The sequence below is a fragment of the Chryseobacterium artocarpi genome, assembly GCF_001684975.1.
Classification (GTDB): Bacteria; Bacteroidota; Bacteroidia; order Flavobacteriales; family Weeksellaceae; genus Chryseobacterium; species Chryseobacterium artocarpi.
The window spans coordinates 403,700-461,370 of sequence record NZ_MAYH01000001.1 but is presented as its reverse complement, the minus strand read 5'-3'; the positions used below and the strand labels follow the sequence as shown (position 1 = coordinate 461,370).

The window sequence follows — 57,671 nt, the reverse complement described above, 5'->3', positions numbered from 1 at the left end:
TCCAGAGGTTTAAAGAGCATTTCATGCAGATCACATCCGTAGTTTGGAAACATTACCCGTTCACCCGGACGTGTTGACAGTAAAATCATAAGGCTATTATTGATGTCTTCTACATCTGTGGTCATTGCCAGTTTTCCTTCAGTCTCGTTAAACTCAGGTGGAAAACTCCAGCCTGTTCCTAAAAAATCTGTATTTATTTTCATACGTTATTTGTTATATTTAATGTTAACATCTTGCATCTGCTGCATAGATTTTTTGGTTATTTTAACCGTATTGTTATTGATGTTTTACATTGTAATTGTAGCCGGATAATTTTTCGGTATTATCCGCCTATTAAAACAGTAGCTTCTCCAGCGGTTATTACTCCTCCATGAGCGGTAGAATCTCCCATTCTTGCGGCTGGTTTACCACCTATCAACACACTTGAAGAGCCTGATGCAATAGTATCCATAGGACCTGTGCACATTGCTTTATCTCCTACTCTTGCTGCCGGCATTCCGCCAATAAGTACAGTAGGCTCTCCCGCCGGAATGATAGGACCGCCTACATGGGGAACATTTCCCGTCACCATGGGACAAGTGTGCATATCTGTAATTCTTGCTGCTGGTTTCATAATGATTAATTGATTTTAACTTGTGATCCTTTTACTACTGTTACAGCTCCGGATTTAAGCTCTGTACCGGAACTTCCTTCGGCTTTTAGCTGAGCGCTAGCCTTTACATTAATATTCTTTCCTTCCATATTAATGTTACCTTTTGCTTTGATCTTGATGTCTTTTCCACTTTCCATACTAATACCGTCTTTGTTGAGAGTAAGAATATTAGAGTGTTCATCTTCAATTTTAATAACATCAGCATCTTCGTCCAAGATCACTTTTTTGCCTTTTGGTGTTTCAAGGGTGTATGAAATTTTGTCGTCATTAAAGATCATTTTCATTTCACTTCTGGTGACAAATCCTTTTTCATGATTATCATCAGAGGCTACAATGGGAGCTGGTTTTGTACTGCTGTTTAACATTCCGAGTACAACGGCATCATTGGGATCATCATTAATGAATCCGATAATGACCTCGTCTCCGATTTCCGGTCTGAAGAATGATCCTCTGTTTTCTCCTGCATCAAGTGTAGCTACACGTGCCCAGATTCCTTCTTCTTCATTATTAATGATCGGGATCTGTACCAGAATTCTATCTTCGCCGTCCGGATCTGATTCTAACTGAGAGACTTTTCCTACGTGTAATCCGCTTATTGCCGGAATAATTCCTGAACCTGGCATTTCACTTACGTCATAAGTTTCTGAAAACCATGTTGGAGAAAGCCCAAACTGAGCATCTACAAGCCAATTTCCATCCGCTATTTCGTGACGGGCGCCTGTTACGTATATTTTCCCGTTGAATCGGTTTCCTACTCCTTGCAATGTCAATGAAACTCCTGGTTTTACAGATGGAATTCCCTGGAATTTTACTCTTCCTCGTGTTTTTGCCAGCTGTTGGAAGGTTGCTTTAGCATCTCCCCATTCCTGTAATTCGCTTTGAGTAAGATTTCCGCCATGTCTAAGTTGTAAATCTTCTATTCCAAAGACATCTGCTAAATCGCCTGATGAAAGATCTCCATTGAGCTTGATTGCAGGATCCTTAGCTTCTACTTCTGTCAGCTCCTGATCTGTATAGCTCCATGTTTTGGCTGTAATCTTATTAAACTGGTCTCTGGCGTCAATTTCCCCATCAAATTCATGTACTGATGATCCATAAACCACTGTTTCTACGGCTTCTCCACTAAAATCGGGTTTAGCAATTTTGATGGTTCCGTCTTCAACGAAGCAAAGTTTACCATTTGCCTGTGCTCTGGTTAGCATGAAGTCCCAATCGGATGCTCTGTACTGAACCAGTTCTTTATGTGAGTTGGAAGTAGCTTCTACATCAGCAGTAAGTCCGTTATTACTGATCAATTCTTCAATTACGTCGCTATCTGTGCTTTCATAGAAGTATTTGCTTTTTCTCCCTAAGGTCATTTTCACAGCCTTATCCCTACATTCTATGATGAGGTAGGAAGAACCGTTTCTCACTTTTATATTATGCTTTACAACAACTCCTTTAAAAATGGTTTCTTCTTCAGAGTGATAACCTGCTGTGATTTCGATTTCTTTTCCTGGAATTAAAAGATCTTCATTACTTAATTTGAAGTCTTGATCGGGTGCACTTCCATCTAAAATTACAATGCGGGCGTAAGGAATTCTGTTGACCTCTTTTTCTACAACAATGCTTTTCACACCATATTTGCCTGGTAATTCTGTACCTCCGGACATCACTTTAAAAGTTATTAAGTCTGGATTTTTTGATGTTTGTATGTATCCGCTATTGTTCATATTATGATATTTTTTCTATAGGTGGAAAGAAAAGTTCCTGCCCTGGTTTTAACTGTCTAAAATTGATAAGACCATTTATTTTAGCTACTTCCAGATAGTACTTAGAGTCTCCATAAATTCTTTCAGTCATTAAAGGCAATGTATCACCGTCTTGTACTGTTCTTTTATGCGTGAGATCCGGAGAGCTCTTTTTTAACCTTGCTGCTTCAAGCTCCTGACTAACAGCCCCTACAAAAGTTGCTTTTCCAATGGCTCTTAAAGGAGTTCCATCATTATTAAATAACTTATAATCTATTGTAAACTCTGAAAGAACACCTTGATATTCAAATTCTCCCCAATTAACAGTAACATTATAAGGTTTATGAATTTTACCATCATAAGTTCCCGTAGCTATATAAAAGTTAGCTATTTGATCTAGTACCGCTGTTTTTGCAAAAGGTTTTTTATTTTTTATTTTGTTTATTAAGGTATTTCCAGAATTTAATTCTGTAACACCTGTTCCGTCAAATAAAAATTCTAATTGTAAACTTGGGGGTAGTGATTTGCTGTGTTGTGATTCGCCTGTGGTTCCACCTACTGGTATCTGATTATTATATTCTATCTTATGATTTATAGAAAAACTAGTCGGATTTATCAAAACATAGAAAGGATTATCAGCGCCGTTTGGGAATTTTCCTATTTTTTTATCTGATGCATATGTAGAGTCTTTATAAGCTGTTATTCTTAACTTCTTGATTTTATCTATCATTATCTTTCTTTTTTACGTTGTTGAATATTTACTGCCTGCTCTACACTTTCACTCACTGCTCGAATAATTTTAGCTTCATCCACCGATTGAGTAGTTGTCGTTGTTGTTGCTTTTTCGTCCACATTTATTTTAATGTGAAGCTCTTTTATTTCTATTGGCATTTCGTTTATTTTTAATCAATTATAAATACACAAAATACTTACAATCAATGATTTAACATTTTATATTAAAAAAATCTAGGCACATGAAGGGTGTGTTCAGTCTCTTGTATAGACCAATCGGTTGTTTTTTTATGAAAAAAGATGTTGGTAAAAGTTATCTTTAAACTAACACACGTTCAGGTGCTTAGATTTGATTTAGAAATTACAAGCCTAAGCTTGCTAAAGATGAGGGTATTGTGAAATATCTATATTTCAGTTCTATTGTTTCAATAGCCAGTTTGCTTTCTTCTGCATTGAATTCTGACACTTCCCACTTTACAGGGTAAGCTCCTACTACGTTCCAAACCATTAAAGGTGCTGTAGACTGAATGCCGCCTGATAAAGTAATGATCAGATCTCTGGGTTCAAACTCAAAGTTTTCCATAGCATTTCTGCACCAGCTAATCAATCCGGAACTTACGATTAACCCACGTTTAAGAACTAGATTAGGATATTTAGGTCTCAAAGGAAGCTGATGTGTAAACCTGTTTTCGCCTCCTTCGGCATATTCTTCAGTTCCAATTTCTGTTGATAAACCAGATATAGACTGAAATCTGGAGTCAATACCCTCTGTTGTTGAAATCCCGTTAACAATAAAAGAGAAACTGGTTGGAGGATATAAAACTGCCATGATTAGTTATTTTCAATAGTTAATCCTTCGTGAGCAATCTCTAGCGTTTCCACTGCTACCTCATTACCTTCAGCTTTCAGATCTGTTGACAATAATTTAACCGGGAATGCATTTTTCACTTTCCATGTTACTGCAGGCTCTCCGTTTTCATCAAGAAGAGAGATTGTAATAGATCTACGCTCTACTGTACTTGACTGCATTGTCTGGAACCAAGCAAAGAACTCGTTATCTTTTTGGAAAGTTCCTCTCTTTAAAGTAATGTTAGAACTCGTTCTCAATCCAGGTAATTTAATCTTATTAAAATCCGGGCTGGCACCGTGTCTGTACTCAATTACAGCTGCTTCAAGGTTTAAGCCGGTTACTTCCTGGAATCCTACTTTTGTTCCACCCCAATCTACTTCAAAGGCAAACTTTACTAATGGATATGTACTCATAATTTTATTTATATTTAATTGTTATTTAGTTTATTTTATGCTTCCTGTAATTTGTGAGAAAAACGTAATACGATGAATTCAGCTGGACGTACTGCAGCCATACCAATTTCGATATTCATTCTTCCTTCTAAAATATCCTGAGCAGACATTGTTCTATTTAAACCAACGCTTACGTAAAAAGCTTCTTCCGGCTTGCTTCCTGCTAATGCTCCGTCTCTCCATTGCTGATCAAGGAAGTTTTCGATCATTGCCTGTACACGAACCCATGTATTGGCTGTATTTGGTTCAAAAACGAAACGCTCTGTAGCTTTTTTCACGGATTCTTCCACCATGTTGAATAAACGTCTTACAGATACATATTTCCATTCATTGCTGTTTCCGTCTAATGTTCTTGCTCCCCAAACTAATGTTCCTTTTCCTGCAAAAGTTCTGATCGCATTAATAGATTTCCCAAATTCAGCATCAATATTAAGAGCTTTCTGATCTTCATTAGAGATTTTTTCTGTAGGTGCCACTACATAGCTAAGTCCAACGTTAGCCGGTGCTTTCCATACTCCTGAAGTACTGTCTACTTTAGCATACACCCCTGCGATTGCTGATGAAGGAATCAATACAACTCTCTCAGATTCAATTGCTTTTTTAGCTTGGTTATATAAATCTGAGTTGCTTGATTTTAAATCATAAAGGAATGTTTCGTCTCCGCTTCCTGCAGCAAATGATGGAAGAATAATAGTAACTTTTACCTTCTTATCATTATAGTTATAACTTAAAACAGTTTCTAATTTTGGATGATATGCAGCTCCATATTTTAAATGTTCTCCACCTGGTCCAGCTCCTACACCTGTTCTAAAGTTTTTAACAGCGTCAGGACCTTCACCCACAACATCCATGATAACAAATCTGTCCTTTAATAATTCTGCCTGGCTTAAAGCATCACCGTAAATACTGTAAATACCGTTACCTAATGCTTCTCCTTCTGGGAAAACAATAAGAGTAGGCTCATCTTCTTTTTCCAAAGTAGCAAGACCTACTTTCAAATCAGACGGGTTTACCGTTGATGGAAAACCTGATTCCAGATTTCCAACAGAAACGATATAACATGGTCCACCGCCATTTGCAAAATACATTTGCATAGCGTAATACATTTTGAAAGGACTTAATACTACATTTGCTTTTACAGAAGTATCTTCAATGGTAATTTCGAAAGCTTCTTCATTTGCTTTTCCAAAAATTGTTTCATACTCCAACATAGAAGAAATTCTTGTCGGTTCATTTTTTGGACCTTTATCTGAGTAACCAATAAAAGCTGGGATAGCTGTTTCTACTTGTGCTACTGATGGTGGAAATTTTGCGTGTTCCTCTACGTAAACTCCTGGTGTTTTGTAATTCATTTTTTTTAATTTTTAAGTTAATGTTAGTTATTTTCAATAGTTAACCCTTCGTGGGCAATTTCTAAGGTTTCCACTGCTACTTCATTACCTTCAGCTTTCAGATCTGTTGATAGTAATTTAACCGGGAATGCATTTTTCACTTTCCATGTTACTGCAGGCTCTCCATTTTCATCAAGAAGAGAGATTGTAATGGATCTACGCTCTACTGTACTTGACTGCATTGTCTGGAACCAAGCAAAGAATTCGTTATCTTTTTTGAAAGTTCCTCTCTTTAAAGTAATGTTAGAACTAGTTCTCAATCCAGGTAATTTAATTTTATTAAAGTCCGGGCTGGCACCGTGTCTGTACTCAATTACAGCTGCTTCAAGGTTTAAGCCTGTTACTTCCTGGAATCCTACTTTTGTTCCACCCCAATCTACTTCAAAGGCAAACTTTACTAATGGATATGTACTCATAATTTTATTTATATTTAATTGTTATTTAGTTTATTTTATGCTTCCTGTAATTTGTGAGAAAAACGTAATACGATGAATTCAGCCGGGCGTACTGCAGCGATACCAATCTCAATATTCATTCTTCCTTCTAAAATATCCTGAGCGGACATTGTTTTGTGTAAACCAACGCTTACATAAAAAGCTTCTTCCGGCTTGCTTCCTGCTAATGCTCCGTCTCTCCATTGCTGATCAAGGAAATTTTCGATCATTGATTGTACACGAACCCATGTATTAGCTGTATTGGGTTCAAAAACAAAACGTTCTGTAGCTTTTTTCACGGATTCTTCTACCATGTTGAATAAACGTCTTACAGAGATGTATCTCCATTCATTGCTGTTTCCGTCTAATGTTCTTGCTCCCCAAACTAATGTTCCTTTTCCTGCAAAAGCTCTGATCGCGTTAATAGATTTTCCTGTTGACGGATCTACATTAAGCAAATCCTGATCTTTTGTTGAAAGCTTTACAGTAGGTGATTCTACTAGGTTAAGACCTAAATTGGCTGGTGATTTCCATACTCCGGAAGTACTGTCAACTTTAGCATACATTCCTGCAATGGCTGACGATGGTGCTAAAATTACTTGCTTAGATTCAATTGCTTTCTTAGCTTGGTTATACAGCTCTGAGTTTTTTGATTTCAATTCAGATAATGTTCTAACATCACCTGCACCTGTTACTAAAACATCCAGTTCTTTGAAATCATAGCTTAAAACTGTATTCAATTTCGGATAATAAGCTGCTCCGTATTGTAAGCCTGTAGATACTACTCCATCTCTGAAAGCAGCAGCGTCTCCAAGAACATCCATAATAACGAACCTGTCTTTTAATAATTCTGCCTGATCTAAAGCTTTATTGTATACAGAATATGCTTTATCAATAGTAACAGCATCACCAGCTCTGTCTAAAACTTCAGTTTTAACATCACCAGCATTTTTAGCTACGGTTTCAGCTGTCTTCAGGTTTTTATTATAGATAAAAGCAGCTGCTGAAGCAGCAATCTTAACATCGCCAACAGTAGCATTCGAAGGTGTTGCAGCAACTTTTACAGCATTAACAACAGCTTGAGCTGCCTGAGCTTGAGCTACTTGTTTAGCAATATTCGCGTCAGTAACCACATAAGTATTTGCCTTAGCAACTACAGCATCCACAACATCCTTTACAGTAGTAGGTGCTTCAATATTTGCTGCATCAGCCACCGTTTTTGCAGCAGCTTCTGCATGTGTAGCAAGATCCTTATTAGCTTCTGCAAGTTTAGCAGCAGCTGTAACAGCAGCAACATCAGCCTCAGCTGGAACTAAACCTTGAAGGTCAGGAAAGACAATAAGTGTTGGCTCATCTTCTTTTTTCAACAATTCAAGACCATATGATAAAGTTTCAGTGCTTGTTGTAGATTCTACAGCTACTTTAGCATCATAACCTCCTACAGAAATAATATAACAAGGACCACCACCATTGGCAAAATACATTTGCATAGCATAGTACATCTTAAAATCGTTTACCTTAGTCTGCATTGCAGTAGCAACACCGTCTTTGAAATCAACAGCGAAGGTTTCCGGGTTTGCTTTTCCAAAAGATTCTTCATATTCCAACATAGAAGTGATTCTCATTGGCTTATTTTTCTGACCAGCTGCTGTATATCCGATAAAAGCAGGGATAGCCGTTTCAACTTGCGCTACAGAAGGTGGAAATTTAGTTTCTTCCTCCACGTAAACTCCAGGGGTTTTGTAATTCATTTTTAAAAAATTTTATGTTAATAATTAATTATTCATCGAAGCAGAACTTCGAATATTTATTCGTGATTGATTTTTATGTTTTTAGGATTGTTGTAATTTGTGCGAGAAAGTAAGGGTAATAAATTCTGCCGGACGTACTAAGGCTAATTCCAGATTTACTTTCATTGTACCTGTATCTTTTACTCCAGCCACTGTTACCTTGTAAGCTTCTTTTGGGGTATTACCAGCTAAGGCTCCTTCCATCCATTGTTGGTGAAGGAAATTTTCCAGCATTGTTTTTGCACATACCCAGGTATAAGGAATATTGGGTTCGTTAATAAAATTTTTGTCCAGTGCTGCTCTTATTGCCTGCCTGATCATATTATAATAACGGCGTACATGAACATACTTCCATTCATTATCGTTGTCGTTCTCATGTTTATCTTTTCCGTCAAGAGTTCTAGCACCCCAGATTAATGACCCTTTTCCGGTAAAAGTTCGGATCGCATTGACAGATCTTCCAAAATCAGCAGCGTTTAAAGCGGCGTGTTCTTTATCAGAAACTTTTTCGGTTGGATTAATGACATAGTTCAGACTTACATTTGCCGGAGCTTTCCATACTCCTCTTGTACTGTCTACTCTGCCATAGGCACCTGCTACTGATGATGATGGAGGTAACACAACATGTAAAGACATCATTTCTCTTTTCACATGATTGTATAATGCGGAGTTAGATTGTTCTAAACTTTTAAGAGTTAAACCGTTTGCATCACCTTTTTCGTCTCTTACTCCTATAATAGCATTTTTCAACGATTCAAATTCTCCGCTGAAGACAGGGGTATTTTCATTTACCTCTTCAGGCATAACGAAATCATCAATTATCCCGTCATATATGGCATCAAATACTGCTTGTGCCTCAGTAATCATTGTTACTAAAGTAGCTTTTTTCTCACCCGGATCAGCTGCTTCATTTACTTCTTCAGCAATGGCAATAGCCTGTCCCAATAAATCAGCAAGGACTAAAGCATTGGCAGATTCACTTGCAATTTCTGCGCTAGCCAGCCTTTTCAATTCATCTATGGCAGCTACCTCACCTGCGTAAAAGGCATTACTGTCTTGTCCAGCTTTTTGTAAACCGGTATGAGTGATTACTTTTTCAGTTTCGTCAAATCTATAATTCAGAATAGTCTCTAAGTGAGGGAAATAAGCAGCGGCATGATTTGTTAATTTTACTTTACTTCCAAATGATTCAATAGTGTTGAGGTTGTCTGATTCGGTGATAGAATTTCCGAAATAAGTATCGAGTATGACAAACCTGTTTTTCTTATCGGTTTCTGCTTTTTCAATGGCTTTATTATAAATAAGATAAAAGTCTGTTTCTTTGTTTAATGAAATGGCATCAGGGAAAATAATAAGAATAGGTTCTTCCACATCTTTATGATCAACCATATTCAACCCTGCTTCCAGTGAAGACAACTGTACTTCCTCTGAAGTATAATCTCCTACAGAAATGATATAACATGGACCACCGCCATTGGCAAAATACATCTGAAGTGAATAGTACATTAAGAATTGTGCATCAGGAGCCACGAGAGTTGTTCCTTTACCTTCTACATCTTTTAATTGGATACTTTCTTTGTTTGCTTTTCCAAAATTCTGCTCATAGTCCAGAAGAGAACTGATTCTGAGAACTCCTTTATAGTTAGCCGGAATTCGTTCGGTATACCCAATAAATGCAGGCATAGCCGTTTCAATAAATGCAACTGAGTAGGGAAGTTTTGTAGTTTCTTCAACAGAAACACCTGGTGTTGCTGAATTTAACATGTTTAAAAATTTAAAGGGTTATTAGTTTTTGTTTTTAGTTTTTTCTTTGGGAATTAATCAACATTAATGCTTTCTATATTAACGTTATCAATTAATTGAATTGGAAGAGGAAGATCCGGAGCAACAATTTTCACCACACTGATTTTATATAGTACGGAAGGCATTATTTTTCCGCCCAACAATCCCCAGATGTAGCTTAATTGATCAAATGGAACGGAATGCAACTCGATTCTGAAAGAAAAGTTGTTTTTAGGCTCTCCATTATCCACATATTCTAAAACATTATTTTTTTGGAATACCTCAATTACTTTTGAAATATCTGCTAAAGATTTACTATACATATTTCTGTTTGCAGAGACCATTACATATAGATTGATGTAAGCCGGAGCACTTTCCTTATCATATCGGACTGGCTTCTTGTTTATCACAACCTGCTGATATCTTGATCTGTTTTTCAAGGTTGATTCTTCTTCAACACTCAAAAGACTAATGACCACCTTGTTATCAGTACTTTGGCTATCACCTTCATGCTTTGCAATGTCATCTACAACTGCAACTTCATTTACAGCCGGATCATATAAACCACCCGGAGCATTTAGATGATTTTTTAAAACTGTTAATACTTTATAGATCATAATTTCTTTGCTTAATTATTATGGTGCAAACATACAATCACACCCCCTCAAAAGACAAATATTTTGCCTCCTCAATACAGTCTTTGCAGTAAATAGGATTTTAGCTTTCATAAAAAAAAGAAAAAAACAACATAAACAAATAATTGATAATCAAATAATTAAAAACCAATTTAAAAAATAAAATTTTCACCTTTAGATTTTACCTGTCGTATGATGGTCAAATTTGATCTTCTTATCTGAACTGTATTTTCTTTTTTAAAATCATTTCGTTTCGACATAAAATTTCTTGTTCACAATGATTGTCATCTTTCTTAATCCTGAATTTTTCTCCATTATAAATCATTAAATGAAATGCTCAATTATCTGAAGTATTAGTTTTTAAAAAGAGGATGCTTTTCTGATTGGACCTTTTATGTTTTCACATCAAAAAATTCATAAAAATTTGGAAACCCGCATGATCAGGAAATGATTTTTGTCTTTTACTGCAAAGACAGAATAGACCCGCCTTATTATTCGAGAAATGGCTTCTCTTCTTTCTAATTTTGACCCAATAATTTTAAAAACTAATCATATGAATATTAAAAATCTTTTTAGTAAACGCAATGAAATCATTGACGGTCATTTCAATGAATTACGTTCAAAACTGGGAATGGCAGATCAAAACGAAGAAGTTATTTTCTCTTTAAGAGAGCAGATCTGTAATGCTTGTCCTTTAAAAAACGGCAACAATTGCAACGCGATGAAATGGCTTGATCCTAAAACACTGGAAGTTGTAGATGCTCCAAGGGAAGGGTTTGTAAGAGGTTGTGGATGTAGATTGAGTGCCAAGCAAAGATCAAAATTAAGCCTTTGTCCGGCAGGTTTCTGGGGTGGAGAGTTTGACAGGAAATAGTTCGTTTCAAGACTATTAATATTTTATAATTTAAAACTATTTAATGTGAATCAAGATCATATAATTCAGAAAGTTTTTGTTGAAATTACCGTCAACAATAAAGAAAAAGCATTGAGTTTAAAAGATGATGTCAATAGCTTTTTATCTATTGATGTTTTCCCTCAAATAGAAAAGTATATCAATGCTTTAGAATACAAATTAGATGGACAGATCTTACAAATTCCCAAATTAGAATTAAATCTGGATGCAAAAAGCAGTGCATTAAATACCGAATTAAAAGATAAAATAACTCAAGTCTTTAAGGAAGAACTGTCTGAGATTACAAAACCTATTGAAGATCAAAATCAATTTCAAAATCAAAATCAGGAAGCAAAAGACACTCCTCTATCCTATCTTATGAATAGTCAGGAAAAACTGCTTCAGACATTTATTCATTTTCTGGAAAAGGGATCTATGCCCTGGTGGAATTCTGGCAGTAATAATATTTCCATTCTGGAGTCGGTAGTTTTTGATCAACTTATTACGGCTGATAATTTTCAACAAAAAATTGTTTCTGTTTTGTCAAAAGAACATGTTCGGAATCGGATTATCAATCAGTTTTCAGATGAACAGATTATGCAATTGTGCCTTGCTATCCTTAAAAATAAAGAACTGGAAATCAAAATAGAAGAAGAAACAATTTATCAAATAGCAAAGTTTAATCATAAGGATAAAGTCATCCTATGGCAACTGATCTTAAATGTAATATCAAAGTCTTTGAATACATCTGATAAAAATAATCTCCGGGAATATCTTTTACAACAAATTTCAAAAATGGAACAATCTGGTTCGCGAAAAATAAAAGCCAACCATAACATCGGAAAAACAATAGTTAAGATATTCCCTTTTATTAAAATCATTGATCTTAAAGAGAATGAAACGCAGGAAAACAGGCAAAAAAGTACAATAGACAAGTCTGAAAACATAAATCTCCAGGCTGAAGCTGTTTATCAAAATGATCTGGATGCTCAAGAAGATACAAGCCAAGATGAAGGTCTATACATTCAAAATGCGGGGCTTATTTTGATCCATCCATTCATAAAACCACTATTTGAGGATTGTAATCTTATTCATCCGGAAACCCGAGAACTTACAGACCCTGAGCTTGGAGCCCATCTGTTGCATTATATTGCAACGGGAAAAACAAACGTTCCTGAATGCGACATGATTTTTGAGAAATTCTTGTGTAATATCCCGATGCATCAGACGATTAACAGACATATTAAGCTTTCACGCAAGCACAAAAAACAAGCTAAGAATGTCATAGAAAGTGTTCAGCACAATTGGAGTTCCATGAAAAAATCATCGGCAGAATTATTACAAAACGAGTTTTTCCAACGATCAGGAAAGCTAGTCATCACAGATTATGATTATACGGTTACAATAGAAAGGAAAACACAAGACATTCTTCTTGAAAAACTTTCATGGGGAATTGGTCTTATTAAGCTACCATGGCAGGAAAAGTTCATGTATGTAAACTGGTAATGGTTTGTTACAAATAATACTATCCTACACAAAACAATATCAATTTAATAAATTTGCCAATCTCTTCTCGTGTTCTATCACTCTATAAATGCAGAGAAAATCCTGCATCAAATATCCTAAAGTCAAATAATTCTTCAGAGAAACAGTTAATTTTTTAAATAGATATTAAAGAATAGCGCCACTTACAAGTGGCGCTATTTTCAAATAAAAGGTTCAGTTTAAAAAGATTTTAAACCTTATTTATTATAATGTTTATCGTTTGATGATTTGTACTGTTTTTACAAAATCATTAGCTCCAATTACTTTCACCTGATAAACTCCTGATAAAAGTCCGGAAACATCAATATTTCCTTTAGTATCATTGATTGTTTTCGTAAGTATCGGGTTTCCAGCCGTATTGTAAACCGTTACCGAAATAATCTTTTGATCTAAAGAAATTGTCAGAATATCCTGTACCGGATTTGGATAGACTTTCAGCTGATCTGCTTTCATTGAGGCTTCATTCATCGTTCTTGCTAAGGCTCCCACAACAACAATATTACTTGTAGGACAGGCAACAGGTGTCAAAATTGGCTTGCTAGCGGTTGTACCATCTCCTAACTGTCCCAAACCATTATGACCAGCACTTGATAAGAAACCATTATTATTAATAACAAGTCCGTGGTAGCTTCCTAATGCAACACTCTGCCTATCAGTAACTGTCCCGATAGAGATCGGTGTATATCTATGTGTAATCGTTCCATCTCCTAACTGTCCAGAGCTATTATATCCCCATGCCCAAAGAGTACCGTCAGTTTTTATGGCTAAAGTAGATCCCCAATATCCAGTAGCAAAGTTTCTCCAATTTGTTTCTACTCCTAATTGCGTTGGAATATTCTTTGAGATTTCAGTTCCATCACCTAATTGCCCCCATCTGTTATCTCCCCAAGCCCAAATTGTTCCATTTGTTTTGAGCCCTGTTGAATGTTCATTTCCTCCATCAACATTTTTCCAATTTGTAGCGGTTCCTATTTGTGTCGGATTTTTTTTTGCAACTATAGTTCCATCACCCAGCTGTCCTTTAGAATTGTCTCCCCAAGCCCATAATGTTCCATCTGTCTTTATAGCGAGACTATGAGACATTCCGGCTGCAATACTTAACCAATCGTTTGCTGTTCCGATTTGTATAGGTGTAGTTTTATTGACGGTTGTATCATCACCTAGCTGACCATAATCATTCAGCCCCCAAGCCCAAAGTGTTCCGTCTGATTTTAGAGCCAATGTATGAGTATCCCCAGTAGCAACATTTACCCAGTCTGTTGCGGTTCCTACTTGTGTTGGAATATTTCTCTCCGTAGTAGTTCCATTTCCTAGTTGCCCTTTAATATTACTTCCCCATGTCCATAATGTTCCATCTGATTTAAGCCCTACAGAATAACGTATTCCAGCAGATATTTTCGTCCAATTATTGGCGGTTCCAATTTGTGTTGGTTTATTTCTATCAGAATTAGTTCCATCTCCTAGCTGCCCATAATGGTTGTCTCCCCATGCCCATAGTGTTCCATCTACTTTAAGTCCTATCGAATGATAAAGACCTGCATCAACACTTTGCCAGCAACCTGTTTCAGTAGTAGGAAGCGTAGTAAAAGAACCTCCTGATTCCCATTCTATCCAGCTGAATCCACAATTAGGTGCTACCCACCAATAGTAAGTGGTTCCAGGTAATAAATTGGTCAGATTTACAGTTGTAGAAATAGTAGATCCATTATTTCCGCCAATAAAAGGGCTCGTGCTATAAAGATACTGATAGCCTTGGCTAGGAGCTATCGTTGATGCTGCCCAGCTAAGAGTAGCTGTTGCAGAAGTAAGATTAGTTACTAAAAATTGAGTTGGAGGAATACAGACTCCAGGACATGCAATAGGAACAAATGTATTTTTGTTGTTATTGACATTAACAGTCGTAGAAGTCCCATCCCCTAACTGCCCATAGTTATTTTGTCCAGAAGCTTTTAAAGAACCATCAATACTTTTTACAAGAGCATAGTTCTCTCCGGAAAAAATTTGCAGATTATCTGAAGAAGTCCCTATTTGTACTGGTATTGCCCCGATATTCTCTGCTCCATTTGTTCCATTCCCCAATTGACCATAATAATTATACCCCCATGCCCAAAGTGTTCCATCTGTTTTCGTTGCAAAGGTAGCTCCATTTTTACCGGCAATATTTAGCCAATTTGTTGCAGTTCCCACTTGTTCTGGTATATTTCTGTTGACTGTAGTACCATCACCTAATTGTCCGTAATAATTCCACCCCCATGTCCATAACGTACCATCTGTTTTAACTGCTACCGAATGATCATCTGCAGCATCAATGCTGCTCCAATTTGTATCTGTTCCAACTTGGGTTGGTTTATTTTTATCAGTATCTGTTCCATCACCTAATTGTCCATCCATATTTACCCCCCACATCCATAATGTTCCGTCGGTTTTGATTCCTGCTGAATATTTATTTCCGGCATTCACACTTTTCCAATCCGTAGCAGTTCCTATTTGTGTTGGGATATTTTTAGAAGCTGTAGTTCCATCTCCCAATTGTCCATAACCGTTTTTTCCCCACGTCCACAAGGTTCCATCTGTTTTCAATCCTATGACATGATCTTTTCCAACACTAAGGCTCTGCCAATTTGTTGCAGCTCCTATTCGAGTCGGAACTTTTTTAGAAATCGTAGTGCCGTCTCCTAATTGTCCAGAATTATTATTTCCCCATCCCCACAATGTTCCATCTGTTTTAATGGCAAAAGTACTTCCACCTCCTGCACTAACAATTTTCCAATCCTTTAATGTTCCTATTCGGAGAGGTGACTTTCTCATCGTCACGGTTCCATCACCTATTTGCCCAAAGAAATTAGCTCCCCAAGCCCATAATGATCCGTCTGTTTTTATTCCTACAGAATGTTCTTCTCCCACACTAAGGCTCTGCCAGCATTGAGCAAAGGAATTTAGACTGATAAATACAAATAATAAAAGTATTCTTCTCATATTTTAATTTTCATGATATTCTCCTACTCGTATAGCTTTTCGGTTCCGCTTCGTTTAAATGGTTTCTGAACTCCATATTATATCTGATTATCAAACTTTTTCAATATTTTATAAAAATATTTTCATACCGAATCGAGAGTGAAATACCTGTAATACCCCTACTATCAAACGTTTTTCACATCTGATTTACAGAAATATTCAAATAAATCATATCAGTTCGACATGACTTAGGACTAAAAAATTAGAGTTTAATGTTTGTTTTTAATTGTTGGAGCAATCAAATTTGATGAATGAGTAAAGGTAAATACGGCGTAGTTTCATTAATTTTCATGGTTTAATTTGTTTTTAGATTTAGTTTATTAGTTTTTTGTAGTCAGTTATAAATTCTATAATTGAATGTAAAAATATATTTTTATTAGCATTTATAAAACCATTAATGAAAAATAATAATTATTTCACCTTTATAATAGTTTTAAATACACAAAAAGATTTATTAAAGATCTTTTAATCCTCATTACCCATCACACAATTCTTCATTTCAATACTAAACTCTAAATGCGGCATCTTATTGAGAAAGTCTACATTCTTTTTATCTGTCAGTTTACCGCCACTTTCTATAGTCAGCTCTTGTAAGTGATTTAAGTTTTTTAATGGGAATAATGAGTTGAAATCACCTAAGTAACCTAAGAAAATTGTCTTTAAAGATTTTACTTCAGAAAGACTTTCTATTACATTTTCCATGTTCTTACAAGACGTAAAATCAACATCTTCAAGCTGTGAGAATTCTGCAATCCAGGAAATATCAAATATCGAAGGAATACCAACCAAATACAAAGCTTTCAGGTTTTTAAAATTAGGCAAAGAAGACCAGATACATTCTTTACTTTTTTCTATCGAAAGTGTTTCCAATTGATAATTAACAGGAAACTCAAAGCCTTCTTCTTCAAATTTTTCAATAAACAATGTTTTCAGCGTCGGATGACTGAATAGATTTTGAAACCGTTTGGAAAAGATTGTAAACAGTTCTTCCAGATTCTCAAGTTGTAACCAGTCAACATCTTCTTTTCCTTTGAACTTACTATTTTTTATTTCTAATCGCTTAACGTTTTTAAACTGAAGTAGTTCCTCGCTTTTATTGATTTCTACATTTTTCAAATGCAATATCTCAATTTTACTAAATAATTCTGAAAATGAATCACTTGTAAGAAACTCTGATCCAATATCTTTCCCTGAAACGATCAGGTTATAAATATTTTTTTCTTCCATTAACGACGATAGATCTTCCACAGAATCATTTTTTTCAAGGATGATAAACTGATCAGCTCTACCTTGTATTGTTGTCCCTATATACATTTTACAACGTTTCTTTTCCTTTAGTTTCGATTGCTTTAATAAACCATTCTTCAAAAGTTCTCCATGATTTCAGTTCATCAGAAATTTCTACGTATTCATCAATTGGATATTCATGACAAAAGACATCGTAATTCTTATCATTTTTTGTAGTACAGAAACCTACCCAATCCCCCATAGAGCAATGCATCCCAATCATAATGAAATTATCATTTATCTCTCCGTCTTTAATTTCCTTCTGAACCAAAGCATTATTTTCTTTTAAATCAGCCAGACCATACATTTCAAAGCATGGAAAATATTCCCCGATTAAAAACTGCCCGCTTCCGATTTCCGATAAAAAATAATAATACGACTCAGGAAGCAAATGTTCTGTATATATTTTTATTTCTTCTAATTCCTTAGCTGAAATAGGTTGAACATTAAATTTCAAACTTTCCGATTCTGTCATTTCCTCTCCATTTGTCCATTGTTTTGTTTCATGAATTACTTCATTTTTTGAAACCCATTCTTTCAATATGTTTAACGCGTTGATAAATTCTGCCGTCATTATTTATAGTTATCTAATTTCTTTTTGAGACTTTAAATGATTATGTCTGAAAGTTCACATTCATAAAATCTCACTGATTTTCAAGTTGATTATTTAATCTCTGTAAAAATAAAAAAGTAAATGGATCAATACTATTTACTTTTTAAATAAAATTTTCTAAATAAGTGCTTTTAAAATAAAGTTGGCTCTCACAGCTTTTCCATTTCCTTTATAACGACTCTCGCCATTTCCTTTGAACTGAATGGATTTTGTCCGGTAATAAGATGATCTGCTACTACAACATTGGAAGTCATTGGTATAAAAGCTTTCTTCAAATTGCCACCACGTTGTTTAATTGCAGCTTCCAGGTTGAAAGGGACTTCTTTTTTTCGTCTTGCAATAGTTTCTTCAAACCAATCAAAACCTGTCATTTCTTTTCCTTTAATCAGATATTCACCATTGGAAAGTTTTACATTCAGTAATCCGCCCACTCCATGACAAATAGCGGCTACGATTCTTCCGTTTTCATATTGTTTTTTAATAATAGATTGTAAAGTTGAATCATCAGGGAAATCATACATTGTGCCATGACCGCCTGCTAAATATACCAGATCATAGTCTTTACTGGCTATATCTTCTAATCTTTTACTATTATTCAATATTTCGCAAAATGATATGTCATTCCAATATGTTGTAGAAATTTTATCAAGGGTAAAATATTTAAGACTTTCAGGATCAATAGGAACATTACCCCCTTCTGGACTGGCAATTGTAATCTCATAGCCTTTTTCTTTAGCAGCATGATAGATATGAGTAAGTTCGCTTAGCCACAAACCTGTTTTCAGATGTCCGCTTGCATACATTCCTACATTGGTGACAATGATTAAGATCTTCAATGTGCTCATATTTAAAATTTTCAAGCTTTACTTCTAAGGTATTTCTTAATAATTTTTTTGAGGCTTTGATGGCTCAAATAATTTAGTTAAAGGTAGCTCTGAACTCTAATGGTGAAACAGAAGTACGGTTTTTAAATAAACGATGGAAAGACTGTGGGTGCTCGAATCCTAAATGATAAGCAATTTCAGATACAGACATTTTAGTGGTGGATAGCAGCTCTTTTGCTTTTTCTATCAATCTGTTCTGAACGTGCTGCTGAGTGGTTTGCCCTGTTTGTACCCGAAGCATATCACTCAGATAATTAGCACTCAGATTCAGTTGTTCTGCAATAAAGTGAACGGTAGGAATCCCATTAACAATCAATTGATCACTTTTAAAATAATCATCCAGTAAACTTTCCAATCTTGACAGGAGATCATTATTGACCTTTTTTCTGGTTAAGAACTGTCGGTTATAAAAACGATCACAGTATTTCAGTAGCAAATCAAGATTAGACACCAATAAATCCTGAGTAAAAGAATCCATATTCGCTTCTATTTCCTGTTCTATATTATCGATGATATCCATAACGGATTTCTCTTCTTTTTCAGAAAGATGTAATGCTTCATTGGTAGCATAAGAGAAAAAACCATAATCTTTAACGATGGATGCTAAAGGATAGCCCTGAAGAAAATCAGAATGCACAACCAATACAAATCCTTTGACACTATTCAGCAATATATCCTCAAACTGTAATACCTGATGAGGTGCGATAAAGTACATGATTCCTTCATCAAAATCATAATATTGCTGTCCATATTTGCACTTCCCTCCGGCACAGTCTTTTTTAAGAGCAACAACATAAAAATCCGTTATAACGGAACTTAAAATAGTTTCCGGTTCCAGTTTCACATCATCAAAACTGAACACGCTGATCAGAGGATTAAACGGTTTTTTCAATCCTAGAGACTTATGTAAAGCACTTATTGATGAAATTTTGATGGGAGTTTTCATAATTTTCTCACTTTTTTCCACTAAAATCTATGTGATTTAAAAAAAACAGCTTGTAATCATCACTAAGTTACAGTTTTTATTATTTTCCTGAAAACTGTTCACCTTTAATCTGATGAATACCCTCTTTATAAGTGGTCACCTTAAATTCAGGAAATCTGTTTCTGAATTTTGAATCATCAAATATATTATCGTGTTCATATCTTGGAAGCAATTCCAACAGTTCTTTTACCCGTTGATTAAATAAAGAACCTATCTTAAAGAAAAACTTAGGGATTACAGAATATTTCAAATCTTTACCATAGATTTCGGAAGCTATTCTTATGAATTCATGATATGTGGGATGGCTTTTATCAACAGGAAGATGCCAGGTTTGTCCATAGGCACTAGGTGTATTTCCTATCAACGCTGTGGCACGACTTGCATCCGGTGTCCATATCAGACTTCTTTTTTTATGGTCACTCAACGGAACTTTAAGTTTTTTTCCTTCTTTAATATTGTTAAAAACCAAAGTATTGGTAATGCTCTGTGTTTTCCCGGGACCATAAAATTCTGGAGCACGACAAATTACTGCTTCTAATTCTCCGGATTCAATCTCCTTTAAAATCATTTCTGCCATTTCCCTTCTTACTCTGCCCTTTCTTCCTACCGGATCAAACGCTGTTTTTTCTGTTAAAACCCTATCATTCTGCGGATACATATACGTGTTATCAAAGAACACTAATTTTGTCCCATTGATTTTACATGCCTCAATTACATTTCGGAGTATAAGCAGGAACTGTTTTTCCCAAAGATCTGAACTTATCGGAAGTCCTAAAGTGAAATAGGCAATCTCGCAGCCCTTTACAGCTTCAATAGCTTTTTCACGAATGGATAAATCTGCTGAGAACACCTCATCTGTGTCATTTACTTTTTGAGCATTTCTGCTGACAATACGAATATCTGATGTAAAATTTCGCTTTAATTCCCTTGCCAGTTCTTCGCCAATCTGACCGTTGGCTCCTAATATTGTTTGCATATTATTTTATTTTTATCAAAAAATCATCATGTTATTTTAATATGACAAAGTTCTGAAGAATGGAAACAAATGATGTATCTCAATTAAGGAAAGTTGTAACAGAATCTCTGTTTTGGAGAAACGGTTTGGTAAGTTATACTTTTTTAATGCAAAGTCTTTTTGAGGGCAATGTATATTTTAAGTTTACAAAGAGTTCGAGTTTGTAGAGGATTAAACAGATCGGATATGTGTACGCTTAGATAGAATCAATGAAATTGATTTACTCTTTGCGCTCTCAATATATAACCACTAAACAGATAAAAACTTTGCATAAAAAAACAAATAGCATCATTCGAAAATGTTGCTATTCTATTTTATATCTAAAGGATTATTAATTAATATTACTTCAGTTCCTGATTTGCTTTCTGTACAAAATCATTCCATTGTGTATTCAGATATTGTATGGACTTCTGTTTTTCATTTTTACTCAAAGAAGAGTAATTAATTGAGTTAAAAACCAGTTTTTTCAAAGCTTTCACATCCAGTTCCCAATATACAAAAGCGACCCAAAAATCATAACTTAATCCTTCATATCCATAAACAGAAGGGTCATCACTATTGATAGAACATTGTATTCCATTGCTTAATAAAACTCTTGCAGGGTGATTTCTCAAATCGCTTACATATCCTAAAACCTGATTACTGATCGGGCTTACCTCAACCAGCTTATCTTTCGTTCTGATCTGTTCCATAGATTTTGGAAAATAAATCAGGTTCAGCCCATGACCAATCCTAGGATTATTCAATAAGGTAATATCAAGTACATTTTTATTGAAAATAGAATTGCTTTCTCCGGCATGAAGAAACAAAGGCATTTCCAGCCCTGATTTCGTAGTCATTTCATTCAATTTCGTCCAGTTTTTCTGGAAAGAATTGATGCTGTTTCCGGCTGCTTCATCAGCCACAAGATCAAACCCGGAAATCATATCAGGAAATTCTTTTTTAAGTTTAAGAGCTATTTCCAACTGCTTTTCAATACTCTCTGAGTCTAAGAATTTAAAGCTTGAATAAATTAATTTCAGGCTAAACTGTGGTTCAGTCTGACGCATTTGTTTAACAATATCCTGCAAGTCTGTGATCGTTTTTTCCAAAGGATACTTTCCATGTTGAAAATCATAAATCTCATCAAAGACGTATCTGATCTCCACATGATGTACTTTATCTTTGGCTAAATCCTGAAAGCCTTTTAAATAATATTCTTTAAAGAAAGGACGGTAAGGCAATAACAGATTGATACGTTTAAAACGTTTTTCAAATTCAATCCAGTAATCGGTATAAGTACATAGATTATCACGTTTTAAAAGCAAAAGTTCTAATAATTCTTTTTCAAAACCTGTATTCGAATTTAACTTTTGGTCGAGACTGACGAATCCTTTCGGTACTTTTCCTGATTCAAAAAAAGCCAATTGTCCGAAAATAAACTGATCATTGTCCTGTAGATCGTAAACGTAGCATTCTTTATATTTTCTTGCGGTTGCAATGATCCATTTTGCATCGGTTACCCCACCGCTATGGGTGTGTAACAAACCTCCTTTGGGCATTAACTGTAAGATATTATACAGTTTGCTATTTTCTATTAAAGGTTTTAATTCATTAAAAGAACTGTTATATAAAGAGCTTTTTTTACTTTCCGTATCGTGAATAAGCTGTTTTCTGAGTTGGAATAATTTTTTATCCAATATCTGTTCAGACTCAGAAAGTTTTATATCTGCATCAAAAGAGAGTGCCTGATTCACTTTATCTAATTGCGTCCAGTCCTGTTGATATGAAGATTTTTCAATCTTTTTTTGGGCTCCCAACAGAGGAAATCCCAACATTAAAATATAGGTAAGGTATTTTCTCATAATAATTAGTAACCTGTATCCGACAAAAAACTTTTGTCTATACAGTTTTCAAAAATATAATTAATTTTTTGGTAAAAGTGCTTCTATCTGAAAAAAACAAATGATAATACTTTTAACGGTGTATTTTCATCTTCCATACTTCATCCCTAGCCCCGATAGTAACGGTTACCCCGCAGCATGTGTAAGCCATAGCACTGGCGCGAGGAGTATGAGTGGATAGCGGGATAAAGCTTCCTGAAAAAGAAATCGGGTGTAAAATACACAAAAAGTCTATAAAAACAATAGACTTATAGTATTAATTTTTATTCATAGAAGGATTTCAATTTTTTTAAAATAATTCCAGCAAGAAAACAAAACAATACAAACAATTGAAAAACAAATAAATACACCGTTTTTCATTCTAACAAATATTGCCTTTTTCAATAACCCTACTAAATTAGTAGACTAATATGATTTATCTCATATCCTCTTTTAACAAAGTTTTATGAATTATTAAATAATTTTGACCCAGTTAAAAAAATATAAACTCTATTCTCATGAATAAGAATGACTTTAATTCTTACCTATGCACTATCAAGGCTGTAGTATCTGTTCAACAAAAGGGTTGTACAGGGAAAAGCCATTCACTACACAATACCTTTTCTAAAGACATGTGTTTTGGATCTATGATGTGTAAGATGATGATGCCATAAATCCTCTAAGAAATATGCACATTATTGTAGGAATTAAAGCCCAATAAGTTCTATGCCAATTTAATCCGGGTACACCTCCTCTATTTTAACATTTTCTTTCTGACACCTCCTCAAAAAAAGGAGGCTGGGGATCTATTTTTCCTATTGGGAAAGATAAGGAGTGAAACTCAATTCAATTTTTTAAACATAAGATTAATATAATGAGAAAAAAACAATGCAAACTTGGTGTATTGGCTGTACTCTTATTCGCAGAATATGGCTTTGCACAGAAAAAAGACAGTCTTTCCCAAGAGACTTCCATCAAAGAAGTGGTGGTGGTAGCTTTCGGAAAGCAAAAAAAGGAAGAAATAACGGGATCTGTACAGTCTTTAAAGGCTAAAGATCTTTCTAATCTTCAAAATGGAAACGTTCTTCAGGGAATTGGTGGTAAGGTTGCCGGTGTACAGGTAATCTCATCCGGACAGCCAGGCTCCAAACCTACGATAAGAATGAGAGGAATAGGTTCCATCAATGCATCGAGTGATCCGTTGATTGTACTGGATGGAATTCCTTATAATGGTGATCTGAACAGTATTTCTTCTGCAGATATTGAGAGTATTTCCTTTCTTGAGGATGCTTCATCTAATGCTTTGTATGGTTCCAGAGGGGCTAATGGTGTAATAATCGTTAACACCAAAAGGGGAAAGAATAAGAAACTTACTATTGAAGCAGATGTAAAAACCGGAGTCAATTTCAGATCTATTGCAGATTATTCTGTGTATACTTCTCCTCAGGATTATTATACCGCTTATTATAACAGAGCCAGAATCGGGGAAATTGCAAAATCTACGCAACCGGGAGCAGTACCTTCCGGAACAACGCCTCATGCAGCAGGGCTCACTGCACTTAACGGATTGGGATATAATGTTTATAATGTTCCTTTTAATCAACTCATCGCTGCGGATGGTACTTTTAATCCGAATGCAAAATTACTTTATCAGGATAATTGGAAAAAACTACTTTTTAAGCCCGCTTTAAGGAGGGAAGCTACTGTTGGAATCAATGCCAGTGGCGATCAGGTAAGATCATATACTTCATTAAATTATCTGGACGATAAAGGGTATCTTATTTCTTCAGGTTTTGAAAGATTCGGAATCAGATCGAATGTGGACTACTCTATCACTCCAAAATTAAAGTTGACATCTGCGCTTTCTTATACTTACAGTAAGCAGAATTTTGGGGAAACGGGAGGTTTTTCAAATCCATTTCAGTTTGCCAGAAATATTGCTCCTTTTTATCCGGTTTTCCTAAGAGATGATAATTACCAGAGGCTTTATGATACTCATGGAAATGCTTTATATGATTATGGAGACGGGCAAGGTCCTCACGGAGGCACAAGATCTTACGCTGTTTTTGAAAATCCAGTAGGAAATCTTCAGCAGGATAAATCTCAAACCGTAAGCAATATCACCAATGCTAATTTGGGATTAAATTATGAAATTATCAACGGGTTAGATTTCACGTACAACTTCGGGGCTTATCTTGAAAATCTGAGAAACCTTCAGTTCGGAAATACGGTGGGGGGAACTTCTTCATCTGTGGGAGGAACAATTTCTCAGGAATCTATATTTAATTATACTCTGAATCATCAGCAATTGCTTACGTATCAGAAAAAATTCGGAAAACACAGCTTCAATATTCTTGTAGGTCATGAGCTGAACAAAACAAAGAATGAAGGTTTTTCAGGGTCTAAGCAACAGCTTCTATTGCCTACTTCACCCTCTTTTGATAATGCTGTAAAAATTACAGATTTATCAGGAAACGGTTATGAATATGCTGTAGAAGGCTATTTCTCAAGGTTATTGTATAACTATGATAGTAAATACTTCTTTAATGCAAATGTTCGTAGAGATGGTTCTTCGGTTTTTGCACCGGAAAGCAGATGGGGTACTTTTTATGGATTAGGACTTGCATGGAATGTTGCCAAAGAAGATTTCCTTAAAGACAACACAGTCATTAATGCCTTGAAATTAAAAGCTTCTTACGGGCAACAAGGGAATGACAATATTCTTCTTACTAACCTCACAAGAGATTATTATGCTTATCAGGATATCTATGGAATCAACAATTTTGGTGATGGTAAACCCGTACTTTCACTTCAAAAACAAGGAAATAGAGACTTAAAATGGGAAACTTCCAAAAATTTCAATGCTGGTTTTGAGCTTTCTTTACTGAACAACAGAGTGAATGTAAATGCAGATTATTTTGAGAGAAAAGTATCGGATATGATCTATACGCTTCCTTTGGCTATCTCGAATTCCGGATCGTACGTGAAGTATGGAAACATCGGAGATATGTATAACAGAGGGGTTCAGGCTAATGTAAGTGTGGATATTCTTCGTAACGAAAATGTTCAGTGGAATTTCTATGCGAATGCAACTCACTACAAAAACAAAATCACCAGATTACCCGCCGAGCAAAGAGCTACAGGTTTGGTTTCAGGATTGTTTATCCTATCTGAAGGTGGCGACCGATATACCTATTATCTGAAAGAGTTTGCAGGGGTAAATCCTTTAAACGGAGATGCTTTATGGTATAAAAATTCTTACAATCAGGCTACTCAACAGGTAGAAAAAACCGTTACCAATAATTTTAAGGAAGCTACTGATTATAATACAGGAAAATCTGCAATTCCAAAAGTATATGGTGGATTTGGAACTGATATTACTTACAAAAGAGTAAATCTGTCTGTGAATTTTGCTTATCAGTTTGGCGGATATGGATATGACAATATTTACAGAAGCTTATTCCATTCTGATACCTATGCATCCAACTATTCTACGGATCTTGATAAAACCTGGACTCCTGAGAATACATCGGCTGCCCTACCTCGTGTAGACCTTACCTCAACCAACCAGAATGAGAACTCTACACTATATCTGATCAAGTCTGATTATATCAGTCTTCAGGATGTAACATTGTCTTATCAGCTGCCTGATGACTTTGCACAACAAGCTTGTTTATCGGGGCTAAAGGTATATGTAACAGGAAATAACCTTTATCTATGGTCCAAAAGAAAAGGATATGATCCGAGAGCTTCATTAACAGGGGTCTCTGATGCCTACAAATACTCTTTATTATCCAGTGTTTCCCTAGGTTTTAAACTAACATTTTAAAAGAAATTATGAAAACGATAAAATACTTTATAGCAGCTATAGCCGTAGGACTTCTTACCAGTAGCTGTGCTAATGATCTTAATACTTTGCCAGAAGGGAATATTTCCGGTGAACAATTGAACGATGATCAATCAAAGCCGGAAAAGATCCTTGGTGGAATATATCTTGACCTTAGAAGTAATGGTGCGGGAGGAACTACTTCTCACTCAGACTTCGGAATTATGGGAATAAAAGCGGGAGCAGATTTAATGTCTAATGACGTTATCCAGGCAAAAAACCAGCATTTGGGAATGTTTTATAATTATGAAGCGACCAATGCAAGTAACATCGCTTCGGAAATTGTATGGACTACTTTTTATTCAAGGATATTTGTGATTAATAAACTTCTTGATGATTTAAAGAATGATTCCGAGGCTAAAAATAAGGCAATTAAAGGTCAGTTATTAGCATTAAGAGCATATTCTTATTTCTATCTGGTTCGTTTTTATGCTAATGATTTCAAAGCACATCAATCTGAACCGGGGTTACCATTGGTTCTTACAAGTGCTAATCCTAGTCAGGGACTTCCAAGATCTACGGTAGCTGAGGTGTATTCTCAAATTTCTAAGGACATAGAAGAATCTATCAATCTGTTGGATGGTTTTGCACGTCCTTCCAGAGCACAAATTGACCAGAGAACTGCTAAAGCGATTGCCGCTGAGGTCTTTTTACAAACGGGTGATTATACAAAAGCTGCAAAATATGCCGGCGAAGGAAAACAAGGCATTGCATTGATGACTGAAGATGATTATACCAATACAGGATTTTCAAGCATTAATAATCCTGAAGTGATCTGGGGATTCCATAACACAATTTCTACAATAAGTATTGGAAATTATTATGCGTCCTTCTTCTCAATGTTTGATAATACCAATGAAGGATATGCTGGAGCAGCTCAAATTTATAAGCAGATCGACAAACGTCTGTATGACGCAATTCCTAATACAGACTACCGTAAAAAAGTATTCAATGGCAGCCAGAGTGCAAAGTATACATTTAACGGAAAAACAAAAAATTACCCTGCCTATGTAAGCTGGAAGTTTAAAGATCCAAGTCTTTTTGAAGGTGATTATATCTACATCAGAGCTTCATCTCTCTATTATGTAGAAGCTGAAGCATTGGCTAGACAAGGCAGAGAAGCTGAGGCAAGACAGGTATTATTTGCGATTGCTTCTAAAAGAGATCAAGCTTATACCTTATCTACGAAAACAGGAAATGAACTGATCAATGAGATCATCCTTCAGAAGAGAATTGAACTTTGGGGTGAAGGATATGCATGGTTTGATATGAAACGATTAAATATTCCTTTGGAAAGAGCCTATACAGGAAGTAACCACACATTTGGAAAGTTTAACCTTACAACGGATAAATTCAGATTCCAGATACCGAATAAAGAGATTAATAATAACCCACAAATCAAACAGAATGAATAAATAAAACATCAGCAAAAACAATTTTAATATATTTCAAGCAAGACGCCGTTTAACAGTAAACGGTGTCTTTTTTGTTCGGTTTTAAATGAAAAATCCACCTCAGCGTGAGATGGATTTAGATATAATTAAAAAGTCTTTTAATCAAATTTGATAAACATATGATCAAAGTTCAACGTCATTTTTTTAAATTGTTTAATCACATCCTGTCCGATATTTCCATACACAGTTTCTTTGTTAATTTTGGTCTTCAAAACACTTATATTCTTCAATAAAATCGGTTTTCCAAGGATATGAAAAGTATGATCTACTTTAAAGCCGTCATGTTCTATTTTTCCTCCTGCTCCACCCATTCCGATCTTTGTCAACTGATATTTTGCATCCATATTTTTTTTATTTTCCAGATAAAAAGGAGCATAAAGAATGGTATGATCTGCTCCCGTATCAAATGAAAAGTGCTTTCCATCTATAAAAATAAGCGGAGACAACCCGTCAATTGCCATATTAGAAGAGGAATTGATGGTAGTTTCTTTCTCCGGAACGATAAAATAATCATCCTGGGTAAGCTGTACTTCTTTCAATGCTTCAATCACCGGAAAACCAAGAATCCCATTGATCTGGTAATTGATCTGCGGAAAGCTGAGCGCTGAATCTTCAAACACAAGAAATACAGCATTTTCCACTACAATATTTCCTAAAATCATTTTTTTACAAACGGCAAGATTTGCTTTTATAGATTTTCCTGTAATGGCATCCACATCTATATCTGCCGGAATGATTTCCAATTTTAAACGTTGAGCTGCAGAAGCTGAGATCGTAGAAATATTAGCACCGGTATCAAAAATAAAATTCATGGAATCTTCCCCAACGTTTATCTTTAAGTTTTTAAGCCCGGCAACATCTTTTTCCATTTTCAAGCGAGTATCTCCATTGATGGAAACTCTTTGTTGAGGTACATTTTCAAGTGCTGTCCAGATCTTCAAAGTATTCTTTACATCATCTTTTTCTTCTTCTGTAAGCAGATGAGCATATTGATCCAACGTGGCATTTCCTGCTTTTTTTGCTCCGGCATAATCATACTGTTTCATACAATTGTCTTCTTTAAGACGCCAGATTTTAAGCATAAGAGAATCCGGTAAGCCTGATTTTTCAGCCTCCAGCTTTTCAATCTTCAGATTTGATTCTTTGGGTTTATTGAAAGCGTTATCGAGAACCGCTTCTGTAAAATACTGATATTCTGAAGGCAGCTTTTTCTTAGTGGTTGCAAAGATTTCACGAGCTTTAAAAAAATTCTTCTGTTTGATCTGAGCATAGAGAGTTTCAAATGCTGAATGATGAACCTGTCCGTAACTTATGGCAGATAGTAAAATCATAACAGGTAAAAAGGTTAAACGGAATATTGTAAGCATTATCTATTTTTTATTTTTTTATTAAAATTATTTTACTTTTCGGTAAGAAATTTATACCGGACGATCACAATATCAAGAATCCCGGCAAATAGATAGTAGAATCCACCAAATAGCATATTCATTAAAATATCCCTGTCTGAATACCATATCAGGAAAGACAATGAAAGAATGAGCGTCACAAACCACAGGAGAAGCTTTGCTGCAAAAACACCTGCAACTCTGGCTCCCATTTCTTCATCTTTGATCATTTTCGACTGAAAAAGACATTGAATCAGCGTAAAAATGTATCCATAAAAAAGTTCCTTCTCATCAAAAAGATCAAAACTATAAAAGTACAGCAAAGGCACCGCAGCCATTAACGCCCAGACAAGAAACTTAATAAAAAAGCCGCCTTTAAACTCTTTAGAAAAAATGAGTGCAGAAATCATAAATAAGGGGTAAACCATAAACACGGAATACAGCATATATTTATATGTCAGAAGTTCTCCGGTAACCTTCCCGCTGGAAAGCCAGAACAGCCGGAAATACAAAAACGACAGATAAAATGAATTCAATGCAAAAGCAATGGGCACTACTCTATGTTTCATAAAAAATCTATTATAATCTATTAATCAACCTCACTCTTTATCATCCATTAAATATTGAAGTAATTTATAAAAAAAGCATGAATCCCAACATCCCTATCATAAAGAAAAATGACACCATTATTTAAATGATGCCATTCCTACAATTTGATTATCAATAGTATTAATCTTATTACTTATCTGATCAGTGAAAATACAAACTAATGTTCGATAGGTTTTATGCTTTTAATCATAAAGCCCATGCAAGCTAAACGTTTATTATTTCTAAAAAGTATGTTAAGGACAAAATATTTCTGTTATTTCAATACTTTAGCCTTATTTCTTTAATGATTATTTCCTGAAGTTTTTGAGGTTCCGTATTGAAGATAGTATGTCCGGACTCTTTGAACCAGAAGATTTTTTTGTCTTTCGCTTTTAAAAATTGATAATAATCTTCGGCAATGGTATAATAAGACTGATTGTCACCACTTCCTATTAAAAAGTAGACAGGGCATTTAATTTTTGAAACGGTATCAAATAGATTTGTTTCTGCATTCTCTTTCCAAACCGGAAACCAGGTATCCATCCATTGGTAGTAGCTTTTTTTAAAGTCTTCTGTATCTGCTCCTTTTACGCCGTTATGAACGAACAGCCATTTTTGAGCCAGAAAAAAATCATCTTTATCTTTAAAGGGAAGCTTTACCTGTTGCAGTTCCTCAGCAGCTATATTGTTTTGGGTATTCAAAGCCCATTTTTTAAGATCATTCACAAATAAAGCGGCACTTTTATGAGCATCGATCACAGGACTTACAGGAATATAGGCGTACAGCAATTCCGGGTGCTTGGCTGCAATATCAAATCCCATGACAGATCCCCATGAATGGGACAGCAAAAATATTTTCTTCTGATTAAACTTTTTCTTCAGATAGTAAACAACTTCCAAAGCATCTCTTTTAAGCAAATCGGTTGTCAGGCTATCCTTGGTTTTATTTAAGTTTAAAGTTTCACCCGTTTCCCTTTGATCCCAATTCACCACAATAAACTCATTCCGTAATTTATCCGTAAAACTATCTGAAAAATTAATCAATGATTTTCCGGGACCTCCATGTAGAATAAGCAGTACAGGCTTCTCCCGATCATTTCCTTTTATGCTTATGAATTGCTTTATTCCTCCTATCGGAACAGCTTCTGTAGTATCAATTCGGATTTCTTTTTTTTCTTTTATCTGAGACCAACATCCTGCAGAAAGAAAGAACAGAATCAGAAAAAGATAGTGTTTGATCATGGCGATTAGATTTTGAGTTTATTCCGGAAATAGTAATGTTTGTTTTCCGCGGGAATGAATATAATAAATTATAGTGCTTTTTCATTCATCATTCATCAAAAATAGTAGTTTGAGTTCAAATAGGACATAGGAAATACATATATTTGGAAACGAAAAACTATTATCATTAACCTATCTCAAATGAAATTAAAGAAAATTACTTTCACTCTGCTTATTCTGCTTTTAAGCCTTCCTCTTTTTTCACAGACCAATACCAATCCGGAATTTAAAAAGATCATAGAATCCATTATTGCCAATAAAAAAGCGGATATAGGTGTTTCGATCTTCATATCCGGTACTCCGAAAAAAGAAGTGACTCAGATCAACGGAAACAATCTCTATCCTATGTTGAGTACTTTTAAGTTTCATATTGCTTTAGCCATTCTTCATAAAGTAGAAAAAGGAGAACTTTCTTTACAACAGAAGATTTTCATTAAAAAGGAAGAACTTTTGGAAAATACATACAGCCCTTTTAAAGAAAAATATCCGGAAGGAAATCTTGAGCTGACTCTTGAAGAGGCTTTACAATGGATTGTTATATACAGCGATAATAATTTAACAGATATTCTTCTAAGACTGATTGGCGGTCCCCAATATGTTGAAAAATTCATTAACAGCAAAAATGTTATCATTAAAAACGATGAAGAGGACATGCATAAAGACTGGGATTCTCAATTTATAAACAAAACGACTCCCAATGAAACCATCAGGTTATTACAAGATTTCTACAACGGAAAAATACTGAATAAAGAACATACAAAATGGCTCTATACCAATATGATGAGTACCGCATCAGGTGCCAAAAGGCTTAAAGGAAAATTACCACAAAATATTAAAATGGCTCACCGCACCGGAACTTCTTTTACAAATGAAAAAGGAATGACCGGAGCCATCAACAATTTTGGAATCATTGAACTTCCGAATAAAAAGAATATATACATCGCTGTCTTTGTTCATGATACCTACGAAACATTTAACAACTCAGAAGCAATCATTGCTGATATTTCCAAAGCAACCTATGATTATTACAACAAGAAATAAATCGATGTCAAGACTGAAAATAACTTCTGCACTTACTCTTTCCATATTGTTGTCCTTGACAGCAAAAGCACAAAAAACAGAATCCTATTCAAAGAAAATTGATAGTGTTATAACAGCTTCTGATCCTTTAAGATTCAACGGAGTCGTTTTGGTATCGCAACATGGAAAAACAAAATACATAAAGGCTAACGGGTACAAAGATTTCGAAAAAAAGATTCCCGTAAAAACGGATGATCAATTTGAAATCATGTCCAACTCAAAGCAAGTGACCGCCGTTTTGATTGTACAGGCAGCCGAACAAGAAAAACTAGACCTTCAGACTCCGATAAAAAAATATCTTCCGTCACTCACTCAATCCTGGTCTGACACGGTTACTATACACAACCTATTAAATCATACTCATGGCATCACGGATCTTGATAAACCTGTAGCATTCAAAGCTGGTTCGCAATTCAAATATGGAAATCTTTCCTACATGTTATTGGGCGAAATTCTTCAGAATACAACCGGCAAAAACTTTACAGAACTTGCCAATTCTCTTTTCAGAAAACTGAAAATGGATAAAACATTCATCTACAACAGCAAGAATAACCAGGCATTGATTCCCGGGTTCATGAGTGAAAATAATCAGTACGAAAAAGTGGAAGATTCTTTTTTGAATGATAAAATAGCCCCTGCAGCCGGAGTAATTTCTACTGTAGAAGACCTATCAAAGTGGAATCAGGCATTATTCAACGGAAAGCTTCTCTCACCAAAGTTCCAGAAACTGATAATGACTCCCTCTACCTTATCCCAACACAATGTGTTTGGAAAGGAAAACATGGGATTTGGGTATAACATACGATTCATCAAAGAAGCCGGACTTGATTATTATGCTGTAACAGGGCTTGGTGATGGATTTACATGCCTTAATGTATACTTTCCGTCTAAAGATACAAGTTTGATTATTCTTGAAAATCAGATGCCAAAAAACCGTGAATATTGGAGCTTTAAAGAAGCTGCTATTAAAAATGTGATGCTCAAAAGTATTACTCCTAAATAGTATTTTTTATAGCCACGGATGCACGAATTTTTTAATATATTCATTCTATATTTCTATGTGGTTTATTTTTTCATAACCACATAGATACATAGACTGTAATGCTTAATAGTTAATCTATGATTTTTCATTCGTGCATCTGTGGTGTAAAAATACATTACCAATACGAATTCTCTGATACAAAAGACGGAACAGTTCCTGAGACGCCATCAGAAGCAAGCTGATCATCTAACTTTTTAGAGGACATAATCAATCTCAATTCTGATTTTTCAGTGAGGTCAACATAGTATTCAAATCTTTTCAAAACTTCTGATGAAGGAGCTTTATACGATAAATGTTCCTTGCTGCCCTCTTTATCATATAATTCTTCCGGGATCTTTAGCATCAATTTTACTACTTCTTTATCAGTCTCAAGAATGATTCCAAATTTTGAAACGATATCAAGTACATCCTCTTTTGAAGCAACTGTCGAAGGTTCTCCTGCCATCGTTATTTTTGCTTTCGGATATTTTGATACTATTGCTTTAAGTAATGATTGAACATCTTTTTTACTTTTATTTTCCTTAGCAACCATCCAGGCATCTACTCTTTTCCTCTCTGCATCAGTAAGAATCTGAAGACTTGTAAAGTTGAAGTTCCCCATGGCAGCTACAGTACGTTCAATTTTATCCGTATTCTGTATGCCATATTGATGATAGACAAACTTTCCTTTCTCTTTAATGTTAAAAGAAATAGGAGTTGATAAGGTCTTCAGACCTCTGATCTGGCAAAGATCTTCAGCCAGTTCAATAGGAGATAGCGCATCAAGCTTTATGTCCGATTTAAAGTACTCAGGGATACTGACAGATAAATCCAGACCGGAAATATCAATGGGTTTAATCATATCCAACAGTCTTTTTTTATCATTCTGAAGTTTTTCTACTTCTTTAGAATAGTTGTCCTTATCCATTTTGATGAATTTAAGAAAGAAGCGATTCTCCTTAGAAGCCGTTCCAATATAATGAAACTTTATATTCAGCTGATCTCCCTCTACCCTCACATCATATACGCTGTCTAAAAGTTCGTTGGTGTCTTTTAACCTACATCCTGTCAGTGATTTTAACTCGGAAAGCTTTATTTTTTTCATGTAGGGATATTCAAAAATCAGAGAATCATTGCTTTTGGAAAGATGAATCCGCATTTCTGCAAGCATTTCCATATAAGATAAAGTAACGCCATGCATGGGTTCTTTATCTATTTTCTCTACTCCGTCTGACTTCCAATATGTTTCTTTATTCTGTCCATTACAGGAAATAACAATCACTAAAAGACTTAGAAATAATAATATTTTTTTCATTGGTGTAAAAACTTAATTTTTAATGCTTTAAAACTATTAATTTATTTCAACTCCAAAAGTAGTTTCATTTATTTTTTGTACCTTTTTGAAAATAAAGTGATACAAATGGGAATATTTATAGGAATTTTTATCATTATTACCGCAGTCATTTTCTTTATCTCCAGATTAAAACTGTCAAGATCTAAAAAAATTTTATGGTCCGTCATTTTCATTCTTATCATTCTATCTCTATTGGCTTATTTTATAATTCAAGGTTTTGAAAGAGGCAGAAATATGTATGCTGTTCCAGAGGAAATTCCTGCTCAATCTTTAAAATAACATAGGTTTATCCTTTACTTTTAAAATTCTATTTTTAATAGCAGTAACCGGCTTTTCAATCATAAACCGATACAACAGTCCTACTGCAATACATGCCAATAAGCACACAATAAGAGATATAGCATCAGAATTTTCAAAACCAAAATACTCGAATATATCCTGAACGATGTGAATAACGCCTTTATGAGAAAGATAAATAGCATAAGATAATGCTGCCAGTTCAGCGGTAATATAAGACTTGTGTTTTGAAAGGAAGGAACATTCTGAGACAGCAGCTAATACAATAAAACCATAACTTATTGCAACCAATGTAAAACCAAATGTAGATGCAGCTTCTGAAGACTGTTCATTACAAACCCAAAAGGCAATGCTCAGCAATAATATTCCTATAAGAAAAAGTCTGTTTCCATTATGATTAATACTCTTTTTAAAACCAACGGAATATTGCATTAAATATCCCGTGAGAACGCCTGTACCAAGACCATCCAGTCTCGTGTGAGTAGGATAATAAATTTCCATATACCATGAACGCCAGAACTCCAGAGAATCGCGATCAATTGTACTCACAGAACTACTCCATATTATTATTCTCAGCATCAAAGAAAAAGAGAGAACCAGAATAATCAGAATAACAAAGTATTTAAATAGCTTTACCGGCATTACCATCAGCAGCAAAGGCAGAATAAGATAAAACTGTTCTTCAATACACAAAGACCATGCATGAGAAAAGGTTCCCTGATTGATCACATCCAGTCCATAATTCTGTGTAAATGTCATAAACTTCCATAAAGGCGGCAAGGTTTCCCGTTCTCTGAAAAAAGGACAGGTAAAATATAAAAAAAGAGTAAAAAAGTAAGGTGGAAAAATTCTAAAAAACCTTTTGATATAAAACATTTTCACGTTTATTCTTCCTGTATTTTCCATTTCTCTGAATAGCTTCCCTGAGATAAGAAAACCACTTAAAACAAAGAAAAGATCCACACCTGTCCATCCGAATTTCCCCACAGTTTCAATCCATACAGGGTGTTTAAAGGCTCGGTAATGATATAATAAAACCAATATAATCGCTAATGCCCGCAGATGATCTAATCCGTTGAATCTTTCAGAATGTTTTGTTATCATATTTTTTCTGCAAATGTTATCAAACTTCCGAACGCTATTACTCAACAAGTGTAGAAAGCTCTATTATCTTTATTAATAACAAAATATGTTACTGACACTTAAAACTGTGTTGTTCATCAACATTTTGTGCTCCTTCACATAGCTTCTGCTTTTAATGTCTAAAGTTTTTATATTTTTGGTCATAATGAAATCCGGATCTACTTCTTATCTCAAACAGAACTTTTATTTTCAGCTGGCTTTCTGGTCGGCTTTATTTCTATTTGGAGCAGCAAGAAGTTATGACGATTATAACGGGGGTATCTTCAAACAGCTCATCATTTACAACCTTTGTCATTGGATTTTTCAAATTTTAGGAGCCAATTTTATCTACTATATTTTGATCCTTCATTTTTTTGACCGAAAAAAATATCTCCATTTTTCAATTTATCTTATCATCAGTCTCTATATTATTTCCGTAATCAACAGAATCTTCATTGTTTACATTGCGGAACCTTTTTTCACTAATGAATCCAAGGACAGCCTGATTAACATTTTTACAGATCTCAAATATCTTTTGTTTCATTATACCTTCCCTATCATCAGTGGAGCATTTATTTTCATTTCAATTATGTTTATCATCCGCTATAAAGATGAAAAGGAAAACAATATCCGACTGGAAAAAGAAAAAGCAGAACTAGAGCTGAAGTCTCTCAAATCACAGCTTAATCCTCACTTCTTGTTTAATACGTTAAATAATATCTATTCTCTTTCTCTCAGTAATTCGGATAAAACGTCTACATCCATCAGCCAGCTTTCTGATATTTTAGATTATATTTTATACAAAGGACAGAAAAAATGGGTATCCGTTTCGGATGAACTCACCGTAGTTGACCATTATATAGCTCTGGAAAGCCTTCGTTATTCAGATCAAAGATTAAAAATCATAAAAGACATTCAGGGAAATTCTTCCCATCCTATTCCACCATTACTTTATCTTACACTTGTAGAGAATGCCTTTAAGCATGGCGCAGGAAAGAGCTCCGAACAAACAGAAATCAAGATAAAATTTGAAGCCAATGAAAAATTTTCTGTCTTTACCATTGAAAATACCTTCAACAATCCACTTGAATGTAATAAAAATGGAATAGGTCTTCAGAATATTAAAAAGCAGCTGGAACATCATTACCAGGATCATTTTACTTTTACCATTTCCAAAGAAAACAATATTTTTAACGCAAAAATTATCACTCCCTCACAATATGATTAACTGTATAATTGTAGATGATGAACCTCTGGCAGCAACCTTACTGGAAAATCATATTTCCAAGATTGATCATTTAAAACTGGTAGGCAAAGCTGAAAATGCTATGGATGCTTACAAACTACTTCAAAACCAGAAGATAGATCTCATGTTTCTGGATATTCAAATGCCTCATTTTAATGGGATTGACTTTTTGAGGTCACTTTCGCATAAACCCAAAACTATTTTTACAACGGCTTACCGGGAATTTGCTATTGAAGGATTTGAATTGGAAGCCGTAGATTATATTTTAAAACCAATCACATTCGAACGTTTTTTCAAATCTGTAGAACGGGTATTGAGAAATATAACAAGCTCCGGAGAAGATTTTATTATTCTTAAAACAGAAGGTATTCATCGAAAATTGTCTCTTACAGAAGTTCTTTTTATTGAAAGCCAGGGAAATGACATTAAAGTTACATTATCCACCAGAGAACATTTTATTTCAAAAAGTAAAATAACGGATCTTGAATCCGTTCTCCATTCCAAAGGTTTTATAAGGATTCACAGGTCTTTTATGATCAATACCAATTATGTTACCGCTTTTACTAATAATGAGGTTATTCTCGGGCATTATACCATTCCCGTGGGAAGAAGTTATCGCCAGGAATTTGAAATATTTATCAGCAAAATTTTTAAAAACAAGCTTCTATAAAATTGTATTTTAATCAGTTAGAACACTATTCAACAATTCTACTTTACGGTTTAATGGTTAGTTGCCTTAATTTTAACATTTATTTTTAATAATTTCTAAATATTATTCATAGGATAATAATTTTAATCCTGTTTTTCAATCAATTACGTTTATTTCATTTTAAAAAAAATCATCCATGTCAAAGTGGAAATATTTTCATAAAACGATCAATAAAAAAATGATTTACAATCCCTTATATACGCAAAATTGAAAGCACTGAAGTTCTACCAATTCCGTATAGATATTAAAAAAAAGTATTACTTTTGTGTAAGCGAACAAAATTGTGTCTTAGCTTTTTTATTCGTAAGTTTATGTGCACCAATTGATAAAACATTAAAATTCATTCTATGAGAAAAATAATTCTACTTATTATATGTATGTTCAGTATTTCGGTTTTCTCTCAGATTAAAGTATTGAAAAATGAAAGTTTGGTGGAAATCGGAAAAGATAACTCCGTTGGTTTATATAAAAAAGAAGACAAATTCACTGTCAACTACCAAGACCTGAACACAAGCAACCTGAATACGATCAGATCTTTTTCATTTCAAAATCTGAATGGAGATGTTTCCGGACTGTATAAACTCATCAGCGACGGTTTTGTATCTGCTCCTGAGGCAAACGTAGTATTAGAACTTCCTAATGACATTATTGAGCTGAATTATGAAAGAAACTATGGTCAGCCCACTGTGCAATTCATTCAGTACATCAATAAGAATCGAAAATATGTTGGAAAATCTCAGTTTTTAACACAGAAACAGATTGACAAAATTTTTGGAAGAACGAACGGAAAATATTCAATGTACGACAAGCCTGCAGGCATTCAGGGAAGTGCTACAAAAGGAGGCTCAAATACAGCTTCTACCGCAGCCCCAGCTTCCGGAACGAAGAAAAAAGCGAGAAAATAATTATATTTTAAAAATATTGCGAAACTCATTCAATAGAATGAGTTTTTTTATTTTATTTTTGCAGAAAGACATTAAAAATTATGCCGCTTCAGATAATCAATTTAACTAAAAAATTTGGTGAACAAACTGCTTTAAACAACATCAATATATCCATTGATAAAAATGAAATCATTGGTCTTCTGGGACCAAATGGTGCAGGAAAATCTACCTTGATGAAATCCATAGTAGGTGCCTTAAAGATAGATGAAGGTGAAATAATTTTTAATGGAAAAAACATTTCCATTCATGAAATTGAAAGTAAGAAAAGAATAGGTTTTCTTCCTGAAAACAATCCTCTTTATCTGGAGATGTATGTAAAAGAATACCTTCAGTTTGTTGCCAACATCCATAAAATTCCAGAATCTAAGGTAGATGAAGTTATCGAGCTGGTAGGAATTACTCCGGAAAAATCAAAAAAAATAGGACAACTTTCAAAAGGGTATAAACAACGTGTAGGATTGGCTCAGGCTATTATCCATCAACCGGATTTATTAATTCTTGACGAACCAACTAACGGACTTGACCCTAACCAAATTTTAGAAATCAGAAATGTTGTAAAAGAGATCGGACAGCAGAAAACAGTTTTGCTTTCCACTCATATTATGCAGGAAGTAGAAGCACTTTGTTCAAGGGTTATTCTTATTCACAAAGGAAATATTCTTCAGGATTGCCCTATTGATGAATTTAAAGGGAAATTTGACAGCTTAGAGGAAGCTTTTGCAAGCTATACCGCTGTTACAAAATAGAAATATACTCCTTTTTTTTTTAATGAGTATAATAAGTAAGCTTTACTTAATTTAAATTCCTGCAAAATGATAAACTGTATTTTTAAATTTTTTACAGATTTTATAATTTCGCAGGAATTTTAGCTTTACCATTTTACCCTTTCATAAAATCAAAAAACCTTAGTATAAAGCCTCAATATTGAGCTCTCCTTCATTCATAAAACATTGGCTTTATATTTGATGAGGTTTGAGCAGTTAACCAATAACCATTACAATATGATTAAGTATTTCTTATTAGGAACTTTTACATTAGCACAGCTTTCTTTTGCTTATGCTAAGGAAACACCAAATGATTTAAAAATCAACACATCTATTACCAATTTGGTGAATCAGCAGGTGCCTAAAACGGTAATTATTAAAACTAAAAAGTTTAAGATCAGAATTGATAAACAGCCTAATGGCAAATATTTATATCAATCCTGGAATGCCAATACAAAGATTACGGCTAAACCAAGTATGATCATCAGTGACGGAGAATTAATTCCTGATGGAACTGGAGGAAATTATTACTTCAATTTCAATAATGAAGGACATAATTATCAGATCTGGAGAAATTATCTGACTAATTCTGCAAAAAAAGCACCTTATACACTTGTTGTCTATGATGGTAATGATCGCGAAATCGTACGTCAGGACGGATTAGTCGTTAAAAATTAATATAAGTTTAGTTCAGACAAAAACTGGAAGAAGAAGGTTTTGAATTAAAATATAGTTATGAAACTATTTTTTGATCTCTTTTCAGTACTTTCCTCTTTCAGTTTTTTATTTATGTTCCAGATTGTCTCAGTTCTGTAAGAAAACGGCTGTCATCATAGCTTTCCTTCGCTGCTTTATATCCGATATTGAATATTTGTTCAAGTCTGTCTTTCCCACGTTCAAAAGTTCCGTAATTAGATAGTTTTTGAGAGGAAATAAACCAATCACAATAATCGAATTTCACTTTTTCTATTCTGTACGAAAGAAGATCATAAGAACGGGAAACAATTGCTTTTATAGAATTCAGGTCTTTAATTTTGGCATCATTAGGTGGTGATACAAAAACCCCGATAAGTTTATCACAATCTTCTCTGATAATATCAGCAGGGAAATTATTCAGTACTCCTCCATCACAATACATTTCGTCACCAATAATATAAGGAGTCGTAATCCCCGGAATGGAACATGAAGCAATAATAGCATCCACCACTTCAAAATCTTTATCAAAAATCTTCTGAGTTCCTGAAACCAGTTCTGTAGCTACAATTTTAACTTCTATATCCAAATCCCCCAATTTCATATCATGAAAAATAGGTTTAAGATAATTTCTGAAAATCACTGAGGAAACCAATCCCGGCTGATTGAATGTAAAGTGCTTCCAATTGAAAAAATACACTGAATTGAAAAACTCCATAATTTCTTCCGGAGTCTTTCCGACAGCATGCAGACATCCTACAATAGATCCTGCACTACAACATGAAAGAATGTCTATTTCTATGTTTTTTTCATTCAAGAATTTTAATACCCCTGCATGAGCGATTCCTTTGGTACCGCCGCCTGACAAAACAAGTCCTACTTTCTCAAAATTCATAGAATAAATGTAAGGAATCATGATGAGATAATGTTATTAATTTTTATAAATATGTTTAATTTAAATTTATTTTAATAAAATCCCGCTTAAAAAGATTGCTTTAATAGTCAGTAAATACTACGAATGAAAAAAGCCCAGATTTCTCTGGGCTTTTGTTATATAATTTCTGTATATCAGATTAGATGTGGATCACTTCTCCGTAAGCTGCTGCTGCTGCTTCCATGATCGCTTCAGAAACGGTTGGGTGTGGGTGGATAGATTTGATGATCTCGTGACCTGTAGTTTCCAGTTTTCTAGCTACTACAGCTTCAGCAACCATATCAGTAACTCCTTCACCGATCATATGGCATCCTAACCACTCACCGTATTTAGCATCAAAGATTACTTTAACAAATCCGTCTGTATTTCCGTTTGCAGTAGCTTTACCACTTGCAGAAAGAGGGAATTTACCAACTTTGATTTCGTATCCTTTTTCTTTAGCCTGCTTTTCTGTAAGACCTACAGAAGCTACTTCAGGGTGACAGTATGTACATCCAGGGATATTACCATAGTCGATTTTCTCAACGTGCATACCTTTGATTTTCTCTACACAAGTAATACCTTCAGCAGAAGCAACGTGAGCTAATGCCTGAGTTGGGATGATATCACCGATTGCATAGTAACCAGGTACTGAAGTTTCGTACCATTCGTTTACCAATACTCTTCCTTTATCTGTCTGGATTCCTACTTCTTCTAAACCGATGTTTTCGATGTTAGCAGCAATACCTACAGCAGATAATAAGATATCAGCTTCAAGAGTGATGTTTCCGTTTGCAGTTTTAACGTTAGCTTTTACTCCTTCACCAGTTGTATCTACGCTTTCTACAGAAGCATTTGTCATGATTTCGATTCCTGATTTTTTCAGAGATTTCTCTAAGTGTTTAGAGATTTCTTCATCTTCTACAGGAACGATGTTTGGCATAAATTCAACAACAGTTACTTTAGTTCCCATTGTGTTATAGAAGTCAGCAAATTCTACTCCGATAGCTCCAGAACCTACAACGATCATAGATTTTGGTTGCTCAGGAAGAGATAATGCCTGTCTGTATCCGATTACTTTTTTACCATCTTGTGGTAAGTTTGGTAATTCTCTTGAACGAGCCCCTGTAGCGATGATAATATGGTTTGCAGTATATTCTACAACTTTACCATCTTTATCTGTAACAGAAACTTTTTTACCTTTCTGTACTTTTGCAGTACCAAGAATTACGTCAATCTTGTTCTTTTTCATTAAGAACTCGATTCCTTTGCTCATTTTGCTGGCAACACCACGGCTTCTCTGAATAACATTCGGGAATTCGAAGCTTGCTTCCACTTTATTTAATCCGTAATCTTCAGCATGGTTGATATAATGAAAAACCTTAGCAGATTTTAATAAAGCTTTAGTTGGAATACATCCCCAGTTAAGGCAGATTCCTCCTAAATTTTCTTTCTCGATAATTGCGGTTTTGAAACCCAATTGTGCTGCTCTGATCGCAGTAACATATCCACCAGGACCACTTCCAATGACAATAATATCGTAATTCATTACTTTAAAAATTTTTATGCGAATTTAAGGAAAAATATTGGATGTTTCATGTTTCTACAAACCGATCTTAAAATCCACCAATAAGCCTTTTTTCTTAAATTTTAAATAAAAAAAGAGAACACAAAAGCATCCTATTTCAATAAAAATTATTTTAAACTATAAATATCGTAAAATTATCTCTACTAAATTTTACTCGTCAAATTTAAATAAGTGTAAGAAATCTGTATTATTTCGCTTGTTTAAGCAATCGTTTTTCAGCCTGATATCTTTTATTTAAAGCATTCATTTGATCTCTTTTCATCTGTTTAGTAGCAAGGGGATGATTCAGGATCAGTTTCTTTTCGGTATTGTATTTTTTATCCAATTCCTTTGCTTTGAGATTGATTAGTTCACTTTTTGAAGGATGCGGTGGAGCTGGTGGATGTTTCTGAGCAAAAACATTTGTTGATAAACCTAATAGTAACAAGGTTGAAATAAGTAACTTTTTCATAATGTTTAATATTTTTGAATGGATAAACTGATTCATTAACCAACTAAATTCATTCAGGTTTATGTATAAATAAACATATATCATACCATTATTTATAAAAATTCGATGTAATTTTCGTACTATGGTACCACATGATAGGTAAAGAAAGAATAAAATCATTACTATAGAAAGAATTATTTCATTATACAATAACATGCAAAACACTTTCAATAAAGAATAAAAACATTAAACACCATTTTTAATTAATTTTTAATAGTAAAAAAATGTACTATGATGTATTTTTTTAATATTTTTATACTGAAACCACTTAAATAAAATTAAAATGAAAAGGTACATCTCAATTCTTTTATTTGGAGGAGTATTTTTAAATGCGCAGGTAGGTATTAACACAACCACTCCCAACAGTACTTTAGCTGTGAACGGATCACTAGGTGCAGGCTATAAACAGGTAACAGCTACTTCGTATAATGTTTTAGCTACAGATCATTATATTACATACAACGGAACGAGTAATGCTACGTTCACTCTTCCTGTAATCGGAAGTGGTACTACGAGCTATACAGGAAGGATCTATAAGATCAAAAATATTTCTACATCAAACATTACTCTACAGGCTTCAAGTGGTAATACATTGAGAATAGATAATACCCCTGTTTCCTCTTTTGTGATTCCTTTGGGTGCCTATGCTGAAGTGGTTAACAACAGTAATACCACTGGAGGAACCTGGGATTTATCATTTACTGTTCTTCCCAAGCCAAGTAATGTCGAAATTTATGGAGCACAGCTTACAATCCCACCTCACAATAATGCGAGTTCTGCGGTTCCTGACTGGTCAAATCATACGAATACTTCTTTTGATACCGGAACAGGAGCTGACACATGGTGGGTCATCAGTAAGACATCTGTAAGTTCATCATTCGGTGCTGTAAATGCTACACCTATTGTTACCGGTTTTACAAAGAGCAGTAGAATGACCCTTGTCTATGAGTACCAGGGACCTGCATTTAATATAACTAATATGTATCCTATCCTTACGGCAGGAAACAATTCAAGTTACCCCGATGTATTTACTGCTTCATTTGTAAGTTTAGCCAATGTAGGCGGAAAAACCAGACTTACAGTATCTGTTGCCCGTGTAGATTTTATGGGAACAGAAGGAGGGACAAACAGTAACTGGGCAGGTACATTCCTATTGAACGTACTATTAGCCAGAAAGTATTAAAAGCCTTTAAGTTTTTATAATTCATTGAAGAGCGGGATTTATTTTCTGCTCTTTTTTATTTCTGCATCTGGATTACAGTAGCATATTTTAAATTCTTTCTGTTATCCGGGAGTTTTACTCTTATATTATCACCTATTTTTTTCCATTGTATTCTAGAAGATATTCCAGGAATTGTTAAAGATTTTGGATTAAAATTTTGAGGAAGTGAAAAGTTGATTTCAGCAGGTGCATGATATTCTGAATCTTCATTAAGGTGGAAAACATTGATTGTATTCCCATCTTTACTTTGTGTATAATAGATGTTTCCTTCGTGATAAGGCGCAATAATTCTGGTAGCGAAAACAGCGGATTGATTCTTATTCATCCAATCTGAAATTTCTGCCAGTCTTTCATAAACAATAGCATCATAATCTCCATCCGGTCCGGGAGCAATATTCATTAGGTAGTTTCCGCCTCTTGAGATAATTTTGATCAACGTTTCAATGATTTTCTGGGAGGATTTATAATTGTCATTAGGAACATAAGAGAATGAGTCTCCCATTGTAATACAGCTTTCCCAAGGAATAGAAAGTGTATGTTCCGGAACAGCCTGCTCGGGAGTGACATAATTTTCCCATTTCCCAGAAACAGTACGATCTACAATGATAATTCCGGGTTGATTTTTCCTTGCCATCGTTCCTATTTTATCCATATCAATATCCTGCTCTACTTTTATGGTACGCTGCCATTCTACCTTGGGATCAATGGTATGAAAAGGACGAACCCAGCCTCCATCCAGCCATAAAATATGAATTTTCCCGTAATTAGAGGTTATTTCATTCAATTGGTTGAATGTATATTGCTTAAAACTATTCCATTTTTTAGGATATTTTTGGGGATCATAGTTCACGTTTCTGTCTTTCGGAGGAAAATAAGACCACCAGTAATCATCGGAATGCCAGTCCGGTTTTGAAAAATAAGCTCCAATTTTGAATCCTTCTTTTCGGAATGTATTGAAAATTTCCTTCGTTACATCTGCTTTCGGGTTACCTGAAAAAGGTGTTTTGGATGATGTTATTTTATAGTCGGATTGTTTTGTATCAAACATAGCAAAACCGTCATGATGTTTCGTTGTGAAAACTATGTATTTCATTCCTGCTTTCTTAGCTGCATCTGCCCATTTCTGAGGATTAAACTGTAGAGGGTTGAAAGTGGTCTGCAGTTTTTCATAGTTCTTCACATATTCATTGTAAGACGTTCCATGTTCCGGTTTTCTTTGGGTCCAGGATTCATCTTCAGGGCATAAGCTCCAACTTTCAACAATTCCCCACTGGCTATAGGTTCCCCAATGCATAAACAACCCGAACTTCAGATCCTGCCATTCTTCCAAATTCTGTACAACAAGTGGATCCGCAGGTTTTTGATATCCTTCGGAAACATTATGTGCCTGTGAAAAAAAAACTGAACTGGAAAGAATAAAAGAAAGGAATATAATCTTCGCTTTTTGTTTGATAAGCATGTGAAAGTAGTTTTTGGCTAATTTAATTATCCTTTCACACATGCACAAATATTAGATTTTTAACAGATTATGAATTGCTTCATCAAATGTTGGAAAGAAAAATCTGAAGCCACTTTTCATTAGTCTTTCAGGGTATACATTTCGGCTTTTCAGTAATAATTCTGTTTCGGTTTTCATGAATATGGAAGCAATTTCAAGCTGCCAGACTGGAGCATTGACCCCAAAAGGAACGTTATAAGCTTTTCTCAGCTGATTCATCATCATTTCATTGGATATCGGAGCCGGAGCCGTTATATTTATTGGTCCAGTGATCGTTTCATTCTGAATAATCCAATCAATAGCATTGCAGAAATCATCAATATGAATCCAGCTTACCATTTGATTTCCTCTCCCCTGTTTCCCGCCTAAACCTAGTTTTGTAATCGTTTTTAATTTTGGAAAAGCACCACCATTATTACCAAGCACAATTGAAGTTCGAAGTGCTACTTTTCTTGTTTTTTCATTTTTACCTTTAAAAAATTCTGTTTCCCAGCTTTTACAGATATTCATTGAAAAATCATCACCAATGACTCCATTTTCTTCTGTATTCAAATGGTTTTCTGAATGTACATAAATGGTTGCAGAACTGGCATTCAACCAAAGTTTCGGTTTTTCCGTACATTGATCTATTGCTTCCTGTAATATTTTCGTACTGTTGATTCTTGAAGAGTATATTTCCTGTTTGTTCTTATCATGATAACGGCAATCAACAGATTTTCCGGTAAGATTAATAAGAACATCTGTCTTTTCAAGCATATTTTTCCAGTCTCCTATTGTTTTTGCATCCCAATAGATTTCATTTTCACGTTGAGGTTTACGGGTCAGAATATAAACCTGATTTCCTTTCTCCGTAAAATATGTTTCTAAGTTTTCGCCAAGGAATCCGGTGCCTCCTGCTATGATTATTTTCATCTTTGTTTATTTTTAAATTCAGAAATAAAATGTTGTTTGCTCTAAATCTGATTACTGTTTTTAAATAGTATATTTTTTCGTTTTCACTTCTATTTCAGAGCCTTCAGCCAGCATTACTGAAATTGGTATCTGATGATTCAGACATTCAAATTCTTCACCGTAGATCTTATGAAAATCTATGTCAAGCTGATGTTCCTTCACCTGATAACAGTCCCATTTTGGATGACAGACTTCATATTCAGATGTTTTATCTTCTTTTTTGGTGAATCCCCAATAATGTTCTGTAATAAATTCAAATTCTGAGTTTTCTTCCATCGGTTGTGCGTTGGTTTCTGCTTTTATCTCAATAGAATGCCAGCTTTTATCTTTCCAAGAATATCTGATCAACAATTCGCCGTCTTTTTCACGGATCACATTTTTCATCGGCATCGTATGGTAATTTTCTTTGTAAACTGAATTTGCCACAAAACTCAAAGCTGGCTTCGGAACGATTTCTTTGATAAAAACCACTCCTCTTTTCCAGATTCCATTTTCATTTTTCTTGACATAAAATCTGAGATTTACTTCTTCAAAATTGCGGTGGAAAGGAATGGGCAACCCTAATAATTTTGTATTTAAAAACATGAAGCCTACTAAACTCACATAGCATTTACCTTTATAAAAATCCAGTTCTGTTCCTTCAGGAAGGTACTTCTGCAATATATCAGGATTGATTTCGTAATTGATGATGGCTAATTTTCTCCATTCTGCTTTTAAAAAATTCATGATGCTTTTATTTGATGGTTTTGGTGGTATGTTGTGATGTTCTGATATTAGGTTGATAGAATTTTATTCTATCCTGGGGTAAGTCGTCACGTTGTGACTCATTGTTGCGGATTCTGCGGTGGCTTTTATTAATTTGTTTCTTTCAATAAGGAATTGTTTCATATAATTTTTGAGGAAGATTCTATTGAATGCTTTACCTATTATTCCAAGTGGTGATTCAAAATCAAAGATGTCGATCATCAGGGTTTTACCTTCTACTTTTTTAAAAATATGCTGATGACGAAGAGATTTAAATGCTCCTTTCTGCATTTCATCGGTAAACTGATGAGGTTTATCCATACAGATGATTTTCGTAGTAAGGGTTTGATATACTCCCAAATGTTTCGCTCTCCAGGTTACGGTTTCATTTTCCTCAATTAAGCCAGAGGTACGTCCTGCAATTGCTTTTTCATTTGTTTTTGAGGTAGATTTTTGATGCAAATCAATATTTCTTGCCAGATCAAAAACAGTTTGAACGTCTGCATTAATATAAGTTTCTAAATAAATTCTAGACATGATAACAGTGTTTTATTCAGTTTTATCTGATTTATTGTTAAATAGTTAAGAGAATAATGATTGCCAAGGCAGTCATTCGAAATAATATCCATGAAATGGTAGGGAAATAATTCAGTTTTAATATTTTACATCTTCTTAAATGTTCCAAAAACATGGTCAGTACTACGATTGCAAAGTAGACTAGATAAAAAATCAGATTGAAATTGGTAAATAAAGCAGGAATTAAAAGCAATGTTCCTATTAATGAAACCGTCATCATATTGCCAAGGTAATCCCAGATTTTCTCTTTTAAATACGCTTTCAAAAAGAAGGTTTGCCAAAGAATTTGCCCTAAACAAACTGTCAGTTCTCTTAGAAAACTGGAAGTAAAATTCAGTCCCATTTTTGCAGAATACAGATTTAAAATATAAGCTGAAAATAGTACAACAAATGTAATATAACCTAATCTGTATTTTAAATTAAAGTCCGGAACACAGGATTGATCAGTATTATCTTTTGCAGATGGAATAATCTGTTTTCTATTGTAAGACACAAATGAATAAAGCTTTTTGAAAAACCAATACAAAGGCTGTATTCTTGCTATTTTTTCCAGTAAAGGAAAGGAGCTTCCGATAATGGTAAGTAAGCTATCCAAACCATAAATGACTGTATTATGATCATGATCTACCAAAGCAATTTCGTTTTTTGCCCGGTTAAAATCTACCAGATTTTTATTTCTGACAGATATTTCGGTAAAGGCTTCTCTTCCATCTTCATCCAGCATTCCACATTTTGTAAAACCTTTGGAATAAAGAGCGCACATTGGGCATTCGTTATCGTAGATTAAGGTGTGGTTTTTGAGTGTTTTCATGATACTTATTTTAGAGATTGATACAGATTATGACTTTCAAGAGCATACAATAATGCCATAAAAGGACTATAGAAAAACGCCGCCATTGCAATATATGTTGGAATAGCTGTAACTTCATTATCTATTCCGATTGTAATCAGGATTACTAAAGAAATCCAAACAGGTAGTATTGTTATTCCATAAATCAGGAAAAGTGGTGAAATTTTGATTTTTAAAAAAATTCTGACTAAAGAACTGATTAACTGAGGTATTCCCACAATAAAGTAAAACAATATCCATCCATCCCAACCTTTAATGATAGTGACAAGACATCCGGTTATAAGGAAGAATAGCTGTACATAAAAGTCATATTTTATAAAATTTTTCATGGTAATTAGTTTAAAGATTAAGAAAATCTCCTCTGGTTCTTTTATGCTTTGATCGGAAAGTAATGTACATCCAGATCTTAAAGATTAATGTTTTCATTTTTTAAATATTTAAAAAATATTATATTTTCAATAATTTTTGAAAGTTAATTTGAAATAAAAAAGGATTTTCATCCTTTCTATTCTATTTTAACAGGTTGGTAATTTTTCCTACCAGCCAGTGATCATCACTTTTTATAGCTAAATCCATGATATTATTGATTTTACCGGTTACTGAGCTGAAATCATTCATTAGCTTGATAAATTCCTGTGCTTCTTCTGTATCGTTATCTTCAATATTTCGAAGTTCTTCCAAAAAAGAAATCACCGGTTCTATTTCTCTTTTTCTACGTTCTTTGGTGATCTGTTTGAAAAGATACCAAACATCTTTTTCAGCAACGAAGTATTCTTTTCGGTCTCCTTTTATAAATTCTTTTCGGACAATTCCCCAATCAATCAAAGCACGAAGGTTCATATTGGCATTCCCTCTTGAAATTTCCAGCTGCTCCATCACTTCGTCTGTAGATAATGGTTTTCCGCTCGCCAAAAGCAATGCATGTACTTGTGCCATTGTACGATTGATTCCCCAGTTGGTAGCAAATGTTCCCCAGGTTTGAATGTATTTTTCTTTGGCTTCTGAAAGTTGCATTTTGGTTTATTTTAAATTTCTGATACAAATATAATTATAATTTTTGAATTTTCAATAATTTTTGAAAATTAATTTTAAAAGAAAACAGACATTCGTTGTGAATGCCTGTTTATTAATTATTATTTAATGGATTTATAGGTCTCTACCAATCTCATAAATTCACTTCTATATCCTTCTTTATCATCACTTTTCCCTTCTTTCGCAAGTGTGCTTATAGTATTAAGATCTTTATCTTTAATTAATTTCGAGTCTCTTAAAACCAATCCGAACCACGCTACGGATGATGCAAATTTAAAATCAGGGCTTATCTTCTCAGAAGGTACTTCTGTTTTATTAATCACTTCACTGATCTCCATACTTGTATCTCCATCTGGTTTTTTATATCTGAATTTTACAGTAGCAAGCTCATCATCATATTTTTTTGTATTTGATGAAACGGCAGAATATTTTAACTTATTTACTTTTGGAAGAAATTCAGACTCTACATCAACAGGAATAATTTCATACAAAGCTGTAACGGTATGACCGCTTCCTAATTCACCAGCGTCTATTTTATCATCAATAAAGTCTTCATTTTTAAGCTTTCTGTTTTCATACCCAATTAATCGATATGACTTCACCCACGTAGGATTAAATTCGATCTGGATTTTCACATCTTTGGCAATGGTATAGATACTTCCCGTAAATTCTTTCCCTAAAAACTTATTCGCTTCCTGCATATTATCGATGTAGGCATAGTTTCCGTTTCCTTTATCGGCAAGTGTTTCCATTTTACTGTCTTTATAATTTCCCATTCCATACCCTAAACAGGTAAGAAAAATCCCGGTTTCTCTTTTTTTCTCAATCAATGATTCAAGATCGGCTGTAGAAGACGGTCCCACATTAAAATCTCCATCTGTAGCTAATATAACTCTATTGTTTCCTTCTTTGATAAAATTTTCCTGAGCCAGTTTGTAAGCCAGTTCAATACCTTCTCCTCCGGCAGTGCTTCCTCCAGCCTGTAATTTATTCAAAGCTTTGATAATGGTTTCCTTTTCTGCAGCTGAAGTAGATGGCAATACGACTCCGGCACTTCCGGCATACACCACAATTCCTACCTTATCCTGCGGTCTAAGCTGATCTAATAAAACATTCAGAGATGATTTTAAAAGTGGCAGTTTATTTTCAGCATCCATAGAACCTGAGACGTCGATTAGGAAAACGATATTAGATGGCGGAAGATTATCCATAGATATCTTTTTTCCTTGAAGTCCTATTTTTAATAATTTGTGATTAGAGTTCCAAGGAGCATCACTATATTCTGTATTAATAGAGAATGGCTGATCATTTTCCGGCTGCGGATAATCATAGGTGAAATAGTTGATCATCTCTTCTACCCTTACTGAATTTTTGTCGACTTTACTTCCATAATTGATCATTCTTCTGATATTGGAATAGGAAGCATTATCTACATCAATAGAGAAGGTTGACAAAGGTTGATTTTTCGTCAACTCAAATGGATTCTCTACTAATGATGCATATTCTTCGTCACTGTAATTAATTTTATAATTACCTTTTTTGGCTCCATTTTTAATTGTTTCTTTAACGATCCTTACTTCTCTTTCCTGCCTATTATTGTTTTTTCCTTGTTTAGTGTTGGGTCTTGAGGTTCTCGGTGAACTGGAAATCTCCATTGCCACCAATGATTTTGGTTTTGGACAGCCATTATATTCAGGAAGCCCAGGAACAGTAGGACATGCATCGTCTTTGTCTAAAACTCCATCTCCATCGGTATCAGGCCATGGACAGCCATTATTTTCGGGAGGTCCTGTAACTGTAGGACACGCGTCATCTTTATCAATCACGCCATCCCCATCGGTATCGGGCCAAGGGCAACCGTTATTTTCAGTTGGTCCTGCTACATCCGGGCAGGCATCATCTTTATCTGCTATCCCATCTCCATCTGTATCGGGACAGCCATGAAACTCAGGCAAACCTGCTACTTCAGGACAATGATCTTCTTTATTGGGAATACCATCCTGATCTTTATCTTTTCGGACACTGTATTTTTTAGTTTTTTGGGACGGTTCTGAAACAGTTTGAGTTTTACAACTTACCAATAAGACAAGCCCTAAAACGGTTATAATAGTTTTTTTCATGGTTATAAATTTCCGGGAAGAAAATTATTAAAATTTCTTTAATCTCAATGAATAATTTTAAATGCAATAAAATTTCCCTCTTTAGCATTAAAAAGGGAAATAGTTTTAAGATATATTCAAAATTATTTTTGAGTGGTTTTATATGTCTCTATAAGCCTGATAAACTCCGATCTATATCCCTCTTCATCTTTATTTTTTCCTTGTTTAGCCAGATCTTCAATCTCTGAAAGACTCTTTTTCTGAATCAGTTCAGATTCTCTAGCTACCAATCCAAACCATGCTACGGACGATGCAAACTTAAAGTCCTGACTTGCAGAAGATATTCTATTGTTTTCATTTTTTATAATCTGAGTCATTTCTTTACTTTTATCTCCATCAGGTTTTTTATATCTGAACTTTATGGTAGCCAATTCATCTCCAAACTCCTCTTTATAAGTATTTTTAGTGTATTTCAAGTCTGTACTTTTAGGAATAAACTCTGATTTCACATGATTAGGTATAATTTCATACAAAGCGGTAACGGTATGCCCACTTCCCAATTCACCTGCATCAATTTTATCGCTCACAAAGTCTTCATTCTTCAACTTCCTGTTTTCATAACCAATTAAACGATAAGATTTAACATATTCGGGATTAAACTCTATCTGAATTTTCACATCTTTGGCTATTGCATACATATTTCCTGTAAACTCTTTGCCTAAAAATTTATTTGCCTCCTGCATATTATCAATGTAAGCATAGTTTCCATTTCCTTTATTGGCTAATGTTTCAAGTGTATTGTCTTTATAATTGCCCATTCCGAAGCCTAAGCAGGTTAAGAATACACCAGATTTTCTTTTTTCCTCAATAAGGGTCTGAAGATCGGTGGTAGCAGATGTTCCTACATTAAAATCTCCATCTGTAGCGATGATCACACGATTATTTCCATTTTTGATAAAATGTTCCTGTGCTAGCTTATAGGCAAGTTCAATACCTGCACCTCCTGCTGTGCTGCCCCCTGCCTGTAATTGATCTAAAGCCTGAATAATTTTAGCCTTTTCCCCGGCAGACGTTGGAGATAAAACCATTCCGGCACTTCCTGCGTAGACTACAATCCCTACTTTATCTTTTGGTCTTAATTGATCCAACAACACTTTGAAAGAAGATTTCAGCAATGGCAGCTTATTTTGTTCGTTCATAGAACCCGATACGTCTATCAGAAAAATCAGATTGGATGCCGGTAACTTTTCGGTAGAAATACTTTTCCCTTGAAGTCCTATTTTCAACAGTTTATGACTCGGATTCCATGGAGCTTCATTATATTCAGTATGGATAGAAAAAGGATTTTCATTTTGGGGCTGTGGGTAGTTATATTTAAAGTAATTGACCATTTCTTCAATTCTTACAGCATTCTTATTAATCTTTTCTCCATTATTAATCATTCTTCTTACGTTAGAATATGATGCATTATCAACATCAATGGAAAAGGTAGACAATGGCTGACTCTGTGCCAGTTCAAAAGGGTTTTCTACAAAAGCATCATAACTTTCATTATTTGAAATGGGAGTTAATTGTTTTTGTTTATTAATTTCTTCCTGAAGTTTTTTCAATCTCTTTTTTTCCTTTCTTGAAAGTTTTTTAGTGGTTATTACAATCACTCCGTTCAACGCCTTGGTTCCATACAAACTTGTGGCTGATTCACCTTTCAATACTTGCATATTTTCTATAGAATCTGAATCTAATCCACTTAAATAGCTTTGATCTTTCACTTCTCCATTCACAATATATAATGGATTATTCACCTGATTAATTGAAGCTACACCTCTGATCATGATCTTATCATTTTTTGGCGATCCGGATACTAATATCCCCGGAGTTGTTCCGCTTAATGTATTTGATACTATACTTACATTTGATGAAGAATAAGCACTCTTTGCTTTTGAACTATATCCCATCATGACTACTTCTTCAATATTTACAGCTTTATCAGATGTTTCTAAATGGCGTTCAATAACAGGCGGAGGTACTCCAACAGATGATACAGCAGGTCTGTAAGCTATCACAGGACTTGGATTGGAAATAGTAACAGTAATTGGAGCCGGATAATTATTCGTGGCTAATTTTTCAACTGTAGAATGAATTTCCTTTTTTTCTTCCTTAATATTTGCCTTGGTTAAACTGTCAGCTTTTACAATATTTGTATTAGAATAAGACTTCTGAACTATTTTATTTTCTGCCATTGCTGGTTGTACAGATTGTGTTGTTTCTTCTTTATTCATAAAATAAAAAGCCCCCATACCAATCATTAAACTCGCAGCAATCCCATAAGGAAGCCAAATCGGAATCATTCTCTTTTTCTCTTTCTTTTGATCCAGTTTTTCTTCAACTTTCTCCCAAACTTTTTCAAAACCAGGAAAAACCGTTGGTTCTTCTGAAAGCCTGGAAGCTTCATTGAATTGTTGATCTATATGATTATTTTCCATTGTTGTAAAAATTTAAATGTTTTGATTCACCAAAAGTTCCTGTAATTTTTTTCGTGCAAAATTGAGCTGGGATTTTGAAGTTCCCTCACTTATAGAAAGCATTGTTGCAATTTCTTTATGTGGGTAGCCTTCTATTGCAAAGAGATTAAAGATTGCCCTACAGCCTTCGGGAAGAAAATTTAAAAGGTTAAGAATATCTTTTTCAAAGGAAATATGATCCGTTGTTCCTTCCGAAGAATGAATCATGTTCTCTTCCAGAGAAATAAACAATGCTTTATCTGATCTTAATTTTTGCAGACATTCATTCACAGCAATTTTCTTTGCCCAGACTTCAAAGGTATCGGGATTCTGAAGCTGTCCGATCTTCGTGAAGATTTTATAGAACGTATCTGCTAATACCTCTTCTATATCTTCATCGCTTTTTAAATAGCGCTTGCAGACAGAGTACAGCCTGCCCGCCATTTTCTCGTAAACCTTCCGCTGTGCTTTGCGGTCGTTACGTTGGCATTCTGATAATAATTCTTTTTCCATAGTCAGAAGTTATACTATTATAGATGCAGGAACTTTCTCAAGGGTTGGAAACATGATTAACTTTTTTTGAAGATGAGAGATAAAATTGTAAAAGACAAAGAAAGCTGAGAAGAATGAGAAAGCAAAGAGAATATATTAATATTTTTATTATCCAAGCGTTCTTAAACGTCTGTTATTTAAACTTATCTGTTTTATGAACTATTAGCCACAGCCAACTCTATTGTTTTCTTTCCCTATTAACAAAAAACTTTCATTTTAAATTTAACTTTTCCTGTTGTAACAAATCTGTAATATGAACGACTATTAATACAAATAATCTTTTTATAGTAATGAAAAACGCGAAAATTGCATCATTACTTTTTGTTTTGTCTGCAGGAAGTATGATGTTTGCCCAAGATGACTTAATCAATAAGTTAAAAAACAACCACTCACAAAATGCTAATTTTCAGTTCACAACGTTAAAAGACGTTGGAGCTACTTCTGTAAAGAACCAGGGTTCATCAGGAACTTGCTGGAGCTACTCAGGAAATTCTTTCCTTGAATCTGAAATGCAGAGAATGGGCAAAAAACCTGTAGATCTTGCTGAAATCTTTACTGCAAGAAACTCTTATCATGATAAAGCGAAGTTATATGTATTAAATAACGGAGCAATCAGCTGGGGTGATGGAGGAGAATTACATGATGTAATCAATATGTACAAAAAATACGGTGCAGTTCCTCAAGATGTTTATTCAGGATTAAAACCTGGGCAAACCACCAACAATTTCAAGGAAATGCAAGGAAAACTGAAGCCAGTTCTTGACAGCCTTGTTCAGGCATCTTCTAAAGGAAAGCTTACTGACAACTGGATGGATTCTGTAGATGCTATTCTTGATGAATATTTAGGAAAAGTACCTGCAAACTTCACATATGAAGGGAAAAACTACACACCTAAAACTTTTGCTAAGGAAGTAGTAGGTATCAATGCTGAGGATTATGTAGAGTTATCTTCTTATAAAGATTATGCTTATTACCAAAAATTTGTAGTTCCGATTCCTGATAACTGGAGCCATGATTCTGACTGGAATGTTCCGATGAAGGATCTTACAGCGATTATTGATAATGCTGTAAATAAAGGATATTCTGTAGGTTGGGCAACAGACGTTTCTGAGCCTTATTTCTCTTACAAAAACGGTGTTGCTTATGTTCCGGATATGGATTTAGACCAAATCAATGCTGATAATAAGCAAACTTTGTTTACTGAGCCTAAAAAAGATAAAACCATCACTGAAGATATGCGTCAGAAAGGACTTAATAATCTTTCTACAACGGATGATCATGGTATGCACATCGTAGGTTTGGCAAAAGATCAGACTGGTAAAGAATATTATATGGTAAAAAATTCATGGGGAGTAACGAATGACTTCGCAGGATATCTTTATGTAACAAGACCATATGTAGAGTACAAATCGACTGCTATTTTGGTTCACAAAAATGCGATTCCAAAGAATATTTTAAAGCAGTTAAAACCAACAAAAAACATTGGTTTGTAAGAAATCACTTCTGTCATTTTTAATGTGGCAGTTTTAGATATTTAAATCTGTTAAAAAACGCGCTCCTTTACTATTGGGAGCGCGTTTATTTTATCTGTCAGAGGATTGCTTTTCGGTTATAAGACGATGATAATCTACCAAAGAGTATATTTTAGGCTGAGCACCTTCCTTATAATCAATCACTATCCATTTATCTTCAAATTTATCTTTGCTAAATACATAGTTTTCTTTTGGAAAATCAATGGTTCTATGATTTAAATAAATGGTTTTGGGAGCTGCTTCATCTATTTCTGCTGAATAATAATTAGCATCATCAGCAATGGTATAGAAATTATCTTCTCCTTGTTTCTTTTTAATTTCTTCAATCTCTTTTTCATCGGGACTCAGCAATAATACAGCTGAGGTCGTGATCACTGTATCTGCCTTTATTTTCTGATCCTGATGTGTTTTTTGTACTTCAGGTTTATTGTCTGTTTTGGTACAAGAAAATGTGCTGATCAGAATGGAAAAAGACACAATGCTAATACGGTTCAAACACTTCATTTTAAATACAATGGTTTTAGTTTTAAATTGATTAACAAAGAAAAGGAAAAATGATATAACGCAATATCATTTATTTTATACTTATTTCAATATCCAAATAAAAACCTTGCAGTATTCATAAAAAATATTACATTTGTAATCACTAACAAATCACTACAACATGAAAAACCTTAGAAAATTAGCAAAGTCCGAATTAAAGAAAATCAATGGAGGAAATGCTCCGGACTGTCCAGCAGACACAACTCCTTG

At 34.5% G+C, this 57,671-nt stretch carries 52 protein-coding genes (2 of these 52 running past the window's edge); 14 read left to right on the top strand and 38 right to left on the bottom strand.

The window, feature by feature from the left end:
* The 12 genes from BBI01_RS01975 to BBI01_RS01925 all read right to left on the bottom strand — a co-directional run.
* A protein-coding gene (locus BBI01_RS01975; RefSeq protein ID WP_065393007.1) for a GPW/gp25 family protein crosses the window boundary here: on the bottom strand, nt 1-203 show its 5' portion. Its footprint begins 208 nt before the window's first position; only the first 203 of its 411 coding nucleotides appear in the window; it begins with the start codon at nt 201-203; its stop codon lies off the left edge, out of view.
* A 119-nt stretch (nt 204-322) separates the two neighbouring features.
* The gene (locus BBI01_RS01970) at nt 323-613 is read right to left on the bottom strand and encodes a PAAR domain-containing protein (protein WP_065393006.1); all 291 of its coding nucleotides are present in this window, start codon (nt 611-613) and stop codon (nt 323-325) included.
* A 5-nt stretch (nt 614-618) separates the two neighbouring features.
* On the bottom strand, nt 619-2,364 hold the full coding sequence (gene vgrG, locus BBI01_RS01965; RefSeq protein ID WP_065393005.1) for a type VI secretion system tip protein VgrG: 1,746 nt from the start codon (nt 2,362-2,364) through the stop codon (nt 619-621).
* 1 nt (nt 2,365) lies between these two features.
* Nucleotides 2,366-3,112: a CIS tube protein gene (locus BBI01_RS01960; RefSeq protein WP_065393004.1), complete on the bottom strand. Its 747-nt coding sequence runs from the start codon at nt 3,110-3,112 to the stop codon at nt 2,366-2,368.
* Entirely contained in the window at nt 3,112-3,273 is a 162-nt protein-coding gene (locus BBI01_RS22660) for a DUF5908 family protein (protein ID WP_165602204.1), read from the bottom strand. Before BBI01_RS22660 ends, BBI01_RS01960 begins: the two co-directional genes overlap by 1 nt.
* 202 nt (nt 3,274-3,475) lie before the next feature.
* Nucleotides 3,476-3,943 (bottom strand): phage tail protein, encoded by a 468-nt coding sequence (locus BBI01_RS01955; protein ID WP_065393003.1) that lies wholly within the window; start codon nt 3,941-3,943, stop codon nt 3,476-3,478.
* Between the two features lie 2 nt (nt 3,944-3,945).
* On the bottom strand, nt 3,946-4,377 hold the full coding sequence (locus BBI01_RS01950; RefSeq protein WP_065393002.1) for a phage tail protein: 432 nt from the start codon (nt 4,375-4,377) through the stop codon (nt 3,946-3,948).
* 35 nt (nt 4,378-4,412) lie between these two features.
* Nucleotides 4,413-5,768, bottom strand: coding sequence for a phage tail sheath family protein (locus BBI01_RS01945; protein WP_065393001.1), 1,356 nt, complete (start codon nt 5,766-5,768; stop codon nt 4,413-4,415).
* A 23-nt stretch (nt 5,769-5,791) separates the two neighbouring features.
* Nucleotides 5,792-6,223 (bottom strand): phage tail protein, encoded by a 432-nt coding sequence (locus BBI01_RS01940; RefSeq protein ID WP_065393000.1) that lies wholly within the window; start codon nt 6,221-6,223, stop codon nt 5,792-5,794.
* A 35-nt stretch (nt 6,224-6,258) separates the two neighbouring features.
* The gene (locus BBI01_RS01935) at nt 6,259-7,992 is read right to left on the bottom strand and encodes a phage tail sheath family protein (protein ID WP_065392999.1); all 1,734 of its coding nucleotides are present in this window, start codon (nt 7,990-7,992) and stop codon (nt 6,259-6,261) included.
* An 81-nt stretch (nt 7,993-8,073) separates the two neighbouring features.
* Entirely contained in the window at nt 8,074-9,795 is a 1,722-nt protein-coding gene (locus tag BBI01_RS01930) for a phage tail sheath family protein (protein ID WP_065392998.1), read from the bottom strand.
* A 53-nt stretch (nt 9,796-9,848) separates the two neighbouring features.
* Nucleotides 9,849-10,430, bottom strand: a complete 582-nt coding sequence (locus tag BBI01_RS01925; protein ID WP_065392997.1) for a Pvc16 family protein — start codon at nt 10,428-10,430, stop codon at nt 9,849-9,851.
* A 571-nt stretch (nt 10,431-11,001) separates the two neighbouring features.
* Between BBI01_RS01925 and BBI01_RS01920 the strand changes: the two genes are divergently transcribed.
* Together BBI01_RS01920 and BBI01_RS01915 are read left to right on the top strand one after the other, a co-directional pair.
* Complete coding sequence (locus BBI01_RS01920) at nt 11,002-11,322, top strand: hypothetical protein (RefSeq protein WP_123862049.1); 321 nt, start codon at nt 11,002-11,004, stop codon at nt 11,320-11,322.
* A gap of 45 nt (nt 11,323-11,367) precedes the next feature.
* On the top strand, nt 11,368-12,846 hold the full coding sequence (locus tag BBI01_RS01915) for a contractile injection system tape measure protein (RefSeq protein ID WP_065392995.1): 1,479 nt from the start codon (nt 11,368-11,370) through the stop codon (nt 12,844-12,846).
* Between the two features lie 252 nt (nt 12,847-13,098).
* Here BBI01_RS01915 and BBI01_RS01910 read toward each other — a convergent pair whose 3' ends face one another.
* The 7 genes from BBI01_RS01910 to BBI01_RS01880 all read right to left on the bottom strand — a co-directional run bounded on the left by BBI01_RS01910 (nt 13,099) and on the right by BBI01_RS01880 (nt 22,528).
* Nucleotides 13,099-15,861, bottom strand: a complete 2,763-nt coding sequence (locus tag BBI01_RS01910; RefSeq protein WP_083189985.1) for an RCC1 domain-containing protein — start codon at nt 15,859-15,861, stop codon at nt 13,099-13,101.
* A gap of 504 nt (nt 15,862-16,365) precedes the next feature.
* Nucleotides 16,366-17,214, bottom strand: a complete 849-nt coding sequence (locus BBI01_RS01905) for a hypothetical protein (protein WP_065392993.1) — start codon at nt 17,212-17,214, stop codon at nt 16,366-16,368.
* Nucleotide 17,215: 1 nt separating this feature from the next.
* Entirely contained in the window at nt 17,216-17,761 is a 546-nt protein-coding gene (locus BBI01_RS01900) for an SMI1/KNR4 family protein (RefSeq protein ID WP_065392992.1), read from the bottom strand.
* A 188-nt stretch (nt 17,762-17,949) separates the two neighbouring features.
* Nucleotides 17,950-18,645, bottom strand: a complete 696-nt coding sequence (locus tag BBI01_RS01895) for a type 1 glutamine amidotransferase domain-containing protein (protein ID WP_065392991.1) — start codon at nt 18,643-18,645, stop codon at nt 17,950-17,952.
* 73 nt (nt 18,646-18,718) lie between these two features.
* The gene (locus BBI01_RS01890; RefSeq protein ID WP_065393334.1) at nt 18,719-19,630 is read right to left on the bottom strand and encodes a helix-turn-helix domain-containing protein; all 912 of its coding nucleotides are present in this window, start codon (nt 19,628-19,630) and stop codon (nt 18,719-18,721) included.
* A 79-nt stretch (nt 19,631-19,709) separates the two neighbouring features.
* Nucleotides 19,710-20,645: an NAD-dependent epimerase/dehydratase family protein gene (locus tag BBI01_RS01885; protein WP_065392990.1), complete on the bottom strand. Its 936-nt coding sequence runs from the start codon at nt 20,643-20,645 to the stop codon at nt 19,710-19,712.
* 380 nt (nt 20,646-21,025) lie between these two features.
* Nucleotides 21,026-22,528 carry an amidohydrolase family protein gene (locus BBI01_RS01880; protein ID WP_228393919.1) on the bottom strand — a complete coding sequence of 501 codons (1,503 nt, stop codon included), beginning with the start codon at nt 22,526-22,528 and terminating at the stop codon, nt 21,026-21,028.
* Between the two features lie 892 nt (nt 22,529-23,420).
* On the opposite strand from BBI01_RS01880, the gene BBI01_RS01875 reads away from it, so the two are divergent.
* On the top strand, nt 23,421-26,375 hold the full coding sequence (locus BBI01_RS01875; RefSeq protein ID WP_065392988.1) for a SusC/RagA family TonB-linked outer membrane protein: 2,955 nt from the start codon (nt 23,421-23,423) through the stop codon (nt 26,373-26,375).
* Between the two features lie 8 nt (nt 26,376-26,383).
* Nucleotides 26,384-27,847 (top strand): RagB/SusD family nutrient uptake outer membrane protein, encoded by a 1,464-nt coding sequence (locus BBI01_RS01870; protein WP_065392987.1) that lies wholly within the window; start codon nt 26,384-26,386, stop codon nt 27,845-27,847.
* A gap of 137 nt (nt 27,848-27,984) precedes the next feature.
* Here BBI01_RS01870 and BBI01_RS01865 read toward each other — a convergent pair whose 3' ends face one another.
* The 3 genes from BBI01_RS01865 to BBI01_RS01855 form a co-directional block, all read right to left on the bottom strand.
* Nucleotides 27,985-29,253 carry a retropepsin-like aspartic protease gene (locus BBI01_RS01865; protein ID WP_065392986.1) on the bottom strand — a complete coding sequence of 423 codons (1,269 nt, stop codon included), beginning with the start codon at nt 29,251-29,253 and terminating at the stop codon, nt 27,985-27,987.
* A 32-nt stretch (nt 29,254-29,285) separates the two neighbouring features.
* On the bottom strand, nt 29,286-29,840 hold the full coding sequence (locus BBI01_RS01860) for a hypothetical protein (protein WP_123862048.1): 555 nt from the start codon (nt 29,838-29,840) through the stop codon (nt 29,286-29,288).
* A gap of 298 nt (nt 29,841-30,138) precedes the next feature.
* Nucleotides 30,139-31,101 (bottom strand): alpha/beta fold hydrolase, encoded by a 963-nt coding sequence (locus BBI01_RS01855; protein ID WP_065392984.1) that lies wholly within the window; start codon nt 31,099-31,101, stop codon nt 30,139-30,141.
* Nucleotides 31,102-31,281: 180 nt separating this feature from the next.
* On the opposite strand from BBI01_RS01855, the gene bla reads away from it, so the two are divergent.
* Both bla and BBI01_RS01845 read left to right on the top strand, forming a co-directional pair.
* Entirely contained in the window at nt 31,282-32,181 is a 900-nt protein-coding gene (gene bla / locus BBI01_RS01850; protein WP_065392983.1) for a class A beta-lactamase, read from the top strand.
* Nucleotides 32,159-33,223 (top strand): serine hydrolase domain-containing protein, encoded by a 1,065-nt coding sequence (locus tag BBI01_RS01845; protein WP_228393918.1) that lies wholly within the window; start codon nt 32,159-32,161, stop codon nt 33,221-33,223. The genes bla and BBI01_RS01845 overlap by 23 nt, the downstream gene beginning before the upstream one ends.
* A gap of 154 nt (nt 33,224-33,377) precedes the next feature.
* Here BBI01_RS01845 and BBI01_RS01840 read toward each other — a convergent pair whose 3' ends face one another.
* Together BBI01_RS01840 and BBI01_RS01830 are read right to left on the bottom strand one after the other, a co-directional pair.
* Nucleotides 33,378-34,556 (bottom strand): hypothetical protein, encoded by a 1,179-nt coding sequence (locus BBI01_RS01840; protein WP_065392982.1) that lies wholly within the window; start codon nt 34,554-34,556, stop codon nt 33,378-33,380.
* Nucleotides 34,557-34,865: 309 nt separating this feature from the next.
* A complete protein-coding gene (locus BBI01_RS01830) occupies nt 34,866-35,996 on the bottom strand; it encodes an acyltransferase family protein (protein ID WP_065392980.1) in 1,131 nt (376 codons plus the stop codon).
* A 184-nt stretch (nt 35,997-36,180) separates the two neighbouring features.
* Here BBI01_RS01830 and BBI01_RS01825 point away from each other — a divergent pair, with 184 nt between their 5' ends.
* The 5 genes from BBI01_RS01825 to BBI01_RS01805 all read left to right on the top strand — a co-directional run bounded on the left by BBI01_RS01825 (nt 36,181) and on the right by BBI01_RS01805 (nt 40,355).
* A complete protein-coding gene (locus tag BBI01_RS01825) occupies nt 36,181-37,242 on the top strand; it encodes a sensor histidine kinase (RefSeq protein ID WP_228393917.1) in 1,062 nt (353 codons plus the stop codon).
* Nucleotides 37,235-37,930, top strand: coding sequence for a LytR/AlgR family response regulator transcription factor (locus BBI01_RS01820; protein WP_065392979.1), 696 nt, complete (start codon nt 37,235-37,237; stop codon nt 37,928-37,930). Before BBI01_RS01825 ends, BBI01_RS01820 begins: the two co-directional genes overlap by 8 nt.
* A 386-nt stretch (nt 37,931-38,316) precedes the next feature.
* Entirely contained in the window at nt 38,317-38,874 is a 558-nt protein-coding gene (locus tag BBI01_RS01815; RefSeq protein ID WP_065392978.1) for a hypothetical protein, read from the top strand.
* An 80-nt stretch (nt 38,875-38,954) separates the two neighbouring features.
* A complete protein-coding gene (locus BBI01_RS01810; RefSeq protein ID WP_065392977.1) occupies nt 38,955-39,659 on the top strand; it encodes an ABC transporter ATP-binding protein in 705 nt (234 codons plus the stop codon).
* A gap of 255 nt (nt 39,660-39,914) precedes the next feature.
* Nucleotides 39,915-40,355 (top strand): hypothetical protein, encoded by a 441-nt coding sequence (locus tag BBI01_RS01805; RefSeq protein WP_065392976.1) that lies wholly within the window; start codon nt 39,915-39,917, stop codon nt 40,353-40,355.
* A 109-nt stretch (nt 40,356-40,464) separates the two neighbouring features.
* On the opposite strand, the gene BBI01_RS01800 is transcribed toward BBI01_RS01805, so the two are convergent.
* The 3 genes from BBI01_RS01800 to BBI01_RS01790 form a co-directional block, all read right to left on the bottom strand.
* Nucleotides 40,465-41,265 carry a patatin-like phospholipase family protein gene (locus BBI01_RS01800; RefSeq protein WP_065393331.1) on the bottom strand — a complete coding sequence of 267 codons (801 nt, stop codon included), beginning with the start codon at nt 41,263-41,265 and terminating at the stop codon, nt 40,465-40,467.
* A gap of 178 nt (nt 41,266-41,443) precedes the next feature.
* On the bottom strand, nt 41,444-42,832 hold the full coding sequence (gene lpdA, locus BBI01_RS01795; protein WP_065392975.1) for a dihydrolipoyl dehydrogenase: 1,389 nt from the start codon (nt 42,830-42,832) through the stop codon (nt 41,444-41,446).
* Between the two features lie 226 nt (nt 42,833-43,058).
* Nucleotides 43,059-43,322: a hypothetical protein gene (locus tag BBI01_RS01790; protein WP_065393330.1), complete on the bottom strand. Its 264-nt coding sequence runs from the start codon at nt 43,320-43,322 to the stop codon at nt 43,059-43,061.
* 322 nt (nt 43,323-43,644) lie between these two features.
* Here BBI01_RS01790 and BBI01_RS01785 point away from each other — a divergent pair, with 322 nt between their 5' ends.
* A complete protein-coding gene (locus BBI01_RS01785; protein ID WP_065392974.1) occupies nt 43,645-44,544 on the top strand; it encodes a hypothetical protein in 900 nt (299 codons plus the stop codon).
* A gap of 55 nt (nt 44,545-44,599) precedes the next feature.
* Here the strand turns inward: BBI01_RS01785 and BBI01_RS01780 are convergent, their stop codons facing one another.
* The 10 genes from BBI01_RS01780 to BBI01_RS01735 form a co-directional block, all read right to left on the bottom strand.
* A complete protein-coding gene (locus BBI01_RS01780) occupies nt 44,600-46,042 on the bottom strand; it encodes an alpha-L-fucosidase (protein ID WP_065393329.1) in 1,443 nt (480 codons plus the stop codon).
* Nucleotides 46,043-46,093: 51 nt separating this feature from the next.
* Nucleotides 46,094-46,993 carry a TIGR01777 family oxidoreductase gene (locus BBI01_RS01775; RefSeq protein WP_065392973.1) on the bottom strand — a complete coding sequence of 300 codons (900 nt, stop codon included), beginning with the start codon at nt 46,991-46,993 and terminating at the stop codon, nt 46,094-46,096.
* A gap of 60 nt (nt 46,994-47,053) precedes the next feature.
* The gene (locus BBI01_RS01770; RefSeq protein WP_065392972.1) at nt 47,054-47,758 is read right to left on the bottom strand and encodes a YqjF family protein; all 705 of its coding nucleotides are present in this window, start codon (nt 47,756-47,758) and stop codon (nt 47,054-47,056) included.
* 63 nt (nt 47,759-47,821) lie between these two features.
* Entirely contained in the window at nt 47,822-48,313 is a 492-nt protein-coding gene (locus BBI01_RS01765) for an SRPBCC family protein (protein WP_065392971.1), read from the bottom strand.
* Nucleotides 48,314-48,350: 37 nt separating this feature from the next.
* Complete coding sequence (locus tag BBI01_RS01760; RefSeq protein ID WP_065392970.1) at nt 48,351-49,163, bottom strand: DCC1-like thiol-disulfide oxidoreductase family protein; 813 nt, start codon at nt 49,161-49,163, stop codon at nt 48,351-48,353.
* A gap of 5 nt (nt 49,164-49,168) precedes the next feature.
* Nucleotides 49,169-49,531 (bottom strand): hypothetical protein, encoded by a 363-nt coding sequence (locus tag BBI01_RS01755; RefSeq protein ID WP_065392969.1) that lies wholly within the window; start codon nt 49,529-49,531, stop codon nt 49,169-49,171.
* 181 nt (nt 49,532-49,712) lie between these two features.
* Complete coding sequence (locus tag BBI01_RS01750) at nt 49,713-50,216, bottom strand: GbsR/MarR family transcriptional regulator (protein WP_065392968.1); 504 nt, start codon at nt 50,214-50,216, stop codon at nt 49,713-49,715.
* A gap of 119 nt (nt 50,217-50,335) precedes the next feature.
* Nucleotides 50,336-52,354 (bottom strand): vWA domain-containing protein, encoded by a 2,019-nt coding sequence (locus tag BBI01_RS01745; RefSeq protein WP_065392967.1) that lies wholly within the window; start codon nt 52,352-52,354, stop codon nt 50,336-50,338.
* 122 nt (nt 52,355-52,476) lie between these two features.
* On the bottom strand, nt 52,477-54,816 hold the full coding sequence (locus tag BBI01_RS01740; protein WP_065392966.1) for a vWA domain-containing protein: 2,340 nt from the start codon (nt 54,814-54,816) through the stop codon (nt 52,477-52,479).
* Between the two features lie 12 nt (nt 54,817-54,828).
* A complete protein-coding gene (locus BBI01_RS01735; RefSeq protein ID WP_065392965.1) occupies nt 54,829-55,347 on the bottom strand; it encodes an RNA polymerase sigma factor in 519 nt (172 codons plus the stop codon).
* Nucleotides 55,348-55,676: 329 nt separating this feature from the next.
* Between BBI01_RS01735 and BBI01_RS01730 the strand changes: the two genes are divergently transcribed.
* Nucleotides 55,677-56,879 (top strand): C1 family peptidase, encoded by a 1,203-nt coding sequence (locus BBI01_RS01730; protein WP_065392964.1) that lies wholly within the window; start codon nt 55,677-55,679, stop codon nt 56,877-56,879.
* A 90-nt stretch (nt 56,880-56,969) separates the two neighbouring features.
* Here the strand turns inward: BBI01_RS01730 and BBI01_RS01725 are convergent, their stop codons facing one another.
* The gene (locus tag BBI01_RS01725; protein ID WP_123862047.1) at nt 56,970-57,413 is read right to left on the bottom strand and encodes a hypothetical protein; all 444 of its coding nucleotides are present in this window, start codon (nt 57,411-57,413) and stop codon (nt 56,970-56,972) included.
* 169 nt (nt 57,414-57,582) lie between these two features.
* Between BBI01_RS01725 and BBI01_RS22655 the strand changes: the two genes are divergently transcribed.
* Nucleotides 57,583-57,671, top strand: partial view of a bacteriocin-like protein gene (locus tag BBI01_RS22655; protein ID WP_165602203.1) — the 5' portion only. The gene runs 64 nt beyond the window's last position; only the first 89 of its 153 coding nucleotides appear in the window; the start codon lies at nt 57,583-57,585; its stop codon lies beyond the right edge, outside the window.

Excerpts from the sequence above, each read along its gene's own strand:
- BBI01_RS01970 (WP_065393006.1), bottom strand. The coding sequence starts at position 613 with ATGAAACCAGCAGCAAGAATTACAGATATGCACACTTGTCCCATGGTG.
- vgrG (WP_065393005.1), bottom strand. The coding sequence starts at position 2,364 with ATGAACAATAGCGGATACATACAAACATCAAAAAATCCAGACTTAATA.
- BBI01_RS01960 (WP_065393004.1), bottom strand. The coding sequence starts at position 3,112 with ATGATAGATAAAATCAAGAAGTTAAGAATAACAGCTTATAAAGACTCT.
- BBI01_RS22660 (WP_165602204.1), bottom strand. The coding sequence starts at position 3,273 with ATGCCAATAGAAATAAAAGAGCTTCACATTAAAATAAATGTGGACGAA.
- BBI01_RS01955 (WP_065393003.1), bottom strand. The coding sequence starts at position 3,943 with ATGGCAGTTTTATATCCTCCAACCAGTTTCTCTTTTATTGTTAACGGG.
- BBI01_RS01950 (WP_065393002.1), bottom strand. The coding sequence starts at position 4,377 with ATGAGTACATATCCATTAGTAAAGTTTGCCTTTGAAGTAGATTGGGGT.
- BBI01_RS01945 (WP_065393001.1), bottom strand. The coding sequence starts at position 5,768 with ATGAATTACAAAACACCAGGAGTTTACGTAGAGGAACACGCAAAATTT.
- BBI01_RS01940 (WP_065393000.1), bottom strand. The coding sequence starts at position 6,223 with ATGAGTACATATCCATTAGTAAAGTTTGCCTTTGAAGTAGATTGGGGT.
- BBI01_RS01935 (WP_065392999.1), bottom strand. The coding sequence starts at position 7,992 with ATGAATTACAAAACCCCTGGAGTTTACGTGGAGGAAGAAACTAAATTT.
- BBI01_RS01930 (WP_065392998.1), bottom strand. The coding sequence starts at position 9,795 with ATGTTAAATTCAGCAACACCAGGTGTTTCTGTTGAAGAAACTACAAAA.
- BBI01_RS01925 (WP_065392997.1), bottom strand. The coding sequence starts at position 10,430 with ATGATCTATAAAGTATTAACAGTTTTAAAAAATCATCTAAATGCTCCG.
- BBI01_RS01920 (WP_123862049.1), top strand. The coding sequence starts at position 11,002 with ATGAATATTAAAAATCTTTTTAGTAAACGCAATGAAATCATTGACGGT.
- BBI01_RS01910 (WP_083189985.1), bottom strand. The coding sequence starts at position 15,861 with ATGAGAAGAATACTTTTATTATTTGTATTTATCAGTCTAAATTCCTTT.
- BBI01_RS01905 (WP_065392993.1), bottom strand. The coding sequence starts at position 17,214 with ATGTATATAGGGACAACAATACAAGGTAGAGCTGATCAGTTTATCATC.
- BBI01_RS01900 (WP_065392992.1), bottom strand. The coding sequence starts at position 17,761 with ATGACGGCAGAATTTATCAACGCGTTAAACATATTGAAAGAATGGGTT.
- BBI01_RS01895 (WP_065392991.1), bottom strand. The coding sequence starts at position 18,645 with ATGAGCACATTGAAGATCTTAATCATTGTCACCAATGTAGGAATGTAT.
- BBI01_RS01890 (WP_065393334.1), bottom strand. The coding sequence starts at position 19,630 with ATGAAAACTCCCATCAAAATTTCATCAATAAGTGCTTTACATAAGTCT.
- BBI01_RS01885 (WP_065392990.1), bottom strand. The coding sequence starts at position 20,645 with ATGCAAACAATATTAGGAGCCAACGGTCAGATTGGCGAAGAACTGGCA.
- BBI01_RS01880 (WP_228393919.1), bottom strand. The coding sequence starts at position 22,528 with ATGAGAAAATACCTTACCTATATTTTAATGTTGGGATTTCCTCTGTTG.
- BBI01_RS01875 (WP_065392988.1), top strand. The coding sequence starts at position 23,421 with ATGAGAAAAAAACAATGCAAACTTGGTGTATTGGCTGTACTCTTATTC.
- BBI01_RS01870 (WP_065392987.1), top strand. The coding sequence starts at position 26,384 with ATGAAAACGATAAAATACTTTATAGCAGCTATAGCCGTAGGACTTCTT.
- BBI01_RS01865 (WP_065392986.1), bottom strand. The coding sequence starts at position 29,253 with ATGCTTACAATATTCCGTTTAACCTTTTTACCTGTTATGATTTTACTA.
- BBI01_RS01860 (WP_123862048.1), bottom strand. The coding sequence starts at position 29,840 with ATGAAACATAGAGTAGTGCCCATTGCTTTTGCATTGAATTCATTTTAT.
- BBI01_RS01855 (WP_065392984.1), bottom strand. The coding sequence starts at position 31,101 with ATGATCAAACACTATCTTTTTCTGATTCTGTTCTTTCTTTCTGCAGGA.
- bla (WP_065392983.1), top strand. The coding sequence starts at position 31,282 with ATGAAATTAAAGAAAATTACTTTCACTCTGCTTATTCTGCTTTTAAGC.
- BBI01_RS01845 (WP_228393918.1), top strand. The coding sequence starts at position 32,159 with ATGATTATTACAACAAGAAATAAATCGATGTCAAGACTGAAAATAACT.
- BBI01_RS01840 (WP_065392982.1), bottom strand. The coding sequence starts at position 34,556 with ATGAAAAAAATATTATTATTTCTAAGTCTTTTAGTGATTGTTATTTCC.
- BBI01_RS01830 (WP_065392980.1), bottom strand. The coding sequence starts at position 35,996 with ATGATAACAAAACATTCTGAAAGATTCAACGGATTAGATCATCTGCGG.
- BBI01_RS01825 (WP_228393917.1), top strand. The coding sequence starts at position 36,181 with ATGAAATCCGGATCTACTTCTTATCTCAAACAGAACTTTTATTTTCAG.
- BBI01_RS01820 (WP_065392979.1), top strand. The coding sequence starts at position 37,235 with ATGATTAACTGTATAATTGTAGATGATGAACCTCTGGCAGCAACCTTA.
- BBI01_RS01815 (WP_065392978.1), top strand. The coding sequence starts at position 38,317 with ATGAGAAAAATAATTCTACTTATTATATGTATGTTCAGTATTTCGGTT.
- BBI01_RS01810 (WP_065392977.1), top strand. The coding sequence starts at position 38,955 with ATGCCGCTTCAGATAATCAATTTAACTAAAAAATTTGGTGAACAAACT.
- BBI01_RS01805 (WP_065392976.1), top strand. The coding sequence starts at position 39,915 with ATGATTAAGTATTTCTTATTAGGAACTTTTACATTAGCACAGCTTTCT.
- BBI01_RS01800 (WP_065393331.1), bottom strand. The coding sequence starts at position 41,265 with ATGAATTTTGAGAAAGTAGGACTTGTTTTGTCAGGCGGCGGTACCAAA.
- lpdA (WP_065392975.1), bottom strand. The coding sequence starts at position 42,832 with ATGAATTACGATATTATTGTCATTGGAAGTGGTCCTGGTGGATATGTT.
- BBI01_RS01790 (WP_065393330.1), bottom strand. The coding sequence starts at position 43,322 with ATGAAAAAGTTACTTATTTCAACCTTGTTACTATTAGGTTTATCAACA.
- BBI01_RS01785 (WP_065392974.1), top strand. The coding sequence starts at position 43,645 with ATGAAAAGGTACATCTCAATTCTTTTATTTGGAGGAGTATTTTTAAAT.
- BBI01_RS01780 (WP_065393329.1), bottom strand. The coding sequence starts at position 46,042 with ATGCTTATCAAACAAAAAGCGAAGATTATATTCCTTTCTTTTATTCTT.
- BBI01_RS01775 (WP_065392973.1), bottom strand. The coding sequence starts at position 46,993 with ATGAAAATAATCATAGCAGGAGGCACCGGATTCCTTGGCGAAAACTTA.
- BBI01_RS01770 (WP_065392972.1), bottom strand. The coding sequence starts at position 47,758 with ATGAATTTTTTAAAAGCAGAATGGAGAAAATTAGCCATCATCAATTAC.
- BBI01_RS01765 (WP_065392971.1), bottom strand. The coding sequence starts at position 48,313 with ATGTCTAGAATTTATTTAGAAACTTATATTAATGCAGACGTTCAAACT.
- BBI01_RS01760 (WP_065392970.1), bottom strand. The coding sequence starts at position 49,163 with ATGAAAACACTCAAAAACCACACCTTAATCTACGATAACGAATGCCCA.
- BBI01_RS01755 (WP_065392969.1), bottom strand. The coding sequence starts at position 49,531 with ATGAAAAATTTTATAAAATATGACTTTTATGTACAGCTATTCTTCCTT.
- BBI01_RS01750 (WP_065392968.1), bottom strand. The coding sequence starts at position 50,216 with ATGCAACTTTCAGAAGCCAAAGAAAAATACATTCAAACCTGGGGAACA.
- BBI01_RS01745 (WP_065392967.1), bottom strand. The coding sequence starts at position 52,354 with ATGAAAAAAACTATTATAACCGTTTTAGGGCTTGTCTTATTGGTAAGT.
- BBI01_RS01740 (WP_065392966.1), bottom strand. The coding sequence starts at position 54,816 with ATGGAAAATAATCATATAGATCAACAATTCAATGAAGCTTCCAGGCTT.
- BBI01_RS01735 (WP_065392965.1), bottom strand. The coding sequence starts at position 55,347 with ATGGAAAAAGAATTATTATCAGAATGCCAACGTAACGACCGCAAAGCA.
- BBI01_RS01730 (WP_065392964.1), top strand. The coding sequence starts at position 55,677 with ATGAAAAACGCGAAAATTGCATCATTACTTTTTGTTTTGTCTGCAGGA.